Origin of the sequence: Streptomyces sp. NPDC048623, assembly GCF_040650755.1 — a bacterium.
In the GTDB taxonomy this organism is placed as follows: domain Bacteria; phylum Actinomycetota; class Actinomycetes; order Streptomycetales; family Streptomycetaceae; genus Streptomyces.
Genome location: NZ_JBEZHV010000002.1, coordinates 115344 through 170878, shown reverse-complemented (window position 1 = coordinate 170878; position 55535 = coordinate 115344). Strand labels below are relative to the sequence as shown.

The 55535-nt window shown below is 69.7% G+C and carries 60 protein-coding genes and 1 tRNA gene (1 of these 61 only partly in view); 52 read left to right on the top strand and 9 right to left on the bottom strand.

All coding sequences use genetic code 11. From position 1 onward, the window contains the following. The 10 genes from AB0C73_RS03835 to AB0C73_RS03790 all read left to right on the top strand — a co-directional run. Positions 1-350, top strand: partial view of an RRQRL motif-containing zinc-binding protein gene (locus AB0C73_RS03835; protein ID WP_362524185.1) — the 3' portion only. Its footprint begins 37 nt before the window's first position; the window shows 350 of its 387 coding nt (coding positions 38-387); its start codon lies off the left edge, out of view; the stop codon is at positions 348-350. Between the two features lie 201 nt (positions 351-551). Beyond that, positions 552-2786 (top strand): cell division protein FtsK, encoded by a 2235-nt coding sequence (locus AB0C73_RS03830; protein WP_362524183.1) that lies wholly within the window; start codon positions 552-554, stop codon positions 2784-2786. Positions 2787-2926: 140 nt separating this feature from the next. Continuing rightward, on the top strand, positions 2927-3178 hold the full coding sequence (locus AB0C73_RS03825; RefSeq protein WP_362524181.1) for a hypothetical protein: 252 nt from the start codon (positions 2927-2929) through the stop codon (positions 3176-3178). A 30-nt stretch (positions 3179-3208) separates the two neighbouring features. Continuing rightward, positions 3209-3403 carry a hypothetical protein gene (locus AB0C73_RS03820; protein ID WP_362524178.1) on the top strand — a complete coding sequence of 65 codons (195 nt, stop codon included), beginning with the start codon at positions 3209-3211 and terminating at the stop codon, positions 3401-3403. Between the two features lie 12 nt (positions 3404-3415). Continuing rightward, on the top strand, positions 3416-4024 hold the full coding sequence (locus tag AB0C73_RS03815) for a hypothetical protein (RefSeq protein WP_362524176.1): 609 nt from the start codon (positions 3416-3418) through the stop codon (positions 4022-4024). A 3-nt stretch (positions 4025-4027) separates the two neighbouring features. Continuing rightward, positions 4028-4543 (top strand): hypothetical protein, encoded by a 516-nt coding sequence (locus AB0C73_RS03810; RefSeq protein WP_362524174.1) that lies wholly within the window; start codon positions 4028-4030, stop codon positions 4541-4543. 86 nt (positions 4544-4629) lie between these two features. Next, positions 4630-5664: a bifunctional DNA primase/polymerase gene (locus tag AB0C73_RS03805; RefSeq protein WP_362524171.1), complete on the top strand. Its 1035-nt coding sequence runs from the start codon at positions 4630-4632 to the stop codon at positions 5662-5664. Continuing rightward, entirely contained in the window at positions 5661-6818 is a 1158-nt protein-coding gene (locus tag AB0C73_RS03800; RefSeq protein WP_362524168.1) for an AAA family ATPase, read from the top strand. The genes AB0C73_RS03805 and AB0C73_RS03800 overlap by 4 nt, the downstream gene beginning before the upstream one ends. Further along, entirely contained in the window at positions 6815-7009 is a 195-nt protein-coding gene (locus tag AB0C73_RS03795; RefSeq protein ID WP_362524166.1) for a helix-turn-helix domain-containing protein, read from the top strand. Before AB0C73_RS03800 ends, AB0C73_RS03795 begins: the two co-directional genes overlap by 4 nt. Then, a complete protein-coding gene (locus AB0C73_RS03790) occupies positions 7006-8469 on the top strand; it encodes a tyrosine-type recombinase/integrase (protein WP_362524163.1) in 1464 nt (487 codons plus the stop codon). The genes AB0C73_RS03795 and AB0C73_RS03790 overlap by 4 nt, the downstream gene beginning before the upstream one ends. A gap of 118 nt (positions 8470-8587) precedes the next feature. Here AB0C73_RS03790 and AB0C73_RS03785 read toward each other — a convergent pair whose 3' ends face one another. Both AB0C73_RS03785 and AB0C73_RS03780 read right to left on the bottom strand, forming a co-directional pair. Beyond that, positions 8588-8827 (bottom strand): hypothetical protein, encoded by a 240-nt coding sequence (locus AB0C73_RS03785; protein WP_362524161.1) that lies wholly within the window; start codon positions 8825-8827, stop codon positions 8588-8590. Positions 8828-8847: 20 nt separating this feature from the next. After that, a complete protein-coding gene (locus AB0C73_RS03780) occupies positions 8848-9672 on the bottom strand; it encodes a GAF domain-containing protein (protein ID WP_362524159.1) in 825 nt (274 codons plus the stop codon). Positions 9673-10382: 710 nt separating this feature from the next. On the opposite strand from AB0C73_RS03780, the gene dcm reads away from it, so the two are divergent. Both dcm and AB0C73_RS03770 read left to right on the top strand, forming a co-directional pair. Then, positions 10383-11717: a DNA (cytosine-5-)-methyltransferase gene (gene dcm, locus AB0C73_RS03775; RefSeq protein WP_362524157.1), complete on the top strand. Its 1335-nt coding sequence runs from the start codon at positions 10383-10385 to the stop codon at positions 11715-11717. Between the two features lie 165 nt (positions 11718-11882). Continuing rightward, on the top strand, positions 11883-12629 hold the full coding sequence (locus AB0C73_RS03770; RefSeq protein ID WP_362524156.1) for a XamI family restriction endonuclease: 747 nt from the start codon (positions 11883-11885) through the stop codon (positions 12627-12629). Positions 12630-13129: 500 nt separating this feature from the next. On the opposite strand, the gene AB0C73_RS03765 is transcribed toward AB0C73_RS03770, so the two are convergent. Both AB0C73_RS03765 and AB0C73_RS03760 read right to left on the bottom strand, forming a co-directional pair. Beyond that, the gene (locus AB0C73_RS03765; protein ID WP_362524154.1) at positions 13130-13822 is read right to left on the bottom strand and encodes an HAD family phosphatase; all 693 of its coding nucleotides are present in this window, start codon (positions 13820-13822) and stop codon (positions 13130-13132) included. Beyond that, positions 13809-14675: a winged helix-turn-helix domain-containing protein gene (locus AB0C73_RS03760; protein WP_362524152.1), complete on the bottom strand. Its 867-nt coding sequence runs from the start codon at positions 14673-14675 to the stop codon at positions 13809-13811. Before AB0C73_RS03760 ends, AB0C73_RS03765 begins: the two co-directional genes overlap by 14 nt. 152 nt (positions 14676-14827) lie before the next feature. On the opposite strand from AB0C73_RS03760, the gene AB0C73_RS03755 reads away from it, so the two are divergent. From AB0C73_RS03755 to AB0C73_RS03695, 13 genes are all read left to right on the top strand, one after another. Continuing rightward, positions 14828-15160, top strand: a complete 333-nt coding sequence (locus AB0C73_RS03755; RefSeq protein ID WP_362524149.1) for a hypothetical protein — start codon at positions 14828-14830, stop codon at positions 15158-15160. 2 nt (positions 15161-15162) lie between these two features. Further along, complete coding sequence (locus AB0C73_RS03750) at positions 15163-16512, top strand: FtsK/SpoIIIE domain-containing protein (protein ID WP_362524147.1); 1350 nt, start codon at positions 15163-15165, stop codon at positions 16510-16512. Positions 16513-16592: 80 nt separating this feature from the next. After that, positions 16593-16787, top strand: coding sequence for a hypothetical protein (locus AB0C73_RS03745; protein ID WP_362524144.1), 195 nt, complete (start codon positions 16593-16595; stop codon positions 16785-16787). Between the two features lie 20 nt (positions 16788-16807). Then, positions 16808-17512 (top strand): DUF2637 domain-containing protein, encoded by a 705-nt coding sequence (locus AB0C73_RS03740; RefSeq protein ID WP_362524141.1) that lies wholly within the window; start codon positions 16808-16810, stop codon positions 17510-17512. Positions 17513-17532: 20 nt separating this feature from the next. Continuing rightward, positions 17533-17721, top strand: coding sequence for a mobile element transfer protein (locus AB0C73_RS03735; RefSeq protein ID WP_362524139.1), 189 nt, complete (start codon positions 17533-17535; stop codon positions 17719-17721). A gap of 18 nt (positions 17722-17739) precedes the next feature. After that, positions 17740-17898 carry a hypothetical protein gene (locus AB0C73_RS03730; RefSeq protein ID WP_362524137.1) on the top strand — a complete coding sequence of 53 codons (159 nt, stop codon included), beginning with the start codon at positions 17740-17742 and terminating at the stop codon, positions 17896-17898. Between the two features lie 12 nt (positions 17899-17910). Continuing rightward, positions 17911-18264: a SpdD-like protein gene (locus AB0C73_RS03725; protein ID WP_362524135.1), complete on the top strand. Its 354-nt coding sequence runs from the start codon at positions 17911-17913 to the stop codon at positions 18262-18264. 5 nt (positions 18265-18269) lie between these two features. Continuing rightward, positions 18270-18818: a GGDEF domain-containing protein gene (locus AB0C73_RS03720; RefSeq protein ID WP_362524132.1), complete on the top strand. Its 549-nt coding sequence runs from the start codon at positions 18270-18272 to the stop codon at positions 18816-18818. A 91-nt stretch (positions 18819-18909) separates the two neighbouring features. Then, positions 18910-19092 (top strand): hypothetical protein, encoded by a 183-nt coding sequence (locus AB0C73_RS03715; RefSeq protein ID WP_362524129.1) that lies wholly within the window; start codon positions 18910-18912, stop codon positions 19090-19092. A 5-nt stretch (positions 19093-19097) separates the two neighbouring features. After that, positions 19098-19811: a DNA methylase gene (locus AB0C73_RS03710; RefSeq protein ID WP_362524127.1), complete on the top strand. Its 714-nt coding sequence runs from the start codon at positions 19098-19100 to the stop codon at positions 19809-19811. Beyond that, entirely contained in the window at positions 19808-21205 is a 1398-nt protein-coding gene (gene repSA, locus AB0C73_RS03705) for a replication initiator protein RepSA (protein WP_362524124.1), read from the top strand. Before AB0C73_RS03710 ends, repSA begins: the two co-directional genes overlap by 4 nt. Positions 21206-21216: 11 nt before the next feature. Next, positions 21217-21390 (top strand): helix-turn-helix domain-containing protein, encoded by a 174-nt coding sequence (locus AB0C73_RS03700; RefSeq protein WP_362524122.1) that lies wholly within the window; start codon positions 21217-21219, stop codon positions 21388-21390. Next, entirely contained in the window at positions 21387-22760 is a 1374-nt protein-coding gene (locus AB0C73_RS03695; RefSeq protein WP_362524120.1) for a site-specific integrase, read from the top strand. Before AB0C73_RS03700 ends, AB0C73_RS03695 begins: the two co-directional genes overlap by 4 nt. A 216-nt stretch (positions 22761-22976) precedes the next feature. On the opposite strand, the gene AB0C73_RS03690 is transcribed toward AB0C73_RS03695, so the two are convergent. After that, positions 22977-23048, bottom strand: a tRNA-Arg gene (locus AB0C73_RS03690). 159 nt (positions 23049-23207) lie between these two features. On the opposite strand from AB0C73_RS03690, the gene AB0C73_RS03685 reads away from it, so the two are divergent. The 26 genes from AB0C73_RS03685 to AB0C73_RS03560 all read left to right on the top strand — a co-directional run bounded on the left by AB0C73_RS03685 (position 23208) and on the right by AB0C73_RS03560 (position 50119). Further along, positions 23208-23681 (top strand): response regulator, encoded by a 474-nt coding sequence (locus AB0C73_RS03685; protein ID WP_362524118.1) that lies wholly within the window; start codon positions 23208-23210, stop codon positions 23679-23681. 396 nt (positions 23682-24077) lie between these two features. Then, positions 24078-25124 (top strand): ArgS-related anticodon-binding protein NrtL, encoded by a 1047-nt coding sequence (gene nrtL, locus AB0C73_RS03680; RefSeq protein ID WP_362524116.1) that lies wholly within the window; start codon positions 24078-24080, stop codon positions 25122-25124. Between the two features lie 14 nt (positions 25125-25138). After that, positions 25139-26530: a diaminopimelate decarboxylase gene (gene lysA, locus AB0C73_RS03675; protein ID WP_362524114.1), complete on the top strand. Its 1392-nt coding sequence runs from the start codon at positions 25139-25141 to the stop codon at positions 26528-26530. 138 nt (positions 26531-26668) lie between these two features. Continuing rightward, positions 26669-27961: a homoserine dehydrogenase gene (locus AB0C73_RS03670; protein ID WP_362524111.1), complete on the top strand. Its 1293-nt coding sequence runs from the start codon at positions 26669-26671 to the stop codon at positions 27959-27961. Between the two features lie 6 nt (positions 27962-27967). Next, the gene (gene thrC, locus AB0C73_RS03665; protein ID WP_362524108.1) at positions 27968-29038 is read left to right on the top strand and encodes a threonine synthase; all 1071 of its coding nucleotides are present in this window, start codon (positions 27968-27970) and stop codon (positions 29036-29038) included. 258 nt (positions 29039-29296) lie between these two features. Beyond that, positions 29297-30214 carry a homoserine kinase gene (thrB, locus tag AB0C73_RS03660; RefSeq protein ID WP_362524106.1) on the top strand — a complete coding sequence of 306 codons (918 nt, stop codon included), beginning with the start codon at positions 29297-29299 and terminating at the stop codon, positions 30212-30214. Between the two features lie 421 nt (positions 30215-30635). Further along, positions 30636-32708, top strand: a complete 2073-nt coding sequence (gene rho, locus AB0C73_RS03655) for a transcription termination factor Rho (protein WP_362524103.1) — start codon at positions 30636-30638, stop codon at positions 32706-32708. A 207-nt stretch (positions 32709-32915) separates the two neighbouring features. After that, positions 32916-34007, top strand: coding sequence for an LCP family protein (locus AB0C73_RS03650; RefSeq protein ID WP_362524100.1), 1092 nt, complete (start codon positions 32916-32918; stop codon positions 34005-34007). Between the two features lie 198 nt (positions 34008-34205). Then, positions 34206-34430: a 50S ribosomal protein L31 gene (rpmE, locus tag AB0C73_RS03645; RefSeq protein ID WP_030761597.1), complete on the top strand. Its 225-nt coding sequence runs from the start codon at positions 34206-34208 to the stop codon at positions 34428-34430. A gap of 97 nt (positions 34431-34527) precedes the next feature. Next, positions 34528-35604 (top strand): peptide chain release factor 1, encoded by a 1077-nt coding sequence (prfA, locus tag AB0C73_RS03640; RefSeq protein ID WP_362524097.1) that lies wholly within the window; start codon positions 34528-34530, stop codon positions 35602-35604. A gap of 60 nt (positions 35605-35664) precedes the next feature. Then, a complete protein-coding gene (gene prmC / locus AB0C73_RS03635; RefSeq protein ID WP_362524095.1) occupies positions 35665-36510 on the top strand; it encodes a peptide chain release factor N(5)-glutamine methyltransferase in 846 nt (281 codons plus the stop codon). 46 nt (positions 36511-36556) lie between these two features. Further along, positions 36557-37204: an L-threonylcarbamoyladenylate synthase gene (locus tag AB0C73_RS03630; protein ID WP_362524092.1), complete on the top strand. Its 648-nt coding sequence runs from the start codon at positions 36557-36559 to the stop codon at positions 37202-37204. Next, positions 37201-37854 carry a protein-tyrosine-phosphatase gene (locus tag AB0C73_RS03625; RefSeq protein ID WP_362524089.1) on the top strand — a complete coding sequence of 218 codons (654 nt, stop codon included), beginning with the start codon at positions 37201-37203 and terminating at the stop codon, positions 37852-37854. The genes AB0C73_RS03630 and AB0C73_RS03625 overlap by 4 nt, the downstream gene beginning before the upstream one ends. Positions 37855-37963: 109 nt before the next feature. Next, positions 37964-39217: a serine hydroxymethyltransferase gene (glyA, locus tag AB0C73_RS03620; RefSeq protein WP_362524088.1), complete on the top strand. Its 1254-nt coding sequence runs from the start codon at positions 37964-37966 to the stop codon at positions 39215-39217. Positions 39218-39324: 107 nt separating this feature from the next. Further along, positions 39325-40674, top strand: coding sequence for an MraY family glycosyltransferase (locus AB0C73_RS03615; protein ID WP_362524086.1), 1350 nt, complete (start codon positions 39325-39327; stop codon positions 40672-40674). A 262-nt stretch (positions 40675-40936) separates the two neighbouring features. Further along, the gene (locus tag AB0C73_RS03610; RefSeq protein ID WP_362524084.1) at positions 40937-41350 is read left to right on the top strand and encodes a hypothetical protein; all 414 of its coding nucleotides are present in this window, start codon (positions 40937-40939) and stop codon (positions 41348-41350) included. A 225-nt stretch (positions 41351-41575) separates the two neighbouring features. Beyond that, the gene (gene atpB / locus AB0C73_RS03605; protein WP_362524081.1) at positions 41576-42385 is read left to right on the top strand and encodes a F0F1 ATP synthase subunit A; all 810 of its coding nucleotides are present in this window, start codon (positions 41576-41578) and stop codon (positions 42383-42385) included. A 92-nt stretch (positions 42386-42477) separates the two neighbouring features. After that, positions 42478-42735 (top strand): ATP synthase F0 subunit C, encoded by a 258-nt coding sequence (gene atpE / locus AB0C73_RS03600; protein WP_362524079.1) that lies wholly within the window; start codon positions 42478-42480, stop codon positions 42733-42735. A gap of 41 nt (positions 42736-42776) precedes the next feature. Then, on the top strand, positions 42777-43322 hold the full coding sequence (locus AB0C73_RS03595; protein WP_362524077.1) for a F0F1 ATP synthase subunit B: 546 nt from the start codon (positions 42777-42779) through the stop codon (positions 43320-43322). Next, positions 43319-44134, top strand: coding sequence for a F0F1 ATP synthase subunit delta (locus AB0C73_RS03590; RefSeq protein ID WP_362524075.1), 816 nt, complete (start codon positions 43319-43321; stop codon positions 44132-44134). Before AB0C73_RS03595 ends, AB0C73_RS03590 begins: the two co-directional genes overlap by 4 nt. A gap of 140 nt (positions 44135-44274) precedes the next feature. Then, entirely contained in the window at positions 44275-45870 is a 1596-nt protein-coding gene (gene atpA, locus AB0C73_RS03585; protein WP_362524073.1) for a F0F1 ATP synthase subunit alpha, read from the top strand. 20 nt (positions 45871-45890) lie between these two features. Then, the gene (locus AB0C73_RS03580) at positions 45891-46808 is read left to right on the top strand and encodes a F0F1 ATP synthase subunit gamma (RefSeq protein WP_362524070.1); all 918 of its coding nucleotides are present in this window, start codon (positions 45891-45893) and stop codon (positions 46806-46808) included. Next, positions 46808-48250 carry a F0F1 ATP synthase subunit beta gene (gene atpD, locus AB0C73_RS03575; RefSeq protein ID WP_265868509.1) on the top strand — a complete coding sequence of 481 codons (1443 nt, stop codon included), beginning with the start codon at positions 46808-46810 and terminating at the stop codon, positions 48248-48250. The genes AB0C73_RS03580 and atpD overlap by 1 nt, the downstream gene beginning before the upstream one ends. A gap of 112 nt (positions 48251-48362) precedes the next feature. Continuing rightward, positions 48363-48737, top strand: a complete 375-nt coding sequence (locus AB0C73_RS03570; protein WP_362524068.1) for a F0F1 ATP synthase subunit epsilon — start codon at positions 48363-48365, stop codon at positions 48735-48737. A 157-nt stretch (positions 48738-48894) separates the two neighbouring features. After that, positions 48895-49341 carry a DUF2550 domain-containing protein gene (locus AB0C73_RS03565; protein WP_362524065.1) on the top strand — a complete coding sequence of 149 codons (447 nt, stop codon included), beginning with the start codon at positions 48895-48897 and terminating at the stop codon, positions 49339-49341. 73 nt (positions 49342-49414) lie between these two features. Then, positions 49415-50119, top strand: coding sequence for a 4'-phosphopantetheinyl transferase superfamily protein (locus AB0C73_RS03560; RefSeq protein ID WP_362524063.1), 705 nt, complete (start codon positions 49415-49417; stop codon positions 50117-50119). Here the strand turns inward: AB0C73_RS03560 and AB0C73_RS03555 are convergent. The 3 genes from AB0C73_RS03555 to AB0C73_RS03545 form a co-directional block, all read right to left on the bottom strand. After that, a complete protein-coding gene (locus AB0C73_RS03555; RefSeq protein ID WP_362524704.1) occupies positions 50100-51863 on the bottom strand; it encodes a glycoside hydrolase family 18 chitinase in 1764 nt (587 codons plus the stop codon). The two genes, AB0C73_RS03560 and AB0C73_RS03555, sit on opposite strands and share 20 nt — an antisense overlap. Positions 51864-52097: 234 nt before the next feature. Further along, positions 52098-52796, bottom strand: coding sequence for a response regulator transcription factor (locus tag AB0C73_RS03550; protein ID WP_362524060.1), 699 nt, complete (start codon positions 52794-52796; stop codon positions 52098-52100). Then, on the bottom strand, positions 52793-53998 hold the full coding sequence (locus AB0C73_RS03545; protein ID WP_362524058.1) for a histidine kinase: 1206 nt from the start codon (positions 53996-53998) through the stop codon (positions 52793-52795). The genes AB0C73_RS03550 and AB0C73_RS03545 overlap by 4 nt, the downstream gene beginning before the upstream one ends. A 151-nt stretch (positions 53999-54149) precedes the next feature. Here AB0C73_RS03545 and AB0C73_RS03540 point away from each other — a divergent pair, with 151 nt between their 5' ends. Then, a complete protein-coding gene (locus AB0C73_RS03540) occupies positions 54150-54773 on the top strand; it encodes a hypothetical protein (protein ID WP_362524056.1) in 624 nt (207 codons plus the stop codon). On the opposite strand, the gene AB0C73_RS03535 is transcribed toward AB0C73_RS03540, so the two are convergent. After that, entirely contained in the window at positions 54693-55265 is a 573-nt protein-coding gene (locus AB0C73_RS03535) for a cob(I)yrinic acid a,c-diamide adenosyltransferase (protein WP_362524053.1), read from the bottom strand. The genes AB0C73_RS03540 and AB0C73_RS03535 overlap by 81 nt on opposite strands. Positions 55266-55535: the final 270 nt, after the last annotated feature.

The window sequence follows — 55535 nt, the reverse complement described above, 5'->3', positions numbered from 1 at the left end:
GAGCGAAGTTCGGGATACCGACCTACCCGTGGCGCTACGCCCCCGACGGATACGCCACCCGCCGCCAGCTCCGGGCCCGAGGGCTCCGGCCCGGCGGTCAGCCGGTCGCCGCTCAGGTCATGCGCCGCAGCCGCGGACGGAAGTCCGGCGTGCTGGTCGGCTACCTCTACCGCATCGAGCTCGCCAAGCCCGTCCGGCCCATGACCGCGGCCAAGCGCGCTGCGCTCGCCGCCGCCATGCAAGCCCGACGCACCTGCCCCCAGTGCCGCACCGACGCCGGATACGTCATCCCGACCTCGCTCGGCACCTGCGTCTCTTGCGCCTACCCCGACGAACAGCGCGCCGCCTGACCGTCGACCTGCACCGACCACTGACTCGACTCGGGCGCCGATCCAGTCGGCTCCGTGAGAGCCGAGTCGGCCCGAACCGGGTCGCCCGACGACCTACCCGACCCGTCGCCCGACTGCCCTCCCGAAGAGTCGGGTTCCGGGTCGGGCGACCCGTCGGCCCCTGCCTCGCACCTTCCAACTTCACCGAGGAGCGGACTCACCGTGTCTGAGATCCACGTCATCGACCACCCGGAAGAGGAGCCGGACGGGCTCCCGAACGGCGACGGCGGGGCGGCCGAGGTGCTGCCCTTCCGCACAAAGAAGAAGACCAGCGAGCCGGACCCGCTCGCCCCGGGCGAGGTCAAGCCCGGCGAGTGGGAGGCCCACCTCCCCGACGACGAGCACGACGACGACGCCACCGAGGGGGCGCCAGTCGACCCGAACGGCGACGCCTACCCGACGTCGCTGGCCGACTGGATGGAGGCCAAGGACAAGGCCCGTCAGCCGGTCTTCCCCGATTGGGTCAAGCTGCCCGACCAGCGCACGGCGGTCCGCCGCTGGGCGGTACGGCACTACTCCACGATGCTCGGCTACCACGCCTGGCGACTGCCGTGCGTCTACGCGCCGCGGCTGCTGGCCTACTCGCCGCGCGGGGCATGGCGCTGGTCGGCAGCGGCCGGCCGCTGGGTGTTCGACGCCGAGGGCAAGGCACTGCGGCTCGCGGCCGTACGGGATGAGGACGCGGCCGAGTACCTGAAGCTGTCGCGGCAGCGCAACGACCGCGTACGGCTGCGCGGTCTGGTCGCCACGGTCGCCAGCTTCATCGGCCTCGCCGCAGCACTCACGCTCTACGTGATGGCGCCGTCCTGGCTGCTGCTGACGTCGGCGGCCGCCGTCACCACGATCCTGGGTGTGGCGGGGGCGCCGGCGGACCGGCCGCTGATCGACCGGGCGAAGGTGACGTTCCGCAAGCGCAAGCTGTCCTCAGACATCATCACCCGCGCGTTCGTGGCGGCCGGGCTGACCAAGCCGGACCAGGGCATCGCGTTCCCGCGGCCAATCGGCCGGGACGGCGACGGGTGGCGGGTCGTGGTCGACCTCCCGTACGGCAAGTCGTTCGCGGACGCGCTGGCCAAGCGCAAGGCCCTGTCCTCGGGCATCGACATCGCCGCCACCCAGCTCTTCCTGGACCCCGATCTGTCCTCGGAGCGGCGGGTGTCGATGTGGATCGCCGACCGCGACCCGCTCGCGGTCCCCGCCGGGCGGTCGCCGCTGCTGGGCGCAACGAGGGTGGACTTCTGGAAACCGTTCCCGTGGGGCGTGGACGAGCGGGGCAACCCGGTCATGGCGACGATGCTGTGGCTGTCGCTGCTGGTCGGCGCCGTACCGCGGCAGGGTAAGACGTTCTCCGCCCGCACGATCGCGCTCGCCGCGGCCCTGGACCCGTACGTGAGGCTGATCGTGTTCGACGGCAAGGCGTCGCCGGACTGGCGCGGCTTCACGAAGGTGGCCCACCGGATCGGGTTCGGCATCGTGCCCCGTAACGGCTTCGACCCGGTCCAGCACCTCATCGACGCGCTGACCGAGCTGAAGGCGGACGTGGAGGATCGCTACCACCGGCTGTCCGAACTCCCGCTGCACATCTGCCCCGAGGGCAAGCTCACGCCGGAGCTGTCCCGGGACAAGAAGCTGAACATGCCCCTGACGCTCGTGGTCGTGGATGAGGTGCAGGAGTACTTGCAGCACCCCGTGCACGGCAAGGTGATCCTTGAGCTGCTGGTCTACCTGGCCCGGGTCGCGCCGGCCGTCGGCGTCTCGGTGATGAACTCCACCCAGAAGCCTGACGACCAGGCGTGCCCCAGCGTGCTGCGCGACCAGCACCAGGCCCGTTTCTCCCTGCGGGTCGGCTCCTGGCAGGTCTCCGACGTCGTCCTCGGCGCCGGTTCCTACAGCGAGGGCCTGGACGCCTCCCGGCTGCTCAAGTCCCACAAGGGCGTCGGGCTCCTCAAGGGCATGTCGGACGACTCCGGGATCGTCCGCACCTACCTCGCCGACGGCCGCGACGCCGACAGCATCCTCAGCCGCGCCCGCGACCTGCGCGAGAACGAGGGCACCCTGACCGGCGACGCGGCCGGAGAGGTCACCCGCACCCGCACCGCCGACGCGATCCTCGACGACATCGCCGCGGTCCTGGGCCGCAAGGAAGACAAGGTGTGGTCCGAGACCATCGTCGACCGCCTCGCCGAGCTGAACCCCGAGGCGTACGGCGAGTGGGCCGACCTGGAGGGCCGCGCCAAGGCTGACCAGCTCGGCACCGCGCTCAAGCCCTTCGGCATCAAGACGGACCAGGTCTGGGGCAAGACCGAGGGCGGCAAGGGCGCCAACCGGCGCGGCATCGAGCGCCAGCACATCGTGGACGCCATCACGCAACGTAACAAGAATCGGGCCGCCGGATAGCCCAGAAAGGCCGCTAGGTCTAGCGAGCACCCTCGCTAGACCTAGCAACCTCGCTAGCGACCAAAACCGGCACTGATCAGGTCACTAGCGTCTAGCGATCCACCTGCGGAAACCCCGAAAACCCCCGCTTGGAGCCCTCGATGACCCTCGCCGCCCTCGCTAGCGCCTTCCTGCTGACTATCACGCTCAGTTACATCGTCCGGTGCTGGCTGAGCCCCTTCGGCGACTGCCGCAAGTGCCACGGACTCGGCCACCACGTCAAGTTCAACCGCCGCGGCAAGCCCAAGCGCACCACGGACTGCCGCCGCTGCGACGGCACCGGCAAGCGCATACGCATCGGCCGCTGGATCTACAACCGCGGCGCGCGCACCTACCGCGCCGGAACCCGCTGACCGCCCCAATTCCCCAGGAGACCAACCGCCATGGCCATCACCGTCTCGCTCGTCCTCCTCTTCGGCGTCATCCTCGCCCTCCTGATCCGCTTCAAGGCCCTCGGAGCCGGAGCCGCCGTCGTCGCGGTCCTGTTCGGCTTCTACCTCGCCTCCACCGACGCCCGCACCACCGTCAACGACCTCATGGGCGCCGTCATCAGCGCCGTCCGCGGCATCGACCAGTAGGAGGTGCACGTCATGAACGAACCCACCACCGCCCTGCACCGGATCGCCGCCGCCACCCCCAAGGTGGCCCCCGCGATCGCCACCTCCACCGTGCTGATCCTCGGCCGCATCTGGAACGCCAACGGCGCCGAACACTCCGTCGGCAATGCCGCGTTGATGGTCGTGCTCGCCGCCGGAGCCGCGACGGCCGGCGCGTTCGCCTCCGCCGGACGCAACGGTGACGGGGTGCTCGCCGGAACCGCGTTCGCCGCCTCCGGCGGGCTCGCCCTCGCCGGGGTCGCCGGATACGCCGACGGCCTCTCCCTCCCGCTGCTGCTGTGGACGATCGCCACCGCCGTCGCCTACGGGCTCGCCGCCCGCTACTGGCGCACCGACCGCCGCGCCACCGTCGCCCACGAGAGGCACACCACCGAGCGCCGCGAGGAGCACGCCCACATCGAGCGGGTGGAAGCCCTGCGCGCCGGAGCACAGATCGAGGTCGCCCGCTCCGGCGCCCTCTACGCCGAGCAACTCGCCACCGCCCTCATCACCCGAGCGACCCTGCCCGGCTTCGACCCCCAGGCCCTCACCCGCGCCGGACTCCCCGAACTCCCCGCCACCGACACCACCAAGGAGCACTGACCCATGTTCGAGATCCGCGTCATCTGCGACCCCGACGACACCGACCGCGTCACCGCCACGCTCGCCGGCGCCTTCACCACCGGCGCCGTGCGCGAGCACCCCACCCGCGACGGCCGCCGCGCCCGCCTCTACGTGACCGCCGAGCACCGGCCGCCGACCGAGACCTGGCCGACGCCGAAGCAGGCGTACGCCAAGGCGCCGAGCATCATCAGCGAGATCGGATGGACCGCGTGCCGCGCGCGTGAGGCGGTGTGGCCCTGCGGCCCGAGGGACCTGCGGGAGTTCTGGCTCCGCAAGGCCGCCGTCTTCGACCGCATCGCCCTGGACGACCGCACCGCCAGCATCCACACCGACGCCGACGAGATCGCCCTCACGGCCGCCCTCACGCTCCTGAACCTCGACCGCGACGGCGAGGGTGACTACCACGGCACCCCGTACTGGCCCGAGCACCCCAAGGCCCTCGCGGACCCCCGCGGCTACGTCCGCCAGGAGTACGCCCACTGGATCACCTGGCAGTAGCAACGCCCGAGGCGGTCGCCTCTCACCACAAGACCGCGACCGCCTCGGCTCTCCGTCCCTTCGACAGAAACAGGAGAACCCCCAGCATGACACCAACCCCCAACCCTGTGCTGCTGCGCGCTGCGCTCGCGGCTGCCGAGCGCGGGTGGCCCGTCTTCCCGCTCCGCCCCGGCGACAAGCGCCCCGCCGGACACCCCGAGGCCCGCTGCCCCGCCACGGGCCGCTGCACGGCCGGACACAGGACCCCCGAGCAACGCGCCACGATCGCGCCGGAGGCCATCACTGCTGCCTGGAGTGCGACGCCGTACAACGTCGGCATCGCCACCGGCCCGGCAGGGCTGCTCGTGGTCGACCTCGACGTCCCGAAGGACGACAGCGACACCCCGCCCGAGGCGTGGGCGGGCATGGCCGATGGCCTGGACGTGTTCGCGGTCCTCTGCGAGCGCGCGGGGGAGCGGCTGCCGACCGAGACCTACGCCGTGCGGACCCGCCGCGGCGGGCAGCACCTGTACTTCACCGCCCCCGAGGGAAAGACGCTACGCAGTGGGGCGGGGGTGCTGGGCTGGAAGGTCGACACGCGCGCGTGGGGCGGTTACGTCGTCGCGGCCGGCAGTGCCGTCCAGGGACGGTCCTATGAGGTCGTCCACGACGCCCCGCCGGCCCCCCTCCCTGCGTGGCTCTGTGACCTCCTGACCCGCGAGCCCGCACCGGCCCCCATGCCCATCGAGGAACTCGCCGCCCGGATGCGACGCACCTCCGCCTACACCACCGCCGCTGTCCGCGGCGAGCTGGAGAAGGTCCTCGCCGCCCGCGAGGGTGGGCGTAACCGGGCCCTGTACTTCGCCGCCTACGCGCTCGCGCGGTTCGTTCGCCTCGGAGACCTCACTGAGAGCGAGGCCGAGGGCGAACTCACCTCCGCCGGGCTCTCCGTGGGACTTGCCCCTGGGGAGTGCCGTACTGCGATCCAGTCCGGCTTCCGCCGTGGCGGCGCTACCACCGGCCCGACGGCCGCCCCACAGCCCGGGAGCGGTACGTCCGATGGCGCGCCGAAGGGCGCCGCCCGACAGGGCGTCCTTTCAGCTCTCGGCTCTGACCCGCAGGAAGGGAGGACAGCTGCGTGAGCGCCAACCCGATCCCGCCGCTGCACCTCTACTCCGTTCCCAGCGACCAGCCGACCGCGCCCGAGGCGCCGCCGAAGCGTGAGCGTCCCCGGACCGCGTGGACCGCCGATCAGCTCATGGCTGCGGAGTTCCCCGAGCCGAAGTGGGCCGTGCCCGGAATCGTCGCCGAGGGCGTGAGTCTGCTCGCCGGACCGCCGAAGGTGGGCAAGTCCTGGCTGTCCCTCGGCCTCGGCCTGTCGGTCGCGGCCGGAGGACACGCCTTCGACTCCGTCCCCGTCCAAGGCGGTCCGGTGCTCTACCTCGCCCTGGAGGACACCCCTCGCCGCCTCCAGACCCGCATGGGCAAGCTGCTCGGAGGACAGAAGGCGCCGGCCGGTCTCACCCTCGTGACCGAGTGCCCGCCCTTCCCCCAGGGCGGAGTGGAGGCCATCGCGGGATGGCTCGACCGCAACTCGGACGCCCGCATGGTGGTTATCGACGTCTTCGCCAAGATGCGCGGACAGGCTCCGGCCGGCGTGTCCGCGTACGACGCGGACTACGTCGCCGTCGGCTACGCCAAGCGCCTCGCGGACCACTACGGCATCGCCGTCGTCCTGGTCCACCACGTCCGCAAGGCAGGTTCCGATGACTTCCTGACCGAGGTCTCCGGCACGAACGGCATCGCGGGGGCCGCGGACGCCACCCTCGTACTCAAGCGAGCCCGAGGCAAGGCTGACGGCATCCTCCACGTCACAGGCCGAGACGTGGACGAAGCCGAATACGCCCTCCAGTTCCAGGCAGCCTCCGGCGCCTGGCAGATGCTCGACGGCCCGGCCTCGGACCACACCGTCGGCGACACCCGCGCGGCCATCCTCAAATACGTCCGGGCCAACCCCGGAGCGAAGCCGAAGGACATGGCCGCAGCGCTCCCGACGGTCGATGTCGACACCATCCGCCGGACCTGCTCCCGCATGGCCGCGGACGGGCAGCTCACCAAGGATCCGGGCGGCCGGTACTACCCGGACACTCACAGCCGGACCGAGGGCACCCCGGAGGTGTCCGAGCTGTCCGGCTGTCCGGCTACCAACCCTGACCAGCGCGAACACCCCGGACAGTCGGAAATGAAGCTGTCCGGGCTGTCCGGTACGGACGAAGTTGAAGGGATGGCCAGATGAGCGCCCGTGCACGGGACGAGAAGATGACTGTCCAGGAGGTCATCACCGATCTGAAGGTTGCTCCGTCGACCTTCTACCGGTGGCGTCAGCTCGGTAAGGGGCCCCGCTCGATCAAGCTCCCTAACGGTGACGTGCGGATCCGGCGGTCGGAGTACGAGCGCTGGCTCGCGGAGCGGGAGGACGCTGCGTGAGCAAGGAGAACGACACCCCGGCTGGCCGCCCTCGTGGTTCGGCCCGGCCGGGCTACTCCTTCGACGTCAAGCTGTGGAAGGTGTCCAGTACCGGGCGCAAGTCGCGCCCGTGGCGCCTCCGGTGGGTGGTGGCAGGGCAGGTTCACGGCGACACGTTCACCACGTCGGCTCTCGCGGAGAGCCGACGGTCCGAACTGTGGCAGGCCATGAATCGGCGCGGCGAGGCGTTCGAGATCGAATCTGGGCTCCCCGAGTCCGAGGTACGAGCCGCAGCCGAAGCCGCCGAGGCCGCGGACGTTGAACCACCTTTGCGGTGGTTTGAGTTCTGCCGGAAGTACGTAACTGGGCGATGGCGTACGAGCGCCGCCAAGTCCCGTGAGGGCATGGCGGACGGACTGGCGGCTGTGACACTCGCCATGGTCAAGCGAGGGGATGGCACCCCCAGCGATGAGTCCCTTCGGCTGGCCTTCCGGTGGGGAGTCGTGCCCGCGAACAAAGGGGAGGAGCCGCCGGCCGAACTCCAGGCCGCATACGACTGGCTCACGACGGCCGACCGCGCCCTCGGCGACATGGCTGACGCCGAGGTGTTCGAGAGCGTGGTGTACCGCATCAGCTACAAGCTGGACGGCACCCCAGCCGCGGGCGATACGTACAGGCGGCGCCGCCGGGCCCTGAATGCCGCTCTCGAACATGCCGTTGCCACGGGAGAACTCTCGGAGAATCCGCTCCAACGGACCCGCCGAAAGCGGGTTGGCTCCAACGACGTAGTGGACCGGCGAGTCCTTGTGAACGCCGTACAGGCCCGGCAGTTGCTCGCTGCCGTCTCTTACGTTGGCTCCTGGGACCGCTGCCGTGGGCGGCGCCTCGTGGCCTTCTACGCGGTGCTGTATTACGCGGGGCTCCGGCCCGCTGAGGCCGTTGGGCTCCGGTGGGTGGACTGCCACCTGCCAGACAAGGGGTGGGGCACGCTGACGCTGCGGGAGACGCGCCCTGTCTCCGGCAAGCAGTGGACCGACTCTGGGGAGCGCCACGACCGGCGGGGCCTGAAGGCACGCGAGGCGTCCACCGACCGGCCGGTCCCCATCCCGCCGGTTTTAGTCGCCATCCTGCAGGCGCACATGAAGGGGTTCGGGAGCGCCAAGGAGGGGCGAGTGTTCGGGAACGAACGCGGGGGAGTGGTCGGGTCTTCTACCTACTGGCGGGTGTGGGAGGAGTCGAGGGAGTACGCGCTGCCGCCGGAGCGCATCGACTCGCCGTTGGCTGGCCGCCCGTACGACCTTCGGCACGCATGCATCACGCGCTGGCTTAACGCCGGGGTGCCTATTGCCGAGGTAGCCCGGAGGGTCGGCAACTCGCCGGAGGTGATCCACCGCCGCTACCACGGCTGTATCGATGGGCATGAAGAACTCGCTAACGACAAGATTGCGAAGGCGCTGGAAGAAGACGGCGACGATGAGTAACGGGAGGTCGCAGTAACCAGCGGGCGGTCCGAGAGGGTTGGACCGCCCGCTGAAGGCGCCGATCATGGCCCTGGAGTCTGAATGGGAAGTCCTAGGCCAGCGGACCTTGCAATCGAACCTAGGTGTGTTGGCCCAGCTTGGGCTTCATTCCTAGGGCGAACTTCCACCATGGATGGGAGGCCTCATACCGAGCGACGTCCTCAATGAGAGCCTCCCCTGCATGGCTCCGCAGGGCGTCGAAGTAGACATCGGCGTCAATCTCACCTCTGGCTGCCTGTCGAGCCAGGAGTGCGATCTCACGCTCGGTATACCTCTGTGGCTCGTTCACGGGCCTGTGCTCCTGTGTGTCGTAAGCCATGATCCACTCTCCGGCGTGGGTTAGTCCGCCCCTTCCGAACGCGGCTTGCCTTCCACGTGGGCCAGAGCCGCGGCCAGCATGGTGGCGAGCATACGCAATACCTGGCCGTCCGGAACAGAGAAAGCCTTCTTGTCTGTCGAATCAACCGCGAGCATCCCGTAAGCCTTGTCCTCAGTGTAAATGGGTACCGAGGCGAAGCTCCTGTACAGGGCCTGATTCGAAACGCTTCCGCGAGGACTCGGGGTGCCGTGTACATCCCCAATTATGTCAGGGTCTGGCACCGTGTGCGGAGCGTTACGAACCCAGTGCAACACGTCTCGGTCGCTTACTGTATCTGGGCTGAATACGTTCCGTGGGGCACGCCCTTCTCGGCCGGTCCATTCGGTCCGATGTAGCTGGCCCGTATCTGTCAGCTCGTAAATGACGGCCCGACGGTTCTTCCGCGACTCGGTGTCGTACCCCCCCAAGGCCTCTCTGGCGCTCTCGCAGATTGCGTGGCGCAGTCTCTCAAGCTCTCTACTATCTGGCCCCGCGTCAATTGCCTTGCAGAGGTTAGACAAAGCGTTCAATGAGAGTGACCCCGCCCCATAGATGCGCAGGTACGCCTTTCCTGCAGCGTCCTGGTACCCGCCGGCCTCTTGTGAGGTGAGAGCCACCCTCGCACCGTTCAGTAGGGCAACTACCAAGACGATGAAGAAGATTGCGACCTTGACTGCGCCGTGAGTCAAGGCGATTCCGGGGCCAGCGAAGACGAGCAAGACGGATATTGCGAGGCCTGTCCACTGGTTGAGCAGACCAACCTTCAGCCTCGTCGCCCCAGTGGCTCTGGATACGTAGTTGGCCATAAGGGACCCCCGGGAGGGAGTTGCAACCCGGTGTACTTAAATCGTATGCCGCTTGGTGACTCGTCGCGCTTTGGGCTACCTGTAATTGGTCAGGCGTAAACGCTGGTGGGACGTGACGCGGCGCCGTCGCCAGCGGCAGCCTGGATGCGTTCGCTGCGGCTGTGCGTACGACTCTGGCACTAGAGGGCTTCGGTAGGAGTGATGCTGCGCTGTGGGGGCAGGCCGTCTGTGCATGGGTGCGCTCGGGCGACGAGCGGAGTGTGTCGGAGGTGTGTCGCAACCACTGAGAGACAACGAGAGAGGGCGGGAGTCAGTGAGACTGACTCCCGCCCTCTTTCATCGGCATCCGCCCTGGTCAGCGCTTGATCTCTGCTGATCCTTGGCGAGTGCCCCCGGCAGGATTCGAACCTGCGCACACGGCTCCGGAGGCCGCGTGCTTCTGAGGCATCTGTGCAGGTCAGAGGGCCTGCGGAAGACCGTGTGAAGGTCGCGGTCCACAGATGGGCCGAGACCTGGCGCCTCATCGTGGCGGTGCCGATGTGGCGCATGAGACATGAAGCCTGATAGGTCCCCTTTGGCTGGGATCATCATCGATGATGGCCAAGTGCAGCGTGGTCAGTGTGGGCGACGAGCTGGACCTGCTCCATCGTCGGGCGCCCTGAGTCCCTCGGCGCAGCTCTCACGGAAGACTGTCAGTCCCCGGTAGCATCATGTGTTGTCGAGTCAAGATCGGGGTCCGAGCCGAGGAAAGCCTGTTCGGTGCGCGGAAGCCCCTCAGATCAAGTGTGCAGCGTCAACGAAGGAAAGATTTGAATACCTCCAATACTGAAAGGCGGCCAACTCTCGTATCGCTCTTCTCGGGGGCTGGCGGTATGGATCTCGGCCTTGAGCGGGCGGGATTTCATACAGTCTCTGCCAATGACTTCGACGCCAACTGCATGAAGACCCTTGAAACTGTCAAGAAGCTGCAGGTTCCCGTCCGCGGGCAAAACGGAGCAGTTCACCTGGACGGCACGAAACTTTTGCACGGTCCAGCAGAGAGTTTGAAGGCCTCTGACCTCAGGCCTGACGGCGCCACAAGTCGATGGCGTCCAGATGTGCTTGCCGGTGGCCCTCCCTGCCAGCCGTTCAGCTCGGCGGGTAGACAAAAGGGCATCGAAGATCCCCGTGGAAAGCTTTTCCTGGAATTTGTTGCTCTCGCGGAGCAGTTGAAGCCCAGGCTGATCCTTTTCGAAAACGTCCGTGGATTGGTCACGGCGAAGACGCCTGATGGCGAGCCCGGGGGCGTACTGCGGCTCATCCGCCAGTCTTTTGAAGAGATCGGCTATGCGACGCGTTTTAAGCTTCTCAATGCTGCGGACTTCGGTGCTCCGCAGCGTCGAATTCGACTCTTCATGTTTGCTGCTCGGGACCGTGCGCTGCCTGATTTCCCGGAGCCTACGCACAGCAAGGATGCGGGGGACATGCTGCTGAGCGACTTGAAGCCCTGGGTTTCGCTAGGCGAGTTCCTGTCCAGTCAGCCGGCCCCGGACCCGGAAGACGTGGTAGTTCCCACCGGTTCGCTTGTGGAAGAGATGGCGAATTTGGTGCCGGGTACAGGTGTTAAGTCGACAGGGATTGTTGAAGCGAATCGTCCGAGCGGCCACTGGGGATATCGTCAAGACCGCTTCTTGGCAGACCCTAACCTTCCTGCGCGCACAATTAGGGCGGCAACGACCCCTGATTGGATCAGAGGTGAAGACGGGACGCTCCGTCGGCTGACTTGGCGCGAGTGTGCAGCGCTTCAGGGTTTTCCGCGAGAGTGGGAAATTCAGGGAACCGTCGCCAGTAAGTTTCGGCAGATCGGGAACGCTGTTCAAGCAGACATGGCAGAGAAGCTGGGGGCGATGCTTTTGGGCTCCCTTGCGGGCGGAAGGAGGGTAGTCCCAAGTTCTGCTCCGTGGCCGGCTGAGTTCCATAAATGGATGGCGTACACGGCCATGGAGCATCAGACGAACGGCAAGCATCGCGCCGCTGCGCGAGCGCTAAGAGAAAAGGCTGGTTAGTGGGGGATGGTGCAGACATGGAAATTCCCTCGGGAATGGTCTGTAGAGGAACTTTCCAGTGCTCGCTCGTACTCCGAGGGGCTCTTTCGGCAAAGTAGAAAAGAGGAAGGTCCCCGGGCTTTCGAAGCTGTATATCGGGAGGTGGAGCCTCAGGTTCGGGAGGTCTTGGAACAAACGTCCGACCTGCGGGATCTAGAAGGCGGGCTTTTCCTGTACGATCCCTTGATCTGGCGTGCCTTGCGTTATTTCTGCGCCCCTCCTGTAAGCGAAGAGGACCTGTGGACGCTGGTTGGGCAGAAGTTCACGGCCGTCCCCGCTGCCCTCTCTGATGAGACGGCCGATGTGATACGTGAAGTTCTCGACCCGGTCAGATTTCCTTGGCTTCCGGAGGGGCGGGGCCCCAGTGTTACGGAGCGGGAATCTGCCGTAATGGCAACAACAGCCCTATGGGCGTTGGAGCTGCTTCGCACACGGCGTCGCGGCGCGGCGAGTAAAGAGCAGGAAGGGCAGGTTGCTCTTACGCTTAATCAGATAGGCTACTCTCTGGATTCGACGCGAGGTGATATTAACGTCCTCGACGTCCTGAAGCGAGGGTCTTATTCGCGCGAGCGCAAGGTGGCTGGCGCTAAGTGTGACGTCCCCATTCGCTTGAAGGATGGCCGCCTTCTCGCCGTTGAATGCAAGGTGTCGAATGGTCCCAAGAATTCCTGGAAAAGGCTAATCAGAGAATGTGGCGGTAAATCCGAGACGTGGCGGGCCCAGTTTGGAACCCAAGTCGTCACGGTGGCCGTTCTTGCAGGGTCTTTCGATCTTTCTTGTCTTGTGAATGCTCAGAAGATCGATGGTCTTTGGATCTTCTGGCAGCATGACCTGGGTGCGCTGGCTGAATTCGTTCAATCAATCGACTCGTAGGCCGCGCACAGTGCTGGCGTCAGCCTGAGCCGACACGTCCTCCACCGCGGGCCTGCTCCCATCCCGTCTGCCGTCGGCCCACACGTATGTGGAGCGGGCGCGGTGCCGGGCGTCAAGGTGGAGCGCGCCACTGTACGAACGACCTTGACGCCCGGTGCCGTGGCTGCTCGGCTTGTCCTGGGCCGATGGCAGGCGGGATGGGAGTTCCCCGCCTCAGCACCCCACCGGCCGGCACCCGCGTACGGGCCCCCTCCATCCCGGAGCCGGAGCGCCCCCGCCGGAGGCATCGTCTTGACCTTGGAGTCGCGTACTCGCCGCGGCCACGTCGTGGGTTCGTCGCCCATCAACCCGAGCTGTCAGGCGTGCGGCCGGCGGCCGGGGCTGGAGCGGGGCGTAGACAGGAGCGGCGGCCCGGACGACGGGCCGCGCGCGCCGCGCTGTGCGCGGCGGGTGCCTTGATGAGGTAGAGAAATCTGTAACAGGTCCCCGCTGGCTCTCGGCTATGCCGTGGTGAGCGCGTCAGCGATGGACTGCATGTCCTGGGTGACGACGTCCGCACGCGCCTCGGTGAACGCCTCGGACTTATGGGGCTTGTTCGCGTAGCCGATGACCGTTGCCCCGGCTGCATGGGCGGCCTGGATGTCCGTGAGCGAGTCACCAATCAGCGTGCAGCTCGTGACGTCGATGTCCATGAGCTCGGCTGCTGTGATGAGCGGGAAGGGGTTCGGCTTCATGAGATGCGGCTGTTCAGAGGGCCGGCCCACGATCTCGGCGACGTACTCGTCTAGCCCGTGCAGCTTCAGGAAGACCTGTACACATTCGGCGGAGTTGTTGCTCACCACTGCCACGCCTCGACCGGCGGACTGTGCTGCCCGAAGTGCATTTGCCGCACCTGGCGTCGGCTGCCCGGCCACTGCGACGGCTCGGACTTCGGCGGCTGTCAGTGCCTGCTCGATCTTCTGGCCAAGCTCGGTATCGGTCTCGTGCGCGATGCGCAGTACCTCGATCGGGTCCTCCGTCTGGGCCGCCTTCGAGCCCGCGGCTTCGTTCTGATCGGAGAGGAGCGCGGTCAGTTCCCCCGCGACTTTGGGCGCCGGTAGTCCGGCGAACACGTCGCACACGGGCCCGTCGAAGTCGAAGAGGATGACACGGGCGTTCGCCAGGATCTCGGAGAGTCCGTCAGCGTGCGTCAAGGTCGAAGTCCCTTCCGATCGTCTCCCAGACGCTGTCGAACCACATCCGGGCCTGCTGGACCTGCTGCGCTCCACTGGACGACTCGCCGTCGTTGACCGAGTGGTGGAAGAGGGTCGTGTCCTTACCCACCAGGTCGTAGATCTCGATCGTCTCGCCCTGGGCAACGACCTTGTTCGGACGGATCGGGTAGTACCCGAAGAAGACGTCCTCGTTATTGATCACGTACAGCTTGAAGAACTGCGTGCCGCTGTGGACGCGCACGCTGATGCGGGTCTCGGCTACAAGCCCCAGGTGCTCCAGCTCAGTGATCGCGTCCCGGATGCTCCGGGTGTATCCAGTCATGATGTCGTGCATGCGGTCGCGGAGCCGCTTGTCGTCGGCCCCGTCCGACATCCGCACGGGTGCGGCCTGCGGTACCGCCATGTCAGGAACGAGTATCCGCATGGTGATGCTCGACGGGGTCAGCCTGCCGATGCGGATCTTGTCGAGTGGCTCTTGAAGCGCGCCGTGCAGAGTCTCGCTGGAGAACCCCGCGAAGTCGATCGTGACGTGGTCCTTCGCGAATGCCTGCTCGACGTACGGGCGGAGACCCGCCGGCCGCTCCGTCCGGTTGCGGACGTAGACGCCGCTGCCCTTTCGGGAGATCACGAGCCCCTCATCTTCGAGGTCCCGCAGCGCCCGTTGGATCGTCGCCCTTGCGAACCCGTAGCGCTCCGTCAGCTCCTTGTGAGACGGCAGCTTCTCGCCCGGCGCCAAGCGCCTGGTGCGGATCGCCGCCCCAAGGCTGCTGGCCACCTGCTCGTACGGGGCTCGGTCGTCGTCGGGGTCGAGAGGCTCGGGGACAAAGGTCATGAAGCGATGGTAGGCGACGCACCCCAAGCAGGACAGTCATGGCAGTCACGTTGTTGACATGGCTAGCCATCTCCCCTAACTTCGAGATGTGACCAACCAGGTTAGCCAAGTTGGTCATCTAGGCCCTTCCTGCCCTCTCGAAGGAGAAATCCATGCCGTCGTTCAAGGTGGACACGTCGACCGCCGTGGTGTTCGTGGCCACGGCGCCTGTCCCGAAGCTCGTGAGTAAGCAGACCGGTGAGCGTGCCATGGACCGGGAGACCGGTGCCGGTCTTTCGACCGTGGGTCTGCTGATCTCGGATGAGGGTGAGGGCAACCTCTACCAGGTGACCGTGCCGGAGACCGGCCTTCCGGAGGGTCTGATGCCGGGGATGCCGGTGTCGGTGATCGGGCTCAAGGCCCGGGACTGGGAGAACACGTTCAACGGTCAGACCCGTCACGGGATCTCGTTCCGCGCGGTCGCCGTGACGCCGATGGGGGCCTGATCATGACGGACCTGTCGACGTTATGGGAGGTCGGCGTCCCGCTCGCCGGAACCGTCGGTGGGCTCGGGTACGCGAAGTTTCGGGCTCCTCGGGTGTTCTGGTCGCTGGTGGGTCTGCCGGTGACGCGAGTGCGGTTCGCGATGACGTACCGCTCCACGATGGACGTGTGCGGGCTGACGGTGCAGCCGTCCCGCTTGCGGGCGTTCATGGTCCGCACCGTCGCCCGACGCAGTGACGTCCAGCCGGTGCCGCCGAAGGTCCGCCGGGTGCGGGGCACATCGACCGGCCTGCGGGTCACGCTCCGTCTCCCGGCCGGCCTGGAGCCTGCCGACGTGATCGCGGCCTCGGAGCGGCTGCGGCACGCTTGGGGCGTCCACTCGGTCAACGTGGTGGAGACCAAGCCGGGGCACGTCGAGCTGCGGATGACCGGCTACGACGTTCTTCGACGGGTGAAGATGCCGCGCCGGGTGCCCTCGGGGCCGATGACGGTTCCGGTCGCGCTCCGGGAAGATGGGACCGCGTTCGTCCGGGACTACCTGAAGGTCCCGCACGCGCTGACGCTCGGCGCGAACCAGTCGGGCAAGTCCATGTACCAGCGCAACCTCGTCGCCGGGCTCGCCCGGCTCCCGGTCGCCCTGGTCGGGATCGACTGCAAGCGCGGTGTCGAGCAGCGCGGATACGCACCCCGCCTCTCCGCCCTCGCAATCACCCCCGAAGAAGCCTCCGGCGTCCTGGATGCCCTGGTCGGCGAGATGGAAGACCGCTTCGACCTGCTCAGCGAGTACGGCGCCGGCGACATCTGGGACCTGCCCGACAACATCCGCCCGGTGCCGGTCGTGCTCCTGGTCGATGAGGTCGCGGAGCTCTTTCTCGTCGCTACGAAGAAGGACGAGGAACGCCGGGACCGGATGGTCACGCAGATGATCCGCCTCGGGCAGATGGCTCGCGCGGCCGGCATCTTCCTGGAGGTCTGCGGCCAGCGCTTCGGCTCCGACCTCGGCAAGGGAGCCACCGCCCTGCGCGCTCAGCTCACCGGCCGCGTGGTCCACCGGGTCAACGACAAGCAGACCGCCGAGATGGGTGTCGGCGACATCGCCCCGGATGCCGTGGTCACGGTGCTGGTCATTCCGCCGGACAAGCCGGGTGTCGCGGTGGCCGGTGACTCCTCCGGCGGCTACTCCCGCATCCGTACGCCCAAGCTGAGCGCCGCCGACGCCGCCGCGGTCTGTGCCAAGTTTGCGCACCTCACCCCGGAGCTCCCGGCCCTCGCCCCGTACCGGCCGATCACCGCCACCCCGGCCGATTCCCCGGCACCGGTGCCGCTGGTGAAGCCGATCCCGGCCACGGACTGACACACCCTGCCCCTCGGTCGGCGTGACCGTCTCACGCCATGTCCCTACCCGGCCCATGCCCGAAACCGAAGGGAACAGCCATGACCACCACCCCCAAGAAGCCCCCGGCCTCGCGCCGCCGCTCGTCCAAGCCCGCGTCCGTCCCGCCGTCCTGCGGCACCTGCGCCGGCACCGGTGAGACCACGACGACCGTCCTCGTCGGGCGCAAGCGCCGGGAGATCAACGCCACCCAGACCGCGCTGTGCCCGGACTGCTTCGGCACCGGCACCGTCTGACCGAGGAAGGAGACGGCCCGGTGTCCCGCACCTTCCGCTTCGACGCTGTGCTCATCCAAGCCGTCATCGCCGGCGCCCTGTCCTTCGCCCACCTGCACGACCTGGCCGCGGCTGCCGGGCAGGCCGGTTGGAAGGCATGGGCCTACCCGGTCAGCGTCGACCTGCTCCTTGTCGCCGCCTGGCGCCGGATGCGCACCGAATCCGGGAACCGCGATGCGTGGCTGTGGTTCGCCATCGCCCTCGTCGCGTCCCTCGGCGCCAACGTCGCCACCGCCGGAATGCTCGACATGACCAACGTCCCGGCCTGGCTGCGCATCCTCGTGGCCGGATGGCCTGCCCTCGCCTTCCTCGGCGGCACGCTCCTCGCCCACGCACACACCCCGGCGTCACAGTCCGAACCGGCCCCGGCCGCCGTCGAGCTGCACGACACCGAACCCGCGGCGGACCTGACCGTGGAACAGGCTCCGGAACCGGCGCCCGAACTCCCGCCGGTCGAACCTGCACCGGTGGCAGTTACGCCGGAACCCGCCCCGCAGGAAGAAATGCCGGAGCTCGCACCCCCGGCGCCTCCCGCGGCAGTGCCGCCCGCGCTGCTCGACCACGCCCGAAAGATCGCGGACGCACACCGGTCCCAGACCGGTGGCCCGATCGACGCGGCCACCTTGCGCGCTCGCCTCGGTGTCCCGCCGGCGCTGGCGGACTCGATCGCCCTCCAACTCACCTGATCAGGAAGGAGACAAGACCCGTGCGTCCGAACCGCTTCTACAACGTCGTCCGCTTCGGCCCGGTGCGCGTCGGCACCCACCACGACGGCCGGGGCCGCACCAAGCACACCGCCGTGTGCACCGCCCCCGGCTGCGACTACTCCGCCGATTACCCCACCCGCGCTGGCGCCGAACTCGCCGCCCGCACCCACCGCTGCAACCCCCGCTGACTCGAAGGAGCCCGTCTCGTGGACGTTCCGCTCTGGCTCGCCCTGATCGTCGTCGGCGCCCTCGGCATCAAGCTCATCCGCCCGCCCTGGTGGCTCGTCGCCGTGATCCTCCTCGGCGGCTACCTCCTCGCCGACAGCCTGCTCGCCCCGCTCATCGACAGCACGATCAACAAGTAGGGAGAACCCGTCATGCTCCGACCGCGTATCCCGGTCAACCCGCTCCCGACCGGCATCGTCACCCCGCTCGTCCAGCCCACCCCCACCCCCGGCGGCGTCGACCTGCACCACGCCACCGCGTCCCCGGTCTGCGGGCACGACCGCACCCCCGCCGCCGCGCCTGTGCCGGTCGCCCCGTCCCGTCCGACGGTTCAGCTCACCCCGGGCAGCGTGGTCGCCCTCGCCGCCGGCGGCGGTGCGGTGGTCCTGGTCGTTGGCGCCGTCCTCGTCTCCATGCTGCTCGCGGTCGCCATCACGGGCGTCTCGATTGCGGTCGTGGCGGTCGTCCTGCGGCTGCTCATCCGCGACATGCAGAAGGGCCGGTGACCTGCATGGATACGTACACCCTCGCCGCTGCCGGGTTACCGGCCCTGGGCTGGGCCCTGCACGGCAGCCTGCTCGTCCGTCGTCTGGCCACCGCCCGCCGCGACCCGCTGACCGGGCTCCACACCCGCGCCGGATTCACCGCCCGCGCCGACCACCTCATGACCCGGCGTCCGAACGCGCTCGTGGTCCTGGTCGACCTGGACGACTTCAAGGCCATCAACGACACCCACGGCCACCCGGCCGGAGACACCGTGCTCACCGTCACCGCGGACCGGCTGAGCTCCTGGTGCGGCCGTCACGGGATCGCCGCCCGCCTCGGCGGAGACGAGTTCGCCGCCATCGTCACCGACCCCGCCCACACCGCCGGCCTCGCCGCCCTGAGGGTCGCCCTCGACGAGCCGGTCGAGCACCGCGGGCACGTCCTGCGGGTCTCCGCATCGGTCGGCCACTGCCACCGCAACCACCTGCCGGTCCCGCTCCTCACCGACGCCCTGTCCGCCGCCGACACGTCGATGTACGCGGCCAAGGGCCACGGCAGGCGCAACACACGCTAAGCGGCCCCCGGGGCGGCCTCGGTCGCCAAACTTCCGCCGCCCCGGGCGCCTGAACACCCTCCAGATCCACCGGACCCGAAAGGGAAAACCCATGATGCCCCAGACCCCGACCACCCGCGTCTGCTCCCACTGCGACGGCTTCTCCGTCGTGCACGTCACCACCGGCAGCGTCACCCCGAACGGGCAGCGCCGCACCCTCGCCGCCACCTGCCCCGCCTGCAAGGGCACCGGCCACCGCACCGCCCCCGCCGTCCTCGTCCGCGCCGGGAAGTGACCGCCGTGGCCGCTCCCACCCACACCCCGAACCCGCCTCGGGTCCTGGACCTGTTCTCCTGCGCCGGCGGGGCCGGAACCGGCTACGCCCTCGCCGGGTTCGAGGTCGACGGCTGTGACATCGCCGACCGGCCGAACTACCCCTTCGCCTACCACCGCGGTGACGCACTCGAACACCTCGTCCACCTGATCGCGTCGGGGGACATCGAGCGGTACGCCCTCGTGCACGCGTCCCCGCCGTGCCAGGCCGGCTGCGCGGTGACCGTCGGCACCAACGCCTCCCAGGGGTGGGGCAAGGACCACGTCGACCTCGTCGCCCCGACCCGCGAACTCCTCGACGCCTCCGGCCTGCCGTACGTGATCGAGCAGCCCAACGGCCGGGCCGCGATCCGCAAGGACCTCACGCTGTGCGGCGAGATGTTCCGGCTCGGCGTCCTTCGGCACCGGAACTTCGAACTCGGCCGCTGGGCCACCGCCCGACCGGCCCACCCCCGGCACCGCGGCTACGTGCGCGGGCACCGCCACGGCGTCCGCCGCGACGGCCCCTATGTCGCCGCGTACGGCCAGGGCGGCGGCAAGGCCACCGTCCCGGAGATGCAGCGTGCCATGGGCATCACGTGGACCGACGTCCGCGAGGAACTGACCGAGGCCATCCCGCCCGCCTACACCCGCTGGATCGGCACAGCCTTCCTCACGGCTCGGCAGGAGGTGTTCGCGTGACCGACACCGCCACCATGGCGGGCCTGGACCCGGCCACCCTGAGCGATCTGCTCCGGGTGGCCGGGGCTCCCGGCTTCGACCGCCTCACCGAACAGCTCCGCCGCACTGGGGGATGCGCTGCCCCGATCCGGCTCACGGGCGGCACCAAGCTCCTCGACCCGAACACGCGGACCGTCCTCCACGCGTACACGACCGACGCCGAGCCCGGCGGGGTCCTGCGGGTCGCCTGCGGCAACCGCCGTGCCTCCCGCTGCCCGTCCTGCGCCTGGACCTACGCCGGCGACACCTACCACCTGATCCGCGCCGGACTCGTCGGCGACAAGGGCACCCCCGACACCATCCGTGACCACCCCCGCGTCTTCGCCACCCTCACCGCCCCCTCGTTCGGCCCCGTCCACAACCGCCCCGGCACCCGCGCGTGCCGCTGCGGCACCCAACACCCGGAGGACGCCTCGGAGCTCGGCACCCCGCTCGACCCCGCCTCGTACGACTACGCGGGCGCCGTGCTGTGGAACAACCACGCCTCCGAGCTGTGGCGGTACTTCACGATCTACCTCCGCCGCGAGATCGCCGCCCGCGCCGGCCTCACCCAGAAAGCCGCCCGCGAGCAGTCCCGCGTCTCGTTCGGCAAGGTCGCCGAGTACCAGAAGCGCGGCGCCGTCCACTTCCACGCGGTGATCCGTTTCGACGGCCCCGAAGGGCCCGACAGCCCACCCCCGGCCTGGGCCACCCTCGACCTCCTCACCGACGCCATCCGGGCCGCTGCCGCCCGCGTTCGCGTCGTCGTCCCTGCCACACCTGCGCACGGCGTCGACCAGGACGTGACGCTCACCTGGGGTTCGCAGCTCGACGTGCAGCCCATCGGCGCCTTCGGCCAGGGCGAGGAACTGACCGAACAGGCCGTCGCCGCCTACGTCGCCAAGTACGCCACCAAGGCCGCCGAGACCACCGGCACCGTCGACCACCCGGTCGGCAACAAGGAGGCGCTGATCCTCCTCGGCGTCCCGGACCACCCCCGGCGCCTGATGGAAGCCTGCATGGACCTCGACGCCGCCTACCCCGACCGGCGCCTCCGTGCCTGGGCCCACATGCTCGGCTTCCGCGGCCACTTCTCCACCAAGTCCCGCCGCTACTCCACCACCCTCGGCGCCTTACGCCAGGTCCGCGCTGACTACCGCGCAGCCCAACAACGCGCCTCCCTCGGCCTGCCCGACCCCGACGAACACCCGGAAGCCACCGTCCTCGTCGTCGCCCACTGGACCTACGCCGGCCACGGCCACACACCCGGCGAATCCTGGCTCGCCGCCAACATCCGCCGCGACATCCAACACAACCGCGAGCACGCCAGAGAGATCCGAACCGAGCTCGAAGCACAGGGGGATGAACTGCTGTGAAGGACGAACTGATGACCGTGCCGCAGATCCTCGCCGAGCTGGGCGGGGTGTCGCGACGGACCTTCTACCGGTGGCGTGAGCTGGGGCAGGGGCCGAACGCCTTCAAGCTGCCTAACGGTGAGCTGCGGGTGTGGCGCTCGGACTTCTCCGCCTGGCTGCGGGGTCTCGAAGGAGCTGCCGCGTGAAGTCGACCGATGTGCGGGTCTGGGCGATTCGGACCAAGCAGGGAGCCCGGCCGTCCTATGAGGTGCGGTGGAAGGTGGCGGGACAGCCGTTCTCCCAGACGCGCAAGACGAAGGCTCTTGCTGACAGCTTCCGGTCCAAGCTGCTCCGGGCCGCGCGGGACGGGGAGGAGTTCGACATGGAGTCCGGTCTCCCGGACTCGATGGTCGAGAAGAGAGCCACCCTGAGCTGGTACGAGTTCGCGCTGAAGTACCTGGCTATGAAATGGCCGCACGCTGCTCCGAACACGCGCGATGGCATAAATGAGTCGCTCACCTCCGTGACGATCACACTTCTGGAAGAGCGCCCCGGCCGGCCCGCTGATGATGTGCTCCGAAAGGCACTGCGGAACTGGGCCTTCGTCCTGCCCGGGCCTACTGACAGGGAGCTTCCGGTCGACGTCGGTAACACCCTCCACTGGGTCTCGAAGGCGTCTCGCCCCCTGGCGGTCCTCACCGATCCCGTGGTCGGCCGGGCCGTCCTCGACTCGCTCAAGCTGAAGCTGGATGGGACTGCCGCCGCTGCCGAGACCGTACGACGGAAGCGTCGAACGCTCGTCAACGCACTGAATTACGCCGTGGATCTTGGTGAGTTCTCCGAGAATCCGCTGACCGCCGTTCGCTGGCAGAAACCGAAGGTTTCCAACGAGGTAGATCCGCGCGTCGTGGCGAATCCTGAGCAGGCCCGGTCTCTGCTTCACTCCGTCTCGTACGTCGGCGGCTACCGCCGTGCCCGTGGCCGGCGCCTGGTCGGGCTCTTTGCCGGGATGTACTTCGGCGGCTTCCGACCGGCCGAAATCGTCGGCCTGGCTGAGCCGGATCTTTCCCTGCCCGCCTCAGGCTGGGGGACTGCTCTCCTCCACCGGACTCGCCCCAGCGTCGGCAAGCAGTGGACCGACTCCGGCGAGAGCCACGACGACCGCGGTCTGAAGAACCGCCCCACGGAGGACGTCCGGAGGGTGCCCATTCCTCCCCAGCTCGTGAGCATCTTCCGCGAGCACATCGACACCTTCGGCACGGCTGACGACGGGCGGCTGTTCTTCAGTGAGGGCGGGGGAGTGGTGTCCTCCTCCACCTACTACCGGGCCTGGCAGGAAGCCCGGGGGCTCGCGCTTCCGCCGGCCGTCGTTGCCTCGCCGCTTGCCCGGCGCCCGTACGACCTCCGGCACTCCGCGCTCTCCACGTGGCTCAATGCGGGCGTCGATGCCACTGAGGTTGCCGAGCGCGCCGGCAACAGCGTTGAGGTGCTGCTGAGTCGATACGCGAAGTGCCTCGACGGGCGGCAGGAGGTGGCGAATCGGAGGATCGAAGACCTGCTCCGCGAGTACGAGTGAGCGGCGAGTGAACCACCCTGCAAGGCCCTGGTACCCGTCCCGGGGCCTTCGTCGTTTCCTGGTGCTGACCTGGGGCTTTGCCCTGCGGTCCAGGCCGCGAATAGGCCGCGGCCCCCGTCATACAGCCGCTCAGGGCGGCATACGCCTGCACATACAACAAGACCCCGCGTCCAGCGTTTCCGCTGATCACGGGGTCTTTTGGCACTTCCTGCGAAGTGCCCCCGGCAGGATTCGAACCTGCGCACACGGCTCCGGAGGCCGTTGCTCTATCCCCTGAGCTACGGGGGCGTCCGCCGCTTGTCGCGGCGACGGGAAGAACACTACCAGCTCTCGTAGGGTGCCCGTGAACAGGTATTTCCGGGGAGTCACCGGGGCAGGGGTCCCCCGCACGGGTCAGAAGTGGGCAAAAGCCGGACGCCGTGGGCGTGCGGGACCTACTCTCGACGTGTGTCAGGCGTGTCCGGGCGGGTGCTGGTTGTGGATGACAACCGGGTGATCCGCCAGCTGATCAGGGTCAATCTCGAACTCGAGGGGTTCGAGGTGGTGACCGCGGCCGATGGTGCCGAGTGTCTGGATGTCGTGCATGAGGTCTGTCCTGATGTCGTCACCCTCGATGTCGTCATGCCCAGGCTCGACGGGCTGAGGACCGCCGCCCGGCTGCGGGAGGACCCGCGGACCAGTCATCTGCCGGTGGCGATCATCAGTGCCTGCACCGAGTACGACACCGACGGCGGCGACCTCTCCGCGGTCGACGCGTTCCTTGCCAAGCCCTTCGAGCCGGCCGAACTCGTGCAGGTCGTCCGGCAGCTCATGCACCGCGAGCGGCGCGGGCCGCGGAGCGGTGGGGGAGCGGCGGGTGGGCAGGACGGCGCCGAGGAGCCGTCCGCAGTGAGTTCGAGCCGCTGCGCGGGAGAGGCCTGACCCAGGGCCCGAGCCGAGCCAGGTACTGGACCCGTCTCCGATCTGGGGCTCCGGTCCGGCCCCGAGCCACGCACCCGGACCCCGCGCCGCCTCGGCACGAGCGCGGCGCCCGGCCCGGCCCGAGCCAGGTACTGGACCCGTCTCCGACCCGGACCCGTCTCCGATCCCGGCCCGAGCCAGGTACTAGGCCCGTCTCCGACACGGGTCCGCGCCACGCATCGGACCCCCGCGCTGCCTCGGGCCCGCCCCCGGCACGAGCGCGGCCCCCCGGCCCCGCCCCGCCCCGGCACGAGCGCGGCCCCCTGCCCGGGCCCGTACCAGGCACCCCGGCCCCCCACCGCCCACATGCCGAAACCCGTTCGCGTGCGTACCCCCCTCCTCCCCTACGCTTGTCCCGTGACCCCCGCGGACCTCTCCCTCACCGTGCTGCACGCCGTGCGCCGTGCGGTCGACGAGGGTGCGTTGCGGGTCGAAGTGCCCGAGCGCGTCAAGGTCGAGCGGGCCCGGGCCGGCGGCATCGGCGACTACGCCAGCAGCGTCGCCCTCGGTCTCGCCCGGCCCTCTGGGCTCGACGCCCGGGCCGTCGCCGCGATCCTCAGGGAACGGCTCCGCGACAGCCCCGGCGTCCGCTCCGTCGACATCACCGGGCCCGGGTTCCTCAACTTCACGCTGGACGGCGACAGCGGGCAGGAGCTCGTACGGGACGTCCTGCGGCGCGGCGAGGAGTACGGGCACCGCGAGCCGACGGGGGACGTCGCTCAGCCCGTCCACCGCGCCGACGTCCGCGCCGCCGTCACCGCCGACGCCGTACGGCGGATCCTGCGCTCGCAGGGGACTCTCGTCCGGGTCGCCTGCGAGGACGCCGCCGACCCCGACTGGGCCCTGCTCGGCGCGAGCCCCGAGGCCGAGCACGCGCGGGGGCGGCTGGCCACCGACATCGCACCGCTGCCCGTCCCCTTCGGCGCCGCCGAACTGCACCGCCGACTGGGCCGCGACGCCGCGCGCTGGGGGCTCCTCTCTGCCGCCGGGCACGACCACGCCAGGCTCGGCGACGAGCTGCTCCAGCAGCACGAGCGCAATCCCCTCTTCCTCGTGCGGTACGCGCACGCCCGCAGCCGCGCCCTGCTCCGCAACGGCGCACAGCTCGGCATCAGCCCCGGCTACGACGAGCCCGTCGAGGACGCGACCCGCCTCCTCGCCCTCCTCGGCGACCACCCCGCCGTCCTCCTCTCCGCCGCCCGCCACCGCGCCCCCGACCGGGTCGCCCGGCACCTGGAGGCCGTCGCCGACGCCCTCCTCGCGTTCCAGCACGCCGTCCTGCCCCTCGGCGACGAGAAACCCTCGGCCGCCCACCGCTCCCGGCTCGCGCTCGCCGAAGCCGCCGGGACGGTGCTCGCCGGTGGCCTCTCCCTGCTCGGCATCAGCGCACCCGACCAGATCTGAAAGACGCAGAGACCATGAGCCGTTCCGCACACCCCGCCGGGCCCCGTCACGCCGATGTGCTCCCCGAGGGGCACTACTCCGCCCCGCCCGCCGACCTCAACCGGCTCGACCCCAAGGTCTGGGCCCGCACCGTCGACCGGGACGAGCAGGGGCAGCTCACCGTCGGCGGGCTCTCCGTGAGCCGGCTCCGCGAGGAGTTCGGCACGCCCGCCTACATCCTCGACGAGGACGACTTCCGCGCCCGCTGCCGCGCCTGGTCCGACGCCTTCGGCAAGGACGCGGACGTGTTCTACGCGGGGAAGGCGTTCCTCTCCCGCGCCGTCGTCCGCTGGCTCAAGGAGGAAGGGCTCAACCTCGACGTCTGCTCCGGCGGCGAGCTCTCCACCGCCCTCTCCGCCGGCATGCCCGCCGAGCGCATCGCCTTCCACGGCAACAACAAGAGCACGGAGGAGATCCACCGGGCGGTCGCCGCCGGGGTCGGGCGGATCGTGCTCGACTCCTTCCAGGAGATCGTGCGCGTCGCGCACATCGCGCAGTCCCTCGGCAAGCGCCAGCGCGTGCAGATCCGCGTGACCGTCGGCGTCGAGGCGCACACCCACGAGTTCATCGCCACCGCCCACGAGGACCAGAAGTTCGGCATCGCCCTGGCCGGCGGACAGGCCGCCGAGGCCGTGCGGCGGGCGCTGAAGCTCGACGGGCTCGAACTCATCGGCATCCACTCGCACATCGGCTCGCAGATCTTCGACATGGCCGGCTTCGAGGTGTCCGCCCGGCGCGTCGTGCAGCTGCTCGCCGAGGTGCGCGACGAGCACGGGGTCGAGCTGCCCGAGATCGACCTCGGGGGTGGGCTGGGCATCGCTTACACGTCCGACGACGATCCCCGCGAGCCGCACCACATCGCCAAGGCGCTCACCGAGATCGTCTCGCGCGAGTGCGAGGCCGCCGGGCTCCGTACGCCGCGGATCTCCGTCGAGCCCGGGCGCGCCATCGTCGGACCCACCGCCTTCACCCTGTACGAGGTGGGCACGGTCAAGCCGCTGGAGGGGCTGCGTACGTACGTCTCCGTCGACGGCGGCATGTCGGACAACATCCGCACCGCGCTGTACGACGCCGAGTACAGCGTCGCGCTGGTCTCCCGTACGAGTGACGCCGAGCCGATGCTGACCCGCGTCGTGGGCAAGCACTGCGAGAGCGGCGACATCGTCGTGCGCGACGCCTTCCTGCCCGCCGACCTCGCGCCCGGCGACCTCGTCGCCGTACCCGCGACCGGCGCGTACTGCCGCTCCATGGCCAGCAACTACAACCACGCGCTGCGCCCGCCGGTGATCGCCGTACGGGACGGAGCGGCACGCGTCATCGTGCGCCGGGAGACGGAGGAAGATCTCCTGCGTCTCGACGTCGGGTGATGAAATAGTCAGGTGATGGATACCACGTCTCGCCATTCGGACCAGGCCCTGAAACGGACGTCCGGTGAGTGAGACTGGTTCCACCGTAAGCACATGACCGTAGAAATGCGGATCAGAAGGTACGAGAGACGAGGTCGGATGATGCGTACGCGTCCGCTGAAGGTGGCGCTGCTGGGCTGTGGAGTGGTCGGCTCAGAGGTGGCGCGCATCATGACGACGCACGCCGACGACCTCGCCGCGCGCATCGGCGCCCCGGTCGAGCTCGCCGGCGTCGCCGTCCGCCGGCCCGACAAGGTGCGCGCGGGCATCCCCGCCGAGCTGCTCACCACCGACGCGACCGCCCTGGTGAAACGCGGGGACATCGACGTCGTCGTCGAGGTGATCGGCGGCATCGAGCCCGCCCGCTCCCTCATCACGACCGCCTTCGAGCACGGCGCCTCCGTGGTCTCCGCCAACAAGGCGCTGCTCGCCCAGGACGGCGCGACCCTGCACTCCGCCGCCATCGAGAACGGCCAGGACCTCTACTACGAGGCCGCGGTCGCCGGCGCCATCCCGCTCATCCGGCCGCTGCGCGAGTCCCTCGCCGGCGACAAGATCAACCGGGTGATGGGCATCGTCAACGGCACCACCAACTTCATCCTCGACAAGATGGACACCTCCGGGGCGGGGTACTCCGAGGCGCTGGACGAGGCCACCGCGCTCGGGTACGCCGAGGCCGACCCGACCGCCGACGTCGAGGGCTTCGACGCCGCCGCCAAGGCCGCCATCCTCGCCGGGATCGCCTTCCACACGCGCGTGCGTCTCGACGACGTCTACCGCGAGGGCATGACCGAGGTCACCGCCGCCGACTTCGCCTCCGCCAAGCAGATGGGCTGCACCATCAAGCTGCTCGCCATCTGCGAGCGGGCCGCCGACGGCGAGTCCGTCACCGCGCGCGTGCACCCCGCGATGATCCCGCTCAGCCACCCGCTGGCCTCCGTCCGCGAGGCGTACAACGCGGTCTTCGTCGAGGCGGAGGCCGCCGGGCGGCTCATGTTCTACGGCCCCGGCGCGGGCGGCTCGCCGACCGCCTCGGCCGTGCTCGGCGACGTCGTCGCCGTCTGCCGCAACCGTCTCAACGAGGCGACGGGCCCCGGCGAGTCCGCGTACACCCAGCTGCCCGTGAGCCCCATGGGCGACGTGGTGACGCGGTACCACATCAGTCTCGACGTGGCCGACAAGCCGGGCGTCCTCGCCCAGGTCGCGACGGTCTTCGCCGAGCACGGCGTGTCGATCGACACCGTCCGTCAGACGGGCAAGGACGGCGAGGCCTCCCTCGTCGTCGTCACCCACCGCGCGCCCGACGCCGCCCTCTCCGGGACGGTCGAGGCGCTGCGCAAGCTCGACACCGTGCGCGGTGTCGCCAGCATCATGCGTGTTGAAGGGGAGTAAGGACCCATGACCCACAAGGGCACCCATCAGTGGCGCGGCATCATCGAGGAGTACCGGGACCGCCTTCCGGTCACGGACACGACGCCGGTCGTCACGCTCCGTGAGGGCGGCACGCCGCTCGTCCCCGCTCAGGTCCTCTCCGAGCGCACGGGCTGCGAGGTGCACCTCAAGGTCGAGGGCGCCAACCCCACCGGTTCCTTCAAGGACCGCGGCATGACCATGGCCATCTCGAAGGCCAAGGAGGCCGGCGCGCAGGCCGTCATCTGCGCGTCCACCGGCAACACCTCGGCCTCCGCCGCCGCGTACGCGGTGCGCGCCGGGATGGTCTCCGCCGTGCTCGTCCCGCAGGGCAAGATCGCGCTCGGCAAGATGGGCCAGGCCCTCGTGCACGGCGCGAAGATCCTCCAGGTCGACGGCAACTTCGACGACTGTCTCGACCTGGCCCGCGCGCTGTCCGACAACTACCCGGTCGCACTGGTCAATTCGGTCAACCCGGTGCGTATCGAGGGGCAGAAGACCGCCGCCTTCGAGATCGTGGACATGCTCGGGGACGCCCCCGACATCCATGTGCTCCCGGTGGGCAACGCCGGCAACATCACGGCGTACTGGAAGGGGTACACCGAGTACGCCGCCGACGCCATGTCCACCCACCGCCCGCGCATGTGGGGCTTCCAGGCCTCCGGCTCCGCGCCGCTCGTCCGCGGCGAGGTCGTCAAGGACCCGTCGACCATCGCCACCGCGATCCGCATCGGCAACCCGGCCTCGTGGGACTACGCGATCGCCGCGCGCGACGAGTCGGGCGGCTTCATCGACGAGGTGACGGACCGCGAGATCCTGCAGGCGTACCGCCTGTTGGCCGCGCAGGAGGGTGTGTTCGTCGAGCCCGCCTCGGCCGCCTCGGTGGCCGGTCTGCTCAAGGCCGCCGCGCAGGGCAAGGTCGACCCGGGCCAGACCATCGTCTGTACGGTCACGGGCAACGGCCTCAAGGACCCCGACTGGGCCGTCGCCGGCGCCCCGCAGCCGGTGACCGTCCCGGTCGACGCCGCGGTCGCCGCCCAGCGCCTCGGTCTGGCCTGAAAGCAGTACTCATAGGTTCCTGATCAAGGGTCAAACCCGATCAGGAACCTACATAGGCGCACAGGTTGGCGCGCGACACGCATCGTGCGCCTCCTGTGCGCCCTATGTCGCCACAGAACCTTCCTTCGATAGGCTGTATCGAACCCGCCCCGCCGCAGCTGCGGTGTTGCCGCCGTCGTCGCCCGTGAGGCGCGTACGGCCCCCGGGTTCTCGTACTTCCTTCGAGTCACCTCGCACGTCAAGGAGAGTCATCGAGCGATGGCCGGTCCCGCGTTCCGCGCCGCCGCCGTAAGGGTGCGCGTTCCCGCCACCAGCGCCAATCTCGGCCCGGGCTTCGACGCCTTCGGCCTGTCGCTGGGGCTCTACGACGACGTCGTCGTCCGGGTCGCCGACTCCGGGCTGCACATCGACATCGCCGGCGAGGGTGCCGACACCCTTCCCCGCGACGAGAGCCACCTGCTCGTACGCTCCCTGCGCACGGCCTTCGACCTGCTCGGCGGGCAGCCGCGCGGTCTTGAGGTGGTCTGCGCCAACCGCATCCCGCACGGCCGCGGCCTCGGCTCCTCCTCCGCCGCCATCTGCGCCGGCATCGTTGCCGCCCGCGCCGTGACGATAGGCGGCGACACCCGCCTCGACGAGACGGCGCTGCTCGAACTCGCCACCGAGATCGAGGGCCACCCCGACAACGTCGCCGCCTGTCTGCTCGGCGGATTCACCCTCGCCTGGACCGAGGCCGGTGCCGCCCGGGCGATCAGGATGGAACCCTCCGATTCCATCGTTCCGGTGGTTTTCGTCCCCGGGAAGCCGGTGCTCACCGAGACCGCCCGCGGGCTGCTCCCGCGCACCGTCCCGCACGTGGACGCCGCCGCCAACGCCGGCCGCGCCGCCCTCCTCGTCGAGGCCCTCACCCGCCGCCCCGAACTGCTGCTCGCGGCGACCGAGGACCGGCTGCACCAGGAGTACCGGGCCCCCGCGATGCCCGAGAGCATCGCCCTTGTGAACCGGCTGCGGGCGGACGGAGTGCCCGCGGTCATCTCCGGTGCGGGCCCCACGGTGCTCGCGCTGGCCGAACCCGGGACGGCCGACAAGGTCGCCCTGCTTGCGGGCGAGGGCTGGGCCGCCAACCGGCTCGAGCTCGACATGCCCGGTGCGAGCGTGCTGCCGCTCGCGCCCTGACGGACCCCGCCGCGCGATTCCCGAGCCGAATCGCGCGGACACGGGATTGCCGGTGACGGAGAGGGGGAATGTTTGTTGGAGCCGGTAGTGTTAACCTCAAGTCTGCACCCGACGTTATCGAGACGCGGTGCTGAGTGTCCCCATCCGGGACCACTGAGTCTTCCGGGAGCCTCCTCCACTGCCTGAGCAGCCTGCCTGAGCAGTTTCGAGCACGCTCCGGAACCGGCACGACACCCCTCGCTCTTTCTCGTCGAGGGCCGAGCAGGGGGCGCTCGGGCCGGGCCCACAGCACGTTTTCTCTCTTCCGCCGCACCCGGCGGGACCACCGCCCCGACACGGTCCACCAAGCAGGGCCGCTGCCGGACAGCACAACCGGTCGCCGAGCCAGATGGCCGACGTCCGCTCCAGGGAAGGACCCTTCGTGAGCGACACCACCGATCTGATGGGCGTGACTGCCGACAACAGTGTCGACACCGCCGCGCCCGCCGCAGGTGCTGCCACCGGCAGCACCGCACGGCGCCGCCGCTCCGGCACCGGCCTCGAGGGCATGGTCCTGGCCGAGCTGCAGCAGGTCGCGTCCGGCCTCGGCATCAGGGGCACCGCGCGGATGCGCAAGAGCCAGCTGATCGAGGTCATCAAGGAGGCGCAGGCCGGGGGCTCGGCCGCCGGCTCCGCCGCGCCCGCCACGTCCGGCGACGCCGCCGAGACCAAGCCGAAGCGCCGCGCCGCCTCCAAGGCCCGTACGCCCGAGACCGCTGCCGAGACCGCCGCGCCCAAGGCCGAGAAGGCCGAGCAGAGCGACGCCGCCGCCCAGCAGCAGATCGAGATCCCGGGTCAGCCGGCGGGCGAGGCCCCGGCCGGCGAGCGCCGCCGCCGTCGCGCCACCGCCCCGGCCGGTTCGCCGGACGGCGCCGAGGTCAAGACCGAGGCGAAGACCGAGACCGCGCAGGCCGTCAAGACCGAGACGCGCGCCGAGGCCAGGACCGAGACGCAGGACCGTACGGACGCCAAGGCCGAGGCCGCCGTGGACGGCGCCGAGGGCCGTGGCCGCCGCGACCGCGGTGAGCGGGGCGAGCGCGGTGACCGCCGCGACCGCCGGGACCGCCAGCGCGACCGCAAGGGCGACGACCAGCAGGGCGGTGGCCAGGGCGGCCAGAGCCGGCGTCAGGGTCAGGGCCAGGGCGGTCAGCAGGGCCAGGGCCAGGGCCAGCAGGGCGGCGGCCAGCAGGCCGGTGGCCCGCAGGACGACGACGACTTCGAGGGCGGCCGGCGTGGCCGTCGCGGCCGCTACCGCGACCGCCGCGGGCGCCGTGGGCGTGACGACTTCGCGACCGGCGAGCCGCAGGTCTCCGACGACGACGTCCTGATCCCCGTCGCGGGCATCCTGGACATCCTCGACAACTACGCGTTCATCCGGACCTCCGGCTACCTGCCCGGCCCGAACGACGTGTACGTGTCCCTCGCCCAGGTCCGCAAGAGCGGTCTGCGCAAGGGCGACCACGTCACCGGTGCCGTGCGCCAGCCGAAGGAGGGCGAGCGCCGCGAGAAGTTCAACGCGCTCGTGCGCCTCGACTCGGTCAACGGCATGGCGCCGGAGTCCGGCCGCGGCCGCCCCGAGTTCACCAAGCTCACCCCGCTCTACCCGCAGGACCGCCTCCGCCTGGAGACCGACCCGGGTGTGCTGACCACGCGGATCATCGACCTCGTGTCGCCGATCGGCAAGGGCCAGCGCGGTCTGATCGTGGCCCCGCCGAAGACCGGCAAGACCATGATCATGCAGGCGATCGCCAACGCGATCACCCACAACAACCCCGAGTGCCACCTGATGGTCGTCCTCGTCGACGAGCGTCCGGAAGAGGTCACCGACATGCAGCGGTCGGTCAAGGGCGAGGTCATCTCCTCGACCTTCGACCGCCCGGCCGAGGACCACACCACGGTCGCCGAGCTGGCCATCGAGCGCGCCAAGCGCCTGGTGGAGCTGGGTCACGACGTGGTCGTCCTGCTCGACTCCATCACCCGCCTGGGCCGCGCGTACAACCTCGCGGCGCCCGCCTCCGGCCGCATCCTGTCCGGTGGTGTCGACTCGACCGCGCTCTACCCGCCGAAGCGCTTCTTCGGTGCCGCGCGCAACATCGAGGACGGCGGCTCGCTGACCATCCTGGCCACCGCGCTCGTCGACACCGGCTCGCGCATGGACGAGGTGATCTTCGAGGAGTTCAAGGGCACCGGCAACATGGAGCTCAAGCTCGACCGGAAGCTCGCCGACAAGCGCATCTTCCCGGCCGTCGACGTCGACGCCTCGGGTACGCGCAAGGAGGAGATCCTGCTCGGCAGCGAGGAGCTCTCCATCACCTGGAAGCTGCGCCGGGTGCTGCACGCGCTCGACCAGCAGCAGGCGATCGAGCTGCTGCTCGACAAGCTCAAGCAGACGAAGTCGAACGCCGAGTTCCTGCTGCAGATCCAGAAGACGACGCCCGGCGGCGGCAACGACTGACGCCGAGACGTCGGTCACAGCGGCGAAAGCGAGCACTGACCTCGTAACCTCGCCGTGACCTGCGGAAACGACTGCGCCCGCCGAGCCCCGCTCGGTGGGCGCAGTCGCGTTACGGGCCGTCGCCGATCCAAACCCCACAGGCTCCCATGCAACCCTTTCGGGTGCTTTGCCGTCACACAAGGTGAACCATAGGGCTGAGGGAAGACGATGAGCGAGCAGAAGACGAACGGCCGAATAGGCACCCGGGGCCGCCGGCGCAAGCCGCCCGCCAAGGGCCGCCGCGCCGCGGTCCTCGCCGCGTGGGGCGCCGCCGTGCTCGTCCTCGCCGGCGGCTCCGGACTCGGTTACGTCTACGTCAAGCTCAACGGCAACCTCAAGGGCGTCGACATCAACAGCGCCCTCGGCAAGGACCGGCCCCAGAACGTCGACAACGGCTCGATGGACATCCTCGTCCTCGGCTCCGACTCCCGCTCCGGCGCCAACGGCGCGTACGGCAGGGACGAGGGCGGCGCCCGCTCCGACACCGCGATGGTCGTACACGTCTACGAGGGCCACAAGAAGGCCTCCGTCGTCTCCATCCCGCGCGACACCCTGATCACCCGCCCGTCCTGCACCGCCGGCGACGGCACCACCGTCCCCGCCGAGCGGCGCGCCATGTTCAACACGGCGTACGAGGTCGGCGGCCCCGCCTGCGCCGTGAAGACCGTCGAGGCCATGTCCGGCATCCGCATGGACCGCTACATCGAGGTCGACTTCACCGGCTTCAAGAAGCTCATCGACAAGCTCGGCGGCGTCGAGATCACCACGACCAAGGCCATCAAGGACTCCAAGAGCCATCTCGACCTCGCCCCGGGCACGCACACCCTCGACGGCGAGCAGTCCCTCGGCCTGGTCCGCACCCGCAAGAGCGTCGGCGACGGCAGCGACCTCGGCCGCATCCAGCTCCAGCAGGCCTTCATGAAGGCCTTCATCGAGCAGGTGAAGAGCGTCGGCGTGTTCTCGAACCCGAAGAAGCTCTTCGACGTCGCCGACACCGCCACCAAGGCCATCACGCCGGACTCCGAACTCGACTCCGTCAACGAGCTGATGGGCTTCGCCAAGGGTCTGTCGGGGCTCGGCGCCGACGACGTCCACATGATCACGCTGCCGGTGGAGTACGACCCCCGCGACCCCAACCGCGTGGTGCCCCTGGAGGCCCAGGGGAAGCAGGTCTGGGCGGCGCTCAAGGCGGAGCGGCCGATCCCGGCCTCGGCCACGAAGGACGCCGCCACCGGCCTGGCCGCCGGCCTCGTGAAATAGCGCCGGCCTCGTGAAACGGCGGCGGCCTCGTGAAGCCGGCCTCGTGAAACAGCGGCGGGAAACCTGCCGGGAATAGTTCCGCACCGACCCCGGTTTTGGGAGATGCGGCCGGTCCTGGCAGACTGGTACGTCGGCCCCGGTTCACGCATGTGCATCCCGCACGGGCGACCCGGAGCCCTCCCGGAACTAGGAGACACCTTGAAGCGCGAGATCCACCCCGAGTACGTCGAGACCCAGGTCAGCTGCACCTGTGGCGCGTCGTTCACCACCCGTAGCACCCTCACCGAGGGCACCATCCGTGCCGAGGTCTGCTCCGAGTGCCACCCGTTCTACACGGGCAAGCAGAAGATCCTCGACACCGGCGGCCGCGTCGCCCGCTTCGAGGCCCGCTTCGGCAAGGCTGCCGGCTCCGCCAAGAAGTAGCGAGCCACAGCGCCGGTCTTCGGCTGCCCCTGCGCGGGGCGGCCGGGACCGGCGCTTTGCCGTCCCCGTAGCAACTGACGAAAACCAGGAGCCCCCGATGTTCGAGGCGGTCGAGGAACTGGTCGGCGAACGTGCCGACCTCGAGAAGCAGCTCGCCGATCCTTCGGTCCACGCCGACCAGGCCAACGCGCGCAAGCTGAACAAGCGGTACGCCGAGCTGACCCCGATCGTCGCCACCTATCTCTCCTGGAAGCAGACCGGTGACGACATCGAGACGGCCCGCGAGCTGATGCACGAGGACCCCGAGTTCGCCGCCGAGGTCAAGGAGCTGGAGAAGCAGCGCGAGGAGCTCACCGAGAAGCTCCGCCTGCTCCTCGTTCCGCGCGACCCCAGCGACGACAAGGACGTCATCCTGGAGATCAAGGCCGGCGCGGGCGGCGACGAGTCCGCCCTGTTCGCCGGAGACCTGCTCCGGATGTACCTGCGCTACGCCGAGCGCATCGGCTGGAAGACCGAGATCATCGACTCCACCGAGTCCGAGCTCGGCGGCTACAAGGACGTCCAGGTCGCCGTGAAGACCAAGGGCGGCAACGGGGCCACCGAGCCCGGCCAGGGCGTCTGGGCGCGGCTGAAGTACGAGGGCGGGGTGCACCGCGTGCAGCGCGTGCCCGCCACCGAGTCGGCCGGCCGTATCCACACCTCCGCGGCCGGTGTGCTCGTCACGCCGGAGGCCGAGGAGGTTGACGTCGAGATCCACGCCAACGACCTGCGCATCGACGTCTACCGCTCGTCGGGCCCCGGCGGCCAGTCGGTCAACACCACCGACTCCGCCGTCCGCATCACGCACCTGCCGACCGGCATCGTCGCCTCCTGCCAGAACGAGAAGAGCCAGCTCCAGAACAAGGAGCAGGCCATGCGCATCCTGCGCTCCCGGCTGCTCGCCGCCGCGCAGGAGAAGGCCGAGGCCGAGGCCGCCGACGCCCGCCGCAGTCAGGTCCGCACCGTCGACCGCTCCGAGAAGATCCGTACGTACAACTTCCCGGAGAACCGCATCTCGGACCACCGCGTCGGCTTCAAGGCGTACAACCTTGACCAGGTGCTCGACGGCGAACTGGACCCGGTCATCCAGGCCTGCGTCGACGCCGACTCCGCCGCCAAGCTGGCGGCGGCGTAAGGCCGCGCACCACCTGTTGAGCCCCACCCGCACCACGGACCCGCACCACGGAGGACCAGCGTGAACCTGCTGCTTGCCGAGGTGGCCCAGGCCACCCAGCGGCTGGCCGACGCCGGCGTTCCCTCACCGCGTTTCGACGCCGAGGAGCTCGCCGCGTTCGTGCACGGCGTGAAGCGGGGGGAGCTGCACAACGTCAAGGACGCGGACTTCGACGCCCGCTACTGGGAGGCGATCGCCCGCCGCGAGGCGCGCGAGCCGCTCCAGCACATCACCGGCCGCGCGTTCTTCCGCTATCTGGAGCTCCAGGTCGGCCCCGGCGTCTTCGTGCCGCGCCCCGAGACCGAGTCCGTGGTCGGCTGGGCCATAGACGCCGTACGGGCCATGGACGTCGTCGAACCGCTGATCGTCGACCTGTGCACCGGCTCCGGCGCGATCGCGCTCGCGCTCGCCCAGGAGGTGCCGCGCTCGCGCGTGCACGCGGTGGAGCTGTCCGAGGACGCGCTGGTGTGGACCCGCAAGAACATCGACGGTTCGCGCGTCGTGCTGCACGAGGGCGACGCGCTGACCGCGCTGCCGGAGCTGAACGGGCAGGTCGACCTGGTCATCTCCAACCCGCCGTACATCCCGCTCACCGAGTGGGAGTACGTGGCCCCCGAGGCCCGCGACCACGACCCGGAGATGGCCCTCTTCTCCGGCGAGGACGGCCTCGACACCATCCGCGGCATCGAGCGCACCGCGCACCGGCTGCTGCGGCCCGGGGGACTGGTGGTCATCGAGCACGCGGACACCCAGGGCGGCCAGGTGCCGTGGATCTTCAACGAGGAGGCCGGCTGGGCGGACGCCGCCGACCACCCGGACCTGAACAACCGGCCGCGCTTCGCGACCGCCCGCAAGGCGACCCCATGACCAGGCAGACGCAGACGCACGACGTGTACGAGGAGGAGCGGGACTGATGGCTCGGCGATACGACTGCAACGAGGCGACGGACCGGGCGACGGGTCTGCGTGAGGCCGCGTCCGCCGTACGCCGGGGCGAGCTGGTCGTGCTGCCCACCGACACCGTCTACGGGATCGGGGCGGACGCCTTCGGCTCGGAGCCCGTCGCGGACCTCCTCGCCGCCAAGGGCCGCGGCCGCAACATGCCCGTGCCCGTGCTCATCGGCTCCCCGAACACCCTCCACGGCCTGGTCACGGACTTCTCGGAGATGGCCTGGGAGCTCGTCGACGCGTTCTGGCCGGGGGCGCTGACGCTGGTCGCCAAGCACCAGCCGTCGCTCCAGTGGGACCTCGGCGACACCCGCGGCACGGTCGCGATCCGGATGCCGCTGCACCCGGTCGCGATCGAACTGCTCACGGAGGTCGGCCCGATGGCGGTCTCCTCGGCGAACATCACCGGCCACCCGGCGCCGGAGGACTGCGACGCGGCGCAGAACATGCTCGGCGACTCCGTCTCCGTCTACCTCGACGGCGGTCCGACCCCCGGCAACGTGCCGTCGTCCATCGTGGACGTCACGGGCAAGGTGCCGGTGCTGCTGCGCGAGGGCGCGCTGTCGGAGGCGGAGCTCCGGAAGGTGGTACCCGACCTCGAGGTGGCCAGTTGACCGCCCCTGAGGGGCGTGGCATAGCGGGGCACGAGCACGACGGCACGACCTTCCGCATCCTCCACGTCAGCACCGGCAACGTCTGCCGCTCGCCGATCACCGAGCGGCTGACCCGCCATGCCCTGATCGACCGGCTCGGCGACCCCATGGGCGGCGGCCTGATCGTGGAGAGCGCGGGCACCTGGGGGCACGAGGGCGCCCCGATGGAGAGCAACGCGGAGCAGGTCCTCGCGGACTTCGGCGCGGACTTCAGCGGCTTCACGGGCCGCGAGCTCCTCGACGAGCACGTGATCCGCGCCGACCTGGTCCTCACCGCGACCCGCGACCACCGCGCGCAGGTCATCTCGATGGGCCACTCGGCGGGCCTGCGCACCTTCACCCTGAAGGAGTTCACCCGCCTCGTCCGCGCGATAGACCCGGCGACCCTGCCGGACCCGCGCGACGGCCACGGCACGGTCGACCGCGCCCGCGCCCTGGTCCGTGCGGCCGCCGCTCTACGCGGGTGGCTTCTGGCCCCGTCGGCGGAGGCGGACGAGGTGAACGACCCGTACGGCGCCCCGATCACGTTCTTCCGCTCGATCGGCGACGAGATCAACCAGGCGCTGGATCCGGTGGTGACGGCCCTGACGGGGGTCAGGGCCCGCCGCTGAAGGGGCCCTCACAGGGCTCTGGCGGCCGTTGGAGCAGTTCCGGGGGCGGGGGTGGGGTTCAGGTGCCTAGAGTGGGGTTTCAGGTCCCCCATCACGCCCGGAGTGCGCCATGCCGGTCACCGCTCCACCCGACGCCGAGCACGAGCTCGACGTGCTGCGCCGCCAGGATCCCGAGGTCGCCGACGTGCTGCTGGGGGAGGTGCGGCGGCAGGGGGACGGTCTGCAGCTGATCGCCGCGGAGAACTTCACCTCGCCCGCCGTGCTCGCCGCGCTCGGCTCGCAGCTCTCCAACAAGTACGCCGAGGGTTACCCCGGCGCCCGCTACCACGGCGGCTGCGAGTACGTCGACGCCGTCGAGCGGATCGCGATCGACCGCGCCAAGGCGCTCTTCGGGGCCGAGCACGCCAACGTACAGCCGCACTCCGGCTCCTCCGCCGTGCTCGCCGCCTACGCCGCCCTCCTCCGCCCCGGCGACACCGTGCTCGCGATGGGGCTCGCGTACGGCGGGCACCTCACGCACGGCTCGCCCGCGAACTTCTCCGGCCGCTGGTTCGACTTCGTCCCGTACGGCGTCGACGCCGAGACCGGGCTCGTCGACTACGAGCAGGTCGCCGCCCTCGCCCGCCACCACCGCCCCAAGGCGATCGTGTGCGGGTCCATCTCCTACCCCCGGCACCTCGACTACGCCCTCTTCCGCGCCATCGCCGACGAGGTGGGGGCCTATCTGATCGCCGACGCCGCCCACCCCCTCGGCCTGATCGCCGGCGGCGCGGCGCCCAGCCCCGTGCCGTACGCCGACATCGTCTGCGGCACCACCCACAAGGTGCTGCGCGGCCCGCGCGGCGGGCTGCTGCTGTGCGGGGGCGAGCTGGCCGAGCGGGTGGACCGGGCGGTGTTCCCGTTCTCCCAGGGCGGCGCGCAGATGCACACCATCGCCGCCAAGGCGGTCGCCTTCGGCGAGGCCTCCACCCCGGCCTTCACCACCTACGCCCATCAGGTGGTGAAGCACGCCCGGGTGCTCGCGGCCGCGCTCGGCGCGGAGGGCTTCGCGCTGACCACCGGCGGCACCGACACCCACCTCATCACCGCCGACCCGGCCCCCCTCGGCATCGACGGGCGCACCGCCCGAGCCCGGCTCGCCGCCGCCGGCATCGTGCTCGACACCTGTGCGCTGCCGTACGGCGACGGGCGCGGCATCCGGCTCGGCACGGCCGCCGTCACCACCCAGGGCATGGGGTCGCCGCAGATGGCGGAAATTGCCGCACTGTTCACTGCCGCGCTGCGCGATGACGCGGAGGAGACGGCGAGGGTACGCGCGGATGTACGCGCACTCACGGGGCGATTTCCCCCGTATGGCCGGTAAAGATGTCGTCACCGCAACCGTCCGCGGTACCCGTGTGTCCTCAACCATGGGGACGGCCCGGCTAGGGTGTGGGGCTGAGATGGCCAGCGATTCCTGTGGGGCAGCCCGTGCGTGATTACCTGCTGACGCTCTGTGTCACGGCCGCGGTGACCTATCTGCTGACCGGTCCGGTGCGCAAGTTCGCCATCGCGACCGGCGCGATGCCGGAGATCCGCGCCCGCGACGTGCACCGAGAACCGACTCCGCGGCTCGGCGGCATCGCCATGTTCTTCGGACTGTGCGCGGGGCTGCTCGTCGCGGACCATCTGCAGAACCTCAACAGCGTCTTCGAGCTGTCCAACGAGCCCCGCGCGCTGCTCTCCGGCGCCGCCCTGATCTGGCTGATCGGCGTCCTCGACGACAAGTTCGAGCTGGACGCGCTGATCAAGCTCGGCGCGCAGATGATCTCCGCGGGCGTGATGGTCATGCAGGGTCTGACGATCCTGTGGCTGCCGATCCCGGGTGTCGGCACGGTCGCGCTGACCCAGTGGCAGGGCACGCTCCTGACCGTCGCCCTGGTCGTCCTCACCATCAACGCCGTGAACTTCGTCGACGGTCTCGACGGCCTCGCCGCCGGCATGGTGTGCATCGCCGCCGCCGCGTTCTTCCTGTACGCGTACCGGATCTGGTTCAGCTACGGCATCGAGGCGGCCGCCCCCGCGACGCTCTTCGCCGCGATCCTGATGGGCATGTGCCTGGGCTTCCTGCCGCACAACATGCACCCGGCGCGGATCTTCATGGGCGACTCGGGATCGATGCTGATCGGCCTGATCCTGGCCGCCTCGGCCATCTCCATCACGGGCCAGGTCGACCCGGACGCGCTGCGGATCTTCGAGGGTTCGGCGAAGGCCGCGACGCACGCGGCCCTGCCGGTCTTCATCCCGCTGGTGCTGCCGCTGACCATCATCGCGATCCCGATGGCCGACCTGGTGCTCGCGATCGTGCGCCGTACGTGGAAGGGCCAGTCGCCGTTCGCGGCCGACCGCGGGCACCTGCACCACCGGCTTCTGGAGATCGGGCACTCGCACAGCCGCGCGGTGCTGATCATGTACTTCTGGTCGGCGCTCATCGCCTTCGGCACGCTGGCCTACTCGGTGCACTCGACCTCGATGTGGATCGTCCTCTCGGTCGTCTTCCTGAGCGCGGTCGGTCTGGTGCTGCTCCTGCTGCCCCGCTTCACCCCGCGCGCCCCGCGCTGGGCCGAGGCGATGGTCCCGCCGCGCTACCGGCGGCGCCGGCACCTGCTGGAGGCGGCGGAGGCGGCGGAGGCGGCGGAGGCGGCCCTCGGCGAGGCCGAGCCGGCTGACGTCGAGGTCGAGCCCGAGCGCGAGCCCGTGCCGGCCGGCGTCAACGGCGCGACCGCCATCGGTCACCGTTCGCGCTTCTCCGACCGGAGTAAGGCCGGAGCGCGCGGTTGACGAAAGCCGCATTCGCGGCCAATACCAGACACTTCACCCCTGTCGCGGTGCACACACGCGCACCTTCACTCTCACGTGTGAGAGTTGGCACACCTACGGGTAAAGACCTATTCAAATAGTTTGTGATACGGTTCACGAGACCCGGCGACAGTGCCGAAAGACCGTAGTGCGACGGTCTGTTGGCCCCGAGACACACCTCGGACCGGGCCTACGCTCGTCCCTGACGACACCATCGCCCCCACCAGCAAGCGGAGACACCGCCATGCCGTCCAACGACGCACGCATCCTGCTGCACACCGCAGTGCCCACCGCCGCCGTAGGCGTCATCGCCACGGTGATCAGCGGTGTGGTCGCCGGTGGCAAGGGTGCGCTCGGCGCCGTCGTCGGCACCGCGGTGGTCCTCGTCTTCATGGGGATCGGGCAGCTGGTTCTGCAGCGGACGGCGAAGAAGTTCCCGCATCTGTTCCAAGCCATGGGCCTCATGCTGTACGTGGCCCAACTGCTGGTGCTGTTCATCTTCCTGGCGCTGCTGAAGGGGACGTCCGCGTTCGACTTCAAGGCTTTCGCCTTCACGCTGCTCGCCACCACCATCGTGTGGGTCGCCGCCCAGGCCCGGGCCTACATGAAGGCCAAGATCACGTATGTCGACCCCGACAATTCGGGGCCGAAGTCGTGAAGGGTAGGGCCGGGATAAAGAGCCGTTCGGCTTCCTGCTATCGTCCGGTGCCAACTGCGGCACTGCGGGCGCGGGCATCCGAAGCGGCGCCTGTCCCAGCGCGAGGCTCGATGCCGAACCGCCGCCCCCTTATCCGTAAGACCAGTCCAGTGCCGACCCGCGGCTGCGTGCCGCGCCGACACAACGAGGTTGCCGTACCTATGCGCCACGCTGAAGGAGCCCGCGGTGAGTGCTGACCAGACGCTTGCCTTCGACCCGGATTGCCACATCTTCTCTGGATGTGGCTTCCCGGCGCCGGGGCTGCACACGTTCATGTACGAGCCCATCTTCACCGTGGGCAGCTTCGAGTTCACCAAGCCGATGCTGCTCGCCATCCTGGGTTCGATCGTGGTCGTCGGCTTCTTCTGGGCCGCGTTCAACAAGCCGAAGCTGATCCCCGGCAAGATGCAGATGGTCGGCGAGGCCGGTTACGACTTCGTCCGCCGCGGCATCGTCTACGAGATCATCGGCAAGAAGGACGGCCAGAAGTACGTGCCGTTCATGGTCTCGCTGTTCTTCTTCGTATGGATCATGAACCTCTGGTCCATCATCCCGCTGGCCCAGTTCCCGGTCACGTCGCTGATCGCCTTCCCGGCGGCCCTCGCGCTGATCGTGTACGTGGTCTGGGTCTCGCTGACCTTCAAGAAGCACGGCTTCGTCGGCGGCTGGAAGAACATCACCGGCTACGACAAGTCGCTCGGCGCGATCCTCCCGCTGATCATGCTGCTCGAGTTCTTCTCGAACCTGATCATCCGGCCCTTCACGCACGCGGTCCGACTGTTCGCGAACATGTTCGCCGGTCACCTGCTGATCGTGATGTTCTCGCTGGCCACCTGGTACCTCATGAACGGCATCGGCTTCGTCTACGCCGGCGCCTCGTTCGTGATGGTCATCGTGATGACCGCTTTCGAGCTCTTCATCCAGGCCGTCCAGGCGTACGTCTTCGTCCTCCTGGCCTGCAGCTACGTCCAGGGCGCGCTCTCCGAGCACCACTGAGCCCCGCCCCGGGCCCGTAGACCCACCCCGAAACCAGCAGTCGTCCGGTGGCCAACCCCCACCGGGTCATTGAAAGAGAAGGAAGTAACGGCATGTCCGCTGCTCTCGACATGATCAACCTTGCCGCCGGTGCCAAGGAGAACGTCGTCGGTAACGTCGCCTCCATCGGCTACGGCCTCGCGGCCATCGGCCCCGGCGTCGGCGTCGGCATCATCTTCGGTAACGGCACCCAGGCCCTCGCCCGCCAGCCCGAGGCGGCCGGCCTGATCCGCACCAACCAGATCATGGGCTTCGCCTTCTGTGAGGCGCTCGCCCTCATCGGCATCGTCATGGGCTTCGTCTACCAGTAAGCCGGACCGACTGCCCGATTCTTTTTACGGAAGGCACTGATGTGAACGCTCTGCTTCTTGCGGAAGCGGCGGAGCCCCAGCCTCCGCTCATCCCGCATCTCGATGAGCTCGTCATCGGCCTGATCGCCTTCGTCATCGTCTTCGGCTTCCTCGCCAAGAAGCTCCTCCCGAACATCAACAAGGTTCTGGACGAGCGCCGCGAGGCCATCGAGGGTGGCATCGAGAAGGCCGAATCGGCCCAGATCGAGGCTCAGAGTGTGCTGGAGCAGTACAAGGCCCAGCTCGCCGAGGCCCGCCACGAAGCCGCGCGTCTCCGCCAGGAGGCGACGGAGCAGGGCACCGCGATCATCCAGGAGATGAAGGCGGAAGGCCAGCGCCAGCGCGAGGAGATCATCGCGGCCGGCCACACCCAGATCGAGGCCGACCGCAAGGCCGCGTCCGCCGCGCTGCGTCAGGACGTCGGCAAGCTCGCCACCGACCTGGCCGCGAAGCTGGTCGGCGAGTCCCTCGAGGACCACGCCCGCCAGAGCCGCACCATCGACCGGTTCCTCGACGAGCTCGAGGAGAAGGCCGAGGCCGTCCGATGAACGGAGCGAGCCGCGAGGCACTGGGCACCGCACGCGAGGCCCTCGACGCGCTGACCGACAACACGTCGGTCGACGCCGGCAAGCTGGCGGGCGAGCTGGCGGCCGTCACGGCGCTGTTCGACCGTGAGGTGTCGCTGCGTCGGGTCCTGACCGACCCGGCGCAGGCGGGCGAGGCCAAGGCCGAGCTCGCGCAGCGCCTCCTGTCGGGTCAGGTGGACGGCCCCGCCGTCGACCTGGTCTCCGGGATGGTCCGCTCCCGCTGGTCGCAGTCGCGCGACCTGGTCGACGGTCTCGAGGAGCTGGCGAACACCGCCGACCTCACCGCCGCCCAGAAGGCGGGCGCCCTCGACGACGTCGAGGACGAGCTGTTCCGGTTCGGCCGGATCGTCTCCTCCAGCCCCGAGCTCCGCTCGGCGCTGACGGACAAGACCGCCACGGCCTCCGCCAAGGGCGAGCTGCTCCGCAGCCTGCTCGGCGGCAAGGCCAACGCCGTGACCGAGCGCCTGGTCGTCCGGCTGGTGACCCAGCCGCGGGGACGTAGCCTGGAAGCGGGCCTCGAGTCCCTGTCCAAGCTCGCCGCGGCGCGCCGGGACCGCATGGTCGCCGTCGTCACCACGGCGGTGCCGCTGACCGACCAGCAGAAGACGCGCCTCGGCGCCGTCCTCGCCAAGCTGTACGGCCGGCCGATGCACCTGAACCTGGACGTGGACCCCGGGGTCCTCGGCGGGATCGCGGTGCGCGTCGGCGACGAGGTCATCGACGGCACCATCGCGGAGCGCCTCGGCGAGGCGACCCGTCGCCTGGCCGGCTGACCGCAGCCACCACAGCAGAAAAGCAACACAGCATCACCAGCGGCCCGGTTGGGCCGTGCAGAGATTGCAGAAGTTCCTGGGGGTCGGCCCCCAGACCCCTTAAGAAACTTCGGGCCCAACAAGGAGAGCAGGGAACCCAGATGGCGGAGCTCACGATCCGGCCGGAGGAGATCCGGGACGCGCTGGAGACCTTCGTCCAGTCGTACCAGCCGGACGCGGCCTCGCGCGAGGAGGTCGGCACGGTCAGCCTGGCCGGCGACGGCATCGCCAAGGTGGAGGGTCTTCCCTCCGCCATGGCGAACGAGCTGCTGAAGTTCGAGGACGGGACCCTCGGTCTCGCGCTGAACCTCGAAGAGCGCGAGATCGGTGCGATCGTCCTCGGCGAGTTCAGCGGCATCGAGGAGGGACAGTCGGTGCAGCGCACCGGCGAGGTCCTCTCCGTCGGTGTCGGTGAGGGATACCTGGGTCGCGTCGTCGACCCGCTCGGCAACCCGATCGACGGTCTCGGCGAGATCGAGACCGAGGGCCGCCGCGCCCTCGAGCTGCAGGCCCCCGGCGTGATGGCCCGTAAGTCGGTCCACGAGCCGATGGAGACCGGCTACAAGGCCGTCGACGCCATGACCCCGGTCGGCCGTGGCCAGCGTCAGCTGATCATCGGTGACCGTCAGACCGGCAAGACCGCGCTGTGCGTCGACACGATCATCAACCAGCGTGACAACTGGCGCTCGGGCGACGTGAACAAGCAGGTCCGCTGCATCTACGTCGCCGTCGGCCAGAAGGGCTCGACCATCGCGTCCGTCCGCGGCGCCCTCGAAGAGGCCGGCGCGCTCGAGTACACGACGATCGTCGCCGCCCCGGCGTCCGACCCGGCCGGCTTCAAGTACCTGGCGCCGTACACCGGTTCCGCCATCGGTCAGCACTGGATGTACCAGGGCAAGCACGTCCTGATCGTCTTCGACGACCTGTCGAAGCAGGCCGACGCCTACCGCGCCGTGTCGCTGCTGCTGCGCCGCCCGCCGGGCCGTGAGGCCTACCCGGGTGACGTCTTCTACCTGCACTCGCGTCTCCTCGAGCGCTGCGCCAAGCTCTCGGACGAGCTCGGTGCCGGTTCGATGACCGGTCTGCCGATCGTCGAGACCAAGGCCAACGACGTCTCGGCGTTCATCCCGACCAACGTCATCTCCATCACCGACGGCCAGTGCTTCCTGGAGTCCGACCTGTTCAACGCCGGCCAGCGTCCGGCCCTGAACGTCGGTATCTCGGTCTCCCGAGTCGGTGGCTCCGCCCAGCACCCGGCCATGAAGCAGATCGCCGGCCGCCTCCGCGTGGACCTGGCCCAGTTCCGTGAGCTGGAGGCCTTCGCCGCCTTCGGTTCCGACCTGGACGCCGCGTCGAAGGCGTCGCTGGAGCGCGGTCAGCGCATGGTCGAGCTGCTCAAGCAGGCTCAGTACCAGCCGATGCCGACCGAGAACCAGGTCGTCTCCGTCTGGGCCGGCACCACCGGCAAGATGGACGACGTCCCGGTCGCCGACATCCGTCGCTTCGAGGCCGAGCTCCTGGCGTACCTCCGCCAGAGCCACTCCGGTCTCATGACCTCCATCCGCGAGGGCAAGAAGATGTCGGACGACACCCTGACGGCCGTCGCCGACGCCATCGCGGAGTTCAAGAAGCAGTTCGAGACCTCTGACGGCAAGCTGCTCGGCGACGACGCCTCCGCCGTCAACGTCTCGAAGTGACGACGGAAGGGACCTGACTCATGGGAGCGCAGCTCCGGGTCTACAAGCGTCGCATCAAATCCGTCACCGCGACGAAGAAGATCACCAAGGCGATGGAGATGATCGCCGCCTCGCGTGTCGTCAAGGCGCAGCGCAAGGTGCAGGCGTCGACTCCGTACGCGACCGAGCTGACCCGCGCGGTCACCGCGGTGGCCACGGGTGCGAACGACAAGCACGCGCTGACCACCGAGGCGGAGAACCCGAGCCGCGCCGCGGTCCTGCTCCTCTCGAGCGACCGCGGTCTGGCCGGTGCCTTCAACTCCAACGCCATCAAGGCGGCGGAGCGGCTCATCAAGAAGCTGGAGGGCGAGGGCAAGGAGGTCGACATCTACGTGGTCGGCCGCCGTGGCGTCGCGCACTTCAACTTCCGTGAGCGGAAGCTGGCCGACACGTGGACCGGCTTCACGGACGAGCCCACGTACGCGGACGCCAAGAAGATCGCGGTACCGCTGATCGAGGCGATCGAGAAGGACACGGCCGAGGGCGGTGTGGACGAACTCCACATCATCTACACCGAGTTCGTCTCGATGATGACTCAGACGGCGATCGAGGCCCGGCTGCTGCCCCTCAGCCTCGACGAGGTGGCGAAGGAGGCCGGCGAGCCGGACACCCTCCGACCGCTGTACGACTTCGAGCCGTCGGCGGAGGACGTCCTCGACGCCCTGCTGCCGCGCTACGTCGAGAGCCGGATCTACAACGCGCTGCTCCAGTCGGCTGCTTCCAAGCACGCCGCCACGCGCCGCGCGATGAAGTCGGCCACCGACAACGCGGGAGACTTGATCAACAACCTCTCCCGACTTGCCAACGCGGCCCGCCAGGCCGAAATCACCCAGGAAATCAGCGAGATCGTCGGTGGCACCGCAGCCCTGGCCGACGCGACCGCGGGGAGTGACAAGTAATGACGACCACTGTTGAGACGGCCGCCGCCACGGGCCGCGTCGCCCGGGTCATCGGCCCGGTCGTCGACGTGGAGTTCCCCGTCGACGCGATGCCGGAGATCTACAACGCCCTGCACGTCGAGGTCGCCGACCCGGCCGAGGAGGGCGCGAAGAAGACGCTGACCCTCGAGGTCGCGCAGCACCTCGGTGACGGCATCGTCCGCACCATCTCGATGCAGCCCACCGACGGTCTGGTCCGCCAGGCCCCCGTGGTGGACACCGGCGACGGCATCACCGTGCCCGTCGGCGACGTCACCAAGGGCCGCGTGTTCAACACGCTGGGTCAGATCCTGAACGAGCCCGAGGCCGAGTCCGAGGTCGGCGAGCGCTGGTCCATCCACCGCAAGGCCCCGGCGTTCGACCAGCTCGAGTCGAAGACCGAGATGTTCGAGACCGGCCTGAAGGTCGTCGACCTTCTCACCCCGTACGTCAAGGGTGGAAAGATCGGTCTGTTCGGTGGTGCCGGTGTCGGCAAGACCGTTCTGATCCAGGAAATGATCATGCGTGTGGCGAAGCTGCACGAGGGTGTTTCCGTGTTCGCCGGTGTCGGTGAGCGCACGCGTGAGGGCAACGACCTCATCGCGGAGATGGAGGACTCGGGCGTCCTCGACAAGACCGCCCTTGTCTTCGGCCAGATGGACGAGCCCCCGGGCACCCGTCTCCGTGTGGCCCTCGCCGGTCTGACCATGGCGGAGTACTTCCGCGATGTGCAGAAGCAGGACGTGCTGTTCTTCATCGACAACATCTTCCGCTTCACGCAGGCCGGTTCCGAGGTGTCGACCCTGCTCGGCCGTATGCCCTCCGCGGTGGGTTACCAGCCGAACCTGGCCGACGAGATGGGTCTCCTCCAGGAGCGCATCACCTCGACCCGTGGTCACTCGATCACCTCGATGCAGGCGATCTACGTCCCCGCCGACGACCTCACCGACCCGGCGCCGGCGACCACCTTCGCCCACCTCGACGCGACGACGGTTCTCTCCCGTCCGATCTCCGAGAAGGGCATCTACCCGGCCGTGGACCCGCTGGACTCCACGTCCCGGATCCTGGACCCGCGCTACATCGCGCAGGACCACTACGACGCCGCCACGCGCGTCAAGGGAATCCTGCAGAAGTACAAGGACCTCCAGGACATCATCGCGATCCTCGGTATCGACGAGCTGAGCGAGGAGGACAAGCTCGTCGTCCACCGCGCCCGTCGCGTCGAGCGCTTCCTGTCGCAGAACACCCACGCCGCCAAGCAGTTCACCGGTGTGGACGGTTCGGACGTTCCGCTCGACGAGTCGATCGCCGCGTTCAACGCGATCTGCGACGGTGAGTTCGACCACTTCCCGGAGCAGGCGTTCTTCATGTGCGGTGGTCTTGAGGACCTCAAGAACAACGCCAAGGAGCTCGGCGTCTCCTGAGCCCCGTGCTCGCCTGAGGGGGGCGGGACTGGTCCCGCCCCCCTCTCCACGCCCATTAGAATTGACCCCAACACCCGGCAGCACCGCCGGGTGGTGACCCGAGGAGCCACCCTTGGCTGCTGAGCTGCACGTCGAGCTGGTCGCCGCGGACCGGAGTGTCTGGTCCGGCGAGGCCACCCTGGTCATCGCGCGTACCACCTCCGGCGACATCGGCGTCATGCCCGGCCACCAGCCGCTGCTCGGTGTGCTGGAGTCGGGCCCGGTGACGATCCGTACGAGCGAGGGCGGCACGATCGTCGCCGCCGCCCACGGCGGTTTCATCTCCTTCGCCGATGACAAGCTGTCTCTGCTCGCGGAGATCGCCGAACTGGCGGACGAGATCGACGCCCAGCGTGCCGAGCGCGCGCTGGAGCGCGCGAAGGCCGAGGAGGACGCCGCCGCCGAGCGGCGCGCCGAGGTCCGGCTGCGCGCGGTAGCGGTCCGCTAGCGGACCGCGCCGAGAGCCCAGACCTCAGCCGCGGCACGGCTGGACATTCCGAAGGGAATGTTCCGGACCGTGCCGCGGCTGAGGCGATGCATATGCAGGTCGTATTCGGTCAGGCCGGTTCCGCCGGTCACGGGACGCAGCGAGGAGGTCGGTGAAGATGTTCCTCGCTCTGCTCGTGTGCGGCCTGGTCGTCGCACTGCTGGTGATCGGGCTCTTCGTCTTCGGCTTGCGCCGCAGGCTGATCCAGCGTGCCGGCGGCACCTTCGACTGTTCGCTGCGCCGGCCCGTCCCCGAGACCCCGGACCGTACGGGCAAGGGCTGGTCCTACGGGGTCGCCCGCTACAGCGGTGACGAGATCGCCTGGTTCCGGGTCTTCTCGTACGCGCCCCGCCCCAAGCACGTCATGGAGCGCTCGGCCATCGAGGTCCTGGAGCGCCGGATGCCGGAGGGCGAGGAGGAGCTGGCACTGCTCTCGGACTCCGTGATCCAGGGCTGCCGGGTGCACGGCACCCGTCTTGAGCTGGCGATGAGCGAGGACGCCCTGACCGGCTTCCTGGCCTGGCTGGAGGCGGCGCCGCCCGGCCAGAGGGTCAATGTCGCCTGAATCGACAGACTCGGTGCCCAGAGACTTCGTACGGCCCGGTGAGTGCCACGTGTGGACCGCCCGGGCCGTTTCCGTGTCCGAGGAGGCCCTGTCCGAGGACCTGGCGGCGCTCCTCGACGCCGGGGAGCGACGGGTGTACGAGTCGCTCACCGGGGAGCGCGTGCGCGCCCAGTACGTGACCGCGCACGCCCTGCTGCGTACGGTCCTGGGCGAGGTGCTCGGCCGCGAGCCCGCCTCGCTGTCCTTCGCCAAGGGGCCGCACGGCAAGCCGTACCTGGACGACGCCGCGCTGGAGTTCTCGCTGTCCCACTCGGGTGAGCTGGTCGCGGTCGCGCTGTCCCCGGACGCCCCGGTGGGCGTGGACGTGGAGCGGGTCCCGGAGGCGTCCGGCGAGCTGCCGCTGCCGGTGCTCTCGCCGGCCGAGCGGGCGGCGTACGACGAGGTGCCGGAGCCGGAGCGGGCCGCCGCGTTCACCACGTACTGGGTGCGCAAGGAGGCGGTCCTGAAGGCGACGGGGGAGGGGCTGCGGGTGGATCCCGCGCGTCTGACGGTGGCCGCCCCCGGCCGGCCGGCGGCGCTGCTCGGCTGGGACGGCCGGGACGGCGTACGGAACGGCGTACAGCCGCACCCGCCGGTGCGGCTGTACGACCTCGGTCTCGACGCGGTGGACGGATACCGGGGGGCCGTCGCCCTGCTGGGCGGCGGGCCCCACCGGATCGTCCGGAGAAGTGCCCAGCTCAGGCGCCTGGCTCAGGCGCCTAGTTCAGACCGGTGTTGATGGCGCCGACGAGCTCGCCGTTGCTGCTGTCGCCGCTGAACTCCCAGAAGAACGCGCCGCCGAGGCCCTGGTTCTTGGCCCAGCTCATCTTGGAGTTGACGGTGGCGGGGGTGTCGTAGCTCCACCAGTTGGTGCCGCAGTGGGCGTAGGCGGTGCCGGCGACGGTGCCGGTGGCAGGGCAGGAGTTCTTGAGGACCTTGTAGTCCTCGATGCCCTGCTCGTACGTGCCGGCGGCCGGGCCCGTGGCGGTGCCGCCGGGGGCGTCCTGGGTGACGCCGGTCCAGCCGCGCCCGTAGAAGCCGATGCCGAGCAGCAGCTTGTTCGCCGGGACTCCCTTGGCCTTGTACTTGGCGATCGCCTCGGCGGAGTTGAAGCCCTGCTGCGGGATGCCGGCGTACGAGGTGAGCGGGGAGTGCGGGGCCGTCGGGCCCTGCGCCGCCCAGGCGCCGAAGAAGTCGTACGTCATCACGTTGAACCAGTTCATGTACTGGGCGGCGCCCGCGTAGTCGGTGGCGTCGATCTTGCCGCCGGTGGAGGCGTCGGCCGTGACGGCCGCGGTGACGATGCCGTTGGCGCCGAACTTGGCGCGCATGGCCTGCATCATGTTCTTGAAGGCGGCCGGGCCGCTGGTGTCACAGGACAGACCGCAGGCGTTGGGGTACTCCCAGTCCAGGTCGATGCCGTCGAAGACATCGGCCCAGCGCGGGTCCTCCACCAGGTCGTAGCAGGACTGCGCGAAGGCGGTCGGGTTCTGGACGGCCTGGCCGAAGCCGCCGGACCAGGTCCAGCCGCCGAAGGACCAGATGACCTTGATGTTCGGGTAGGCCTTCTTCAGCTTGCGCAGCTGGTTGAAGTTGCCGCGCAGCGGCTGGTCCCAGGTGTCGGCCACGCCGTCGACGGACTGGTCGGCGGTGTACGCCTTGTCGTAGTCCGCGTACGAGTCGCCGATGGCGCACCGGCCGTTGGTGACGTTGCCGAAGGCGTAGTTGATGTGGGTGATCTTGGACGCGGAGCCCGAGGTCACGATGTTCTTCACGTGGTAGTTGCGCCCGTAGACGCCCCAGTTGGTGAAGTAGCCCATCTTCACCACGTTCGGGGGCGGGGTGCCGCCTCCGCCGCCGGTGGTGCGGACCGGGGTGGCGCCGCTGGCCGGACCGGTCTGGTCGATGGTGTCGCGGGCGACGACCGTGTAGCTGTAGTCGGTGCCGGCGGTCAGGCCCGTGTTCGTGTACGTCAGGCCGGTGACGGTGGCGATCGTGGCGCCGTCCCGCTTGACGTCGTAGTTCTTGATGCCGTGGTCGTCGGTGGCCGCGGTCCAGGTGAGCTTCACCGAGGTGTCGGTGATGTTGGAGGCGACCGGGGTGCCGGGGGCGGACGGCGCGGTGTCGCCGGGCTGGCCGCCGGAGCCGTCGCAGGAGCCGCCGTTGACCTTGCAGCCGGACGGGGAGCCGGAGCCGGTGCCGTTGAAGCCGAAGGAGATGGTGGCGCCGGGGGCGAGGGTGCCGTTCCAGCCGACGTTCTTGGCGGTCCAGTGGGTGCCGGAGCTGGTGACGGTGGCGTCCCAGGCGGACGTGACCGCGGTGCCCGAGGGGAAGTCCCACTCGACGGTCCAGGAGGAGAGGGTCGTGGTGCCGGTGTTCTTCACCGTCCACTTGCCCTCGAAGCCGGTGCCCCAGTCCTGGGTCTTCTGATACGTGGCGGTCGCGGAGGTGGCGGCCTCGGCGGGGGCCGCCAGGCCGATCATGGCGGCGAGGGGCAGGACGAGGGCGGTGAGGCCGGCGGCGGCCCGGCGTCTCAACCCTGCTCTGCGCGTCGGTGCTTGAGTGCTCAACGGTGCTCCTCAAGGTGCGGACGGTCTCGGGTGGGGGTGGTCCGTGGGTGGTCCGTGAAGGTGCGCGCGCCCCGCGAGCGTAGAAAGGTCTGGACCAGCCGTCAAGAGGTCCAGACCAAAGCTGGAATTGGGTCGGAACGCGTTCTCTCAGATCCCCAACTCCTGTGCGAGCACGGCGGCTTGGACCCGGCTGCGCAGCTCCAGCTTCCCGAGCACCTTGCTGACGTGCGTCTTCACCGTGGCTTCCGCCATGTCGAGCCGCACCGCGATCTCCGCGTTCGGCAGTCCCGCGCCGAGCGCCGCGAGGACCTCCCGCTCGCGCGGGGTCAGCCGGTCCACGACCGCCGGATCGGTGCCGCCCGGCACCCGGACCGGGCGGCTCGGCGCGGCGAACTCGGCGATGAGCCGCCGGGTCACCGCCGGGGCGATCAGCCCCTCCCCACGCGCCACCGTCCGCACCGCCCCGATCAGGTCCTTGGCGTCGGTGTTCTTCAGCAGGAAGCCGGAGGCGCCCGCGCGCAGCGCCCCGAACACGTACTCGTCGAGGTCGAAGGTGGTGAGCACCAGGACGTCCGCCAGGCCCTCGGCCACCACCTGCCGGGTCGCCGCCACCCCGTCCAGCTTCGGCATCTGCACATCCATGAGGACCAGGTCCGGACGCAGCTCCCGGGCGAGCTCCACGGCCCGCTCGCCGTCCGCGGCCTCGCCGACCACCTCGATGTCGGGCGCGCTGCCCAGGATCAGGACCAGCCCGGCGCGCACCGCGCTCTGGTCCTCGGCGACCACGACCCGGATCACCCGGGCTCCGCTCGCCCGGGCCTCACCCGTACCGCCTGTGTCCGTCATGCGTCCGGTGTCCTCTCCTCCGCGGGCAGCACCGCCCGTACCTGCCAGGTCTTCGTCCCGTCCGCGGCGGGCACCGGACCCGCCTCGAACTCCCCGCCGAGCAGCGCCACCCGCTCGCGCATGCCCACGAGCCCGGCCCCCGACCCCGGCGCCCGCGGCCCAGGACGGTCCCCGAACGGGCTGGTCACCCGTACCGTGAGCGCTCGCGCGTCGCGCGCCAGGAACACGGCGACCGTGCCCGGGGCCGCGTGCTTGAGGGCGTTGGTCAGCGACTCCTGCACGATCCGGTACGCCGCCAGCTCGACCGGTGCCGGCAGCGGCTCGCCGCCCTCCGGGCGGGTGTCCTCCAGGGTGAAGGCGAGCCCGCTGGACTCCCCGTTGGTCCTGGCCTGCGCGAGCAGCGCCTCCAGACCGGCCAGCGTCGGCGCGGCGGCCGGCTCGGCGTCCCCACTGCTGTCCCGGAGCAGCCCGATGAGCCGCCGCATCTCCGCCAGTCCCGCCACGCTGTTCTCCCGGATCACGGTCAGCGCCTGCCGGGTGGTGGCCGCGTCGTCGAGCGAGAGCGCGGCCGTGGAGTGGATCGCGATGGCCGACAGATGGTTGGCGACCATGTCGTGCAGCTCCCGCGCCATCCGGCTCCGCTCGGCGGTCACCGCCTGCGCCCGGTCCATCTCGGCGAGCAGCGCGGTCTGCTCGGCCCGGAGGCGGGCCGCGTCGGCGGCCTGGCGGTGGTTGCGCACGATGGCCCCGGTGACGGCCGGCAGGAAGGAGATCATGCCGGAGAGCACGCCGACGAGCAGGGCGACCGCGTTCTGCCACCAGATCAGCAGCCCCACCGTGATCCCCACGGTGATCAGGCCCGTGGTGTACGGGATGCGCCGGGCCGAGGCGGGCGGGCCGTACACCACCGACGCGTAGACCACGTCCGTGAACATCAGCACGGTGGCGAGATTGCCGTTGGTGAACTGGTCCGCCGCGATGGCCGCGGTGCCGACGAGCAGCGCGGTGCGCGGGGCGGTGCGCCGCAGGGCCTCCATCGCCGACATCACCGTCAGCGGCACCAGCGTGGCCCAGCGCGCCTCGACGACACGGTCGGCGTTCACGTACAGGCCGAAGGACCACAGGATCAGGCCGCCGACCAGTCCGGCGAGGGCGATCAGCAGGTCGTCGCGAGGGGGACGGGGGAGGCGGGGGAGGCGCACGTCCCCATCCAACACGGTGGGTACGGCCCCGGCGTCCTCGTCCGGGCCGAGCCGTCCCTCCGCCGAAGGATGTAGGCGCGGTTCGTCACTGCCGACGACGAAACCGCGGCGGACGGACGGGAGCCTGGGAACGTACCGAAAGGGGAGTCCCGTGATCGTCACGCTGATCGTGATGTGCGAGGTCGGCTTCTGGGTGCTGCTCGCCGCCGGCCTCGCCGCCCGCTATCTGCTGCGGATGCCGCGCACCGGCCTCGCGCTGCTGCTCTGCGAGCCGCTCCTGGAGGTCGTGCTGCTCGTGGTCACCGCCGTCGACCTCAAGAACGGCGCCGACCCGAGCTGGGAGCACGGCCTGGCCGCGCTGTACATCGGATACACCGGCGGCCACGGCCACCGCACGGTGAAGTGGCTCGACGGGCACGCCGCCCACCGCCTCGCGGGCGGCCCGCCGCCGGTGAAGCCGCCGCGCTACGGCATGGCCCGGGCCCGCCACGAGGGCAAGGTGTGGCTGGGCTCGGCGCTCGCGGCGGCCGTCGCGACGGCCCTGCTGCTCCTCGCCATCCGGTACGTAGGCCCCGACGGGAACACCGAGTCGCTGCGGGCCTGGATCTGGACCGCCTGGCGGGCGGCGGGCATCCACGGCCTGATCGCGCTCTCGTACGCGCTCTGGCCGAAGAAGGCCCCGGCGGACAAGGCCTCAGCGATCCCCGCCCGGGACCCAGAGCACGTCCCCGACCTCGCGGTTCGCCGTCCTGGCAAGGATGAAGAGCAGGTCTGACAGGCGGTTGAGGTAGGTGGCGGTGAGCGGGTTCATCGTCTCCCCGTGCACCTCCATCGCCGCCCACGTGGACCGCTCGGCCCGCCGGACCACCGTGCACGCCTGGTGCAGCAGCGCCGCACCGGGCGTGCCGCCGGGCAGGATGAAGGAGCGCAGCTTGTCGAGCCGCTCCAGGAAGTGGTCGCAGTCCGCCTCCAGCTTGTCGATGTACGGCTGCTCGACGCGCAGCGGCGGGTACTGCGGGTTCTCCACCACCGGGGTCGACAGGTCGGCGCCCACGTCGAACAGGTCGTTCTGGACGCGGACGAGGACCTTCACCACGTCCTCGTCGAGTTGCCCGAGGGCGATGGCCGTGCCGATGACGGCGTTGGCCTCGTTGGCGTCGGCGTAGGCCGAGATCCGCAGATCGGTCTTGGCGGTCCGGCTCATGTCGCCGAGGGCGGTGGTGCCCTTGTCGCCGGTGCGGGTGTAGATGCGCGTCAGATTGACCATGGCTCCAGCGTAGTTACGCCCGGGCTCCGTGGAACGTGCGTGTGCCGACCACCTATACCCCCCAGGGGTATATCGCGACGGGGATCCGGCCGATGTCGGGGGTGTTCGGGGGTGTTCGAGGGGGTTCGGGGGAGTTCCGGGGTGTCGCGAGTGTGACGTCCGTCAAACCGGGCGTGACGTGGCTTACTTAGCGGTCACATGGCGCCCGCCGCCCGCTAATCTCCGCCGGAGAGCCAGAAAGTGAACAGCCGTTTAGGCGATGAGGGGTGG

What these genes read in the sequence shown, in the direction of transcription:
- AB0C73_RS03825 (WP_362524181.1), top strand. Translation starts at nt 2,927, where the DNA reads ATGACCCTCGCCGCCCTCGCTAGCGCCTTCCTGCTGACTATCACGCTC.
- AB0C73_RS03820 (WP_362524178.1), top strand. Translation starts at nt 3,209, where the DNA reads ATGGCCATCACCGTCTCGCTCGTCCTCCTCTTCGGCGTCATCCTCGCC.
- AB0C73_RS03815 (WP_362524176.1), top strand. Translation starts at nt 3,416, where the DNA reads ATGAACGAACCCACCACCGCCCTGCACCGGATCGCCGCCGCCACCCCC.
- AB0C73_RS03810 (WP_362524174.1), top strand. Translation starts at nt 4,028, where the DNA reads ATGTTCGAGATCCGCGTCATCTGCGACCCCGACGACACCGACCGCGTC.
- AB0C73_RS03805 (WP_362524171.1), top strand. Translation starts at nt 4,630, where the DNA reads ATGACACCAACCCCCAACCCTGTGCTGCTGCGCGCTGCGCTCGCGGCT.
- AB0C73_RS03795 (WP_362524166.1), top strand. Translation starts at nt 6,815, where the DNA reads ATGAGCGCCCGTGCACGGGACGAGAAGATGACTGTCCAGGAGGTCATC.
- AB0C73_RS03785 (WP_362524161.1), bottom strand. Translation starts at nt 8,827, where the DNA reads ATGGCTTACGACACACAGGAGCACAGGCCCGTGAACGAGCCACAGAGG.
- AB0C73_RS03780 (WP_362524159.1), bottom strand. Translation starts at nt 9,672, where the DNA reads ATGGCCAACTACGTATCCAGAGCCACTGGGGCGACGAGGCTGAAGGTT.
- dcm (WP_362524157.1), top strand. Translation starts at nt 10,383, where the DNA reads ATGTGTTGTCGAGTCAAGATCGGGGTCCGAGCCGAGGAAAGCCTGTTC.
- AB0C73_RS03760 (WP_362524152.1), bottom strand. Translation starts at nt 14,675, where the DNA reads ATGACCTTTGTCCCCGAGCCTCTCGACCCCGACGACGACCGAGCCCCG.
- AB0C73_RS03755 (WP_362524149.1), top strand. Translation starts at nt 14,828, where the DNA reads ATGCCGTCGTTCAAGGTGGACACGTCGACCGCCGTGGTGTTCGTGGCC.
- AB0C73_RS03750 (WP_362524147.1), top strand. Translation starts at nt 15,163, where the DNA reads ATGACGGACCTGTCGACGTTATGGGAGGTCGGCGTCCCGCTCGCCGGA.
- AB0C73_RS03745 (WP_362524144.1), top strand. Translation starts at nt 16,593, where the DNA reads ATGACCACCACCCCCAAGAAGCCCCCGGCCTCGCGCCGCCGCTCGTCC.
- AB0C73_RS03725 (WP_362524135.1), top strand. Translation starts at nt 17,911, where the DNA reads ATGCTCCGACCGCGTATCCCGGTCAACCCGCTCCCGACCGGCATCGTC.
- AB0C73_RS03720 (WP_362524132.1), top strand. Translation starts at nt 18,270, where the DNA reads ATGGATACGTACACCCTCGCCGCTGCCGGGTTACCGGCCCTGGGCTGG.
- AB0C73_RS03715 (WP_362524129.1), top strand. Translation starts at nt 18,910, where the DNA reads ATGATGCCCCAGACCCCGACCACCCGCGTCTGCTCCCACTGCGACGGC.
- AB0C73_RS03700 (WP_362524122.1), top strand. Translation starts at nt 21,217, where the DNA reads ATGACCGTGCCGCAGATCCTCGCCGAGCTGGGCGGGGTGTCGCGACGG.
- lysA (WP_362524114.1), top strand. Translation starts at nt 25,139, where the DNA reads ATGAGCCGTTCCGCACACCCCGCCGGGCCCCGTCACGCCGATGTGCTC.
- AB0C73_RS03670 (WP_362524111.1), top strand. Translation starts at nt 26,669, where the DNA reads ATGATGCGTACGCGTCCGCTGAAGGTGGCGCTGCTGGGCTGTGGAGTG.
- thrC (WP_362524108.1), top strand. Translation starts at nt 27,968, where the DNA reads ATGACCCACAAGGGCACCCATCAGTGGCGCGGCATCATCGAGGAGTAC.
- thrB (WP_362524106.1), top strand. Translation starts at nt 29,297, where the DNA reads ATGGCCGGTCCCGCGTTCCGCGCCGCCGCCGTAAGGGTGCGCGTTCCC.
- AB0C73_RS03650 (WP_362524100.1), top strand. Translation starts at nt 32,916, where the DNA reads ATGAGCGAGCAGAAGACGAACGGCCGAATAGGCACCCGGGGCCGCCGG.
- prfA (WP_362524097.1), top strand. Translation starts at nt 34,528, where the DNA reads ATGTTCGAGGCGGTCGAGGAACTGGTCGGCGAACGTGCCGACCTCGAG.
- AB0C73_RS03630 (WP_362524092.1), top strand. Translation starts at nt 36,557, where the DNA reads ATGGCTCGGCGATACGACTGCAACGAGGCGACGGACCGGGCGACGGGT.
- glyA (WP_362524088.1), top strand. Translation starts at nt 37,964, where the DNA reads ATGCCGGTCACCGCTCCACCCGACGCCGAGCACGAGCTCGACGTGCTG.
- AB0C73_RS03610 (WP_362524084.1), top strand. Translation starts at nt 40,937, where the DNA reads ATGCCGTCCAACGACGCACGCATCCTGCTGCACACCGCAGTGCCCACC.
- atpE (WP_362524079.1), top strand. Translation starts at nt 42,478, where the DNA reads ATGTCCGCTGCTCTCGACATGATCAACCTTGCCGCCGGTGCCAAGGAG.
- AB0C73_RS03590 (WP_362524075.1), top strand. Translation starts at nt 43,319, where the DNA reads ATGAACGGAGCGAGCCGCGAGGCACTGGGCACCGCACGCGAGGCCCTC.
- atpA (WP_362524073.1), top strand. Translation starts at nt 44,275, where the DNA reads ATGGCGGAGCTCACGATCCGGCCGGAGGAGATCCGGGACGCGCTGGAG.
- AB0C73_RS03580 (WP_362524070.1), top strand. Translation starts at nt 45,891, where the DNA reads ATGGGAGCGCAGCTCCGGGTCTACAAGCGTCGCATCAAATCCGTCACC.
- atpD (WP_265868509.1), top strand. Translation starts at nt 46,808, where the DNA reads ATGACGACCACTGTTGAGACGGCCGCCGCCACGGGCCGCGTCGCCCGG.
- AB0C73_RS03565 (WP_362524065.1), top strand. Translation starts at nt 48,895, where the DNA reads ATGTTCCTCGCTCTGCTCGTGTGCGGCCTGGTCGTCGCACTGCTGGTG.
- AB0C73_RS03555 (WP_362524704.1), bottom strand. Translation starts at nt 51,863, where the DNA reads ATGATCGGCCTGGCGGCCCCCGCCGAGGCCGCCACCTCCGCGACCGCC.
- AB0C73_RS03550 (WP_362524060.1), bottom strand. Translation starts at nt 52,796, where the DNA reads ATGACGGACACAGGCGGTACGGGTGAGGCCCGGGCGAGCGGAGCCCGG.
- AB0C73_RS03535 (WP_362524053.1), bottom strand. Translation starts at nt 55,265, where the DNA reads ATGGTCAATCTGACGCGCATCTACACCCGCACCGGCGACAAGGGCACC.